Consider the following 57,296-nt stretch of genomic DNA (forward strand, 5'->3'; position numbering starts at 1 on the left):
GGGTAATGATGGCATGCCAAAGCAGAGCCGATAGCGCGCCAAGTGAAAGCAATAACGGGATTTTCAGTGAGTAGAGGGCTGGGAGCGCTTCATGGATGCGAAAAAACGAAAACAGAACAAAAAACATCACCAACCAGAAGGAAAATCGCAGCACAAACAGCAGCGCAAACGGCAAAAAGCACAGCACCACGATCACGGCTGGGTGAGGGAGAAACTGCCACAATGCAAACAGCGTCAGGCAGAGCACCGTCATGGCGCTGAGTGTCATCCATTTACTTGCAACCACCATCGTTTGGCTCCCATGCTATCAGTGAGGTGAAATGGGTTAGAGACATTGGCATATTGTCAGCGCGGCCTGCCGCATGGTTAATGCGCTGGGCTTCGTTTAAGCATAGTGCTTAGCTTGGAAATCAGCACTTTTTGCGCCACTAAGTCCTCTAAAGAGAACAGTTTAGCGAAGAGAGACAAAGCGATGAGACCGATTACGCTCAACGCGCTGATCGCCATATACAGCCCTTGATCTTCGAGCAAGAGCGGCGTCAATACCGTCACCACGCTCAGTGTGATGACTTGTATTAGCCAAGCGAGATGAAACGGTAGCGGGTGATGACGCTGACTTAGCGTAAGCACAAGCAAAAAGCGTACAGCTTGACCAAAGCCGAGGCAGATAAGAATCGCGCCTGCGCCCATCTCGTAAAACCACGCGCAGAGCAATAAGGCGGCTGTCGTCGCGATCACGTTCGAAAGCAGCAACCATCGAGATTGCTTTGCCGCCAGTAGCCCAATGTTGGTGAGCTCGGTAAGCTCTTTTAATACCATGATGATGATTGCCAAAGGCAACAGTAATGCCGCGTGCTGGTAGCTAGCGGGCATCGCCACATTGATAAAGAGCTGGGCAAACACGCCAACGCTCACCGCGATTAGGGTGAGGCACAGCACGCCAAGCTGAGTCATGCGCACCACGTAGCCTTGTTGACCTTTTTCCAGATGCGCAAAGCGTTTGGGCATCCACATCATATGAAACGGTTGAATCAAAATGCCCACCGCCAGCGCAAATTTAGCGGCAACCGCATACAGGCCAAGCTGATCGAGATTATTGCCCGCCGCGATAAACCAGCGCTCAGCACCACTCATACCAAACGCCACCACCGCAGACAGCATGATGGGCGTTGAATAGTGCAGGTAGCGCAGCAGTGTCGCTCTGTTTGGCAGTGACAATCGAAAGCGCAGCGATAGATGCAGAAAAAGGAATTGGCCCAATGTGCAGGTTACATTCCAGGCCACAATAGCGGTGATACTGCTGGTATATTGAAGCAACGTAAATAGGCCGCCAAGCTGAAGGGCCACAGTCGCAAGGGTCAGTTTGACGAACAGACTCGCTTGATCGTTTAAACGCAGCCAAGCTAAACAGATGGCCAGCGGCGCTTCGTAGCTCACAGCTAAGGCGATGAGAGCAATGTGCTGTGTAGATAAATCGCTGGGTGACAAGGCAAATAGCGTTACACCCGCAAAGGCGCTGAGAAGCAGAGAAATCAGAATAGTCACGCTGTAGAGTTTGCTGGCGAGACGTTTGCGAGTGGTGTGCGCCTCTTCAACAGCAATAAATCGGTAGAGGTTTTCATGCATGGCTAACCCGACGACCAGGCTTAGAAACATGGTCACCGAACCAATCAGTTCTAACTGACCAAGCGCACTAGGGCTGAGGTATCGGGCGACAAACGGCAGGGCGATCAGCGCTGAACCTTTCATTGCGATAAGGCTGAGGGCATAAAGTCCCATCTGTGCTATCGGATTCTGCTTGGCCATAGTGACATCCTCTGTGTTGTCGTATTGATTATCTAATGGTTTACGTTTGATATTAGGGGTTACGCAGCGCTGAGCGTGTTCGCGAAGGCTTGATAGCACTGTGTGGCGGTATAGCGTTTAGCGATGCGCTGCGCGCCTTGACAACATGTAGAAAAGAGTGCCTTTTTCGTCACGGCTTGCTCGATGGCGTGGGTCAGCGCCTCGGTATCGCCCGCCGGATATTTGATGCAGTGCTCGCCGTCAGTCAGCACTTGATCCCAGTAAGATCCATCTTGAGGGAGGATGACGCACATCCCTGCGGCGAGCGCTTCAAGAATCGAGAGACCGAAAGGCTCATTGACACTGGTCGAGACAAAGATGTTGCTCTTACGGCGCAGGGTGTCGAGGTTGTCTGGATCATGGTGCCATTCGGTGTATTTCAATAATACCGGTGCGCGCGAAACTGGCAGTGTGGTCGATGTCGGAATCAAATAGCAGATGTGGGTGGCAAAGCGGGTGCGCTGATGTGCGGTTTTGAGCGCTTGCACAAACAGATCCAAACCCTTCCATTTAAGCAGTGATGCCGCCCAAAAACAGACGGGGGTCTTGTGCTGACAAGCACTTGGCCAGTGAGACTCTTGCAAGCCATTAACAAATTCGACATAGCGCTCGCCGTTAAGGTAACACTCACTCAGTGCGTTGACCTCTTGCTGACCGACCGCGCTTTGCAAGTAGCAGCTTAACGCTTGGTTAAGGCTGGCTTTGGTCGAGGGCAAATAGTGCACCGAATCCGCTCGAGTTAAGCAGTACCCAATCGAGCGTGATAGACCGACATTGCCGTGGATAAACTGAATCACCTCGAAACGAAAACAGGGCTTGAGCAAATAAAGTGGCATATCCAGCCCAGGGCCAGACGCGCCAACCACCTGCTTGAGCTGACGAGTGGTCAAGCAAACCATCGCCAAGGCGAGCATAAACCAAAGCTGACACAACCAGTAACGCGCGCCGTTGTGCTGCTTGAGCAGTGAACCGGGGATCCAGAGACGCACCACTTGCACATCGTGGGTACGATAAACATCCGAATTGCGCCAAAACGTTGGGTCCACGGTGGCGACTACAAAACGCTTTGCATTGACTTTACAGGTGCCAAGGGCGACGGCGGTGGCAATTTTGGAACCGCCCTTAAAGGGAATCGGATCAAACACGAGGGCTGATGAGCGGGGTGATTTAGCCATGTTGACCTCCAAAGCTGAGTCGGTTGCTGATGGCGGTTTTGATGGGCAGTAGAGTGCGAAGCACACCCACATTCTTCGGCTGCTTTTGCTTGATCAGCTTGCGATATACGCGCTCAATATTGGCGCACGCTACCGAGGTGTCATAATGCTCAGTGATGTGCCGATAGGCGTTTGCCACTAAGCTGTCACGCAGTGCTTCACTGTTGATCACATTGCGCATCGCATTCGCCATCGGCCCGTAGCCTTGATTCACGTAGAGGACGCCGGTTTTACCATGCTGAACAAACTCAGGAATGCCGCCTTCATAAGGCGCTACGACGGGGATCTGTGCAATGGCGGCTTCGGCGACCACAAGTCCAAACGCCTCACTTCGAGCGCCGCTGATAAAGGCGTCACACCCTTTCAACCAGCCCACGACATGGCTCTGCTCGCCCACAAAATGTACATGATCTTGTAGGTGCAGATAGTCACACTGCTGCTCTAAGTGATCGCGTTGTGGGCCATCACCAATCACAACCAGCTTCGTATTTGGATACTCAAGCACCACATGGCGAAGGGAGGTAATGATGCGATCAATGCCCTTACGGTGAATGAGTGAACCGACAGTGGCAAAAAGAAAATCGTCAGCCGCGAGGCGAAGCTCTTCGCGCACATTCACTGCTGGTTGGGTTTCAAGTGCGGTGACATCAATGCCGTTGTGGATAACAGAGAGCCTGCGTTTATCAAAGCCATCACGTAAGAGCGCGCGCGCCACGTATCGGCTGACGGTAATCACATGCGGCGAAAGGTGAATGCCCAGCGTCATGCGATCGCGGGCCGTGTAAGGGCAGTGAAGCTGCGTGACCAATGGCGTACCCGTCGCGCGGGAAGCTGGAATCATCCACTGGCAGGGCGCGCCACTGTTGACGTGAATTAGGTCAACATTCAACTTGTGCAGCATGACGGTGGCCTTTTTGACCAACCCTGACCACGCTGAGACATCCAAGCGCGGCTTACTCCAACCGAGCAGCAGCGGGAATTCATCCAACTGACAGCGCAGACTCATCATCTCGACCTGTTTGGCCAGCGATGGGTTATTGGTCCACACCATTGGGTAATAGCCGAGGCGCGCGACGTATTTGATTTGGTCGAGCAAACACTTTTCGCTGCCACGAATCCAATCACTGCCGTAATGAACAAAAAGAATACGCTTGGCCATGGGGCTTCTCCTTAGCGGTTAATGAGCATAACAACCAAATAGCAAGGAGGGTGCCAACTGTGATTTGTGTGTAAATAATTGAATTTACTGGTTATTTATCTGAGTGGGATGAGGTTCAGTTTAAATTCTCAAATTGACAATCACTTTGGTAGTGAGGTCCATAGTAGAGTTTGAGTAGCGTCGGCAATGCCGCGCGCAGGGAGTAGTGGCGACGAACTGTCTCTACGGCGCTGTGACGCAGAGCCTGCTCTTGCGCGTTATCAAGTGCCAGCACTTGGCACAGCGTATCGGGTAATTGGGCAGGATCACTAACGAGAAAGCCATTTTTACCGTGTTTAATCAGTCGGCTCAAATTACCGACATCCATTGCGATGACGATGATTCCCCGTGCCATCGCTTCCAGCGCTGTCATGGGCAATCCTTCAAAGCGCGAAGGAATGACCAATACGCCGATGTCGGGCCAGATTCTATTCATCTCAGCTTGATGACCATGAAAGGTAAGGTTAGCGAGTCGCGGCTGCTGACTTTTGGCCTCTTCTGGCCCAGTACCGTAAACATCAAACTGGTGATTAGGTAGAGCTTTGGCAAGGCCGACGAAGCGATCTGGCGCTTTTTCAAAGCTGAGCCGTCCGACATAGGCGATTTGATGACCGACTGAAGCCGCAACACCTTGAGTGTCGATAAAGTTGTTTTGCAACTTAGAACGAAACGGGATGCGAGCGCGAATTGCATCGCTGACACAGAGTGTGTGGTGAGACATAAACGCGCTGTAGCGGTCTAGGGCATCGTAGAGCCACACTTTACCACTGGGTACTTCGCCAGCATGGTAGGTGGAGAGTTGACGCACGCCGGTGATTAACCTCGCCACTTTCCCCATTAAACTTGCTTTGTAGCCGTGGCAATGCAGGCACTGCGGTGCGTTCTGTTTTACTCTTTCAATCAAGGCAAACAGGGGCGACTGACCGCTGTCTGAGAGACAGTCGACGTCGACACCTATATCACGAAGTTTTTGTTCGAGTGGGCTGGCTGAACCATAGCGTCTGACCAAGAACACGCGAACCGGTACGTGATTGCGGATAAGTCCGGTCGCCAGCTGCAAGACATGGGTTTCGATGCCGCCGTAGGTGAGTGAATCGATCACCAAGCAGACGGGTTTAGGTGAGTTCTTGCTGCTCATCATTTTCCCATGCCTGTTTTTTGCGATAGACGGTCGAAGGGCTCAACTCCAACAAAACAGCGGCATTGAGCACGTTACCATCACAATACTCAATCGCTTGCTGAATGGCTTCTCGCTCGATTTGCCACATGGGCCGGATGGAGATTGGTTTATCTTCAACATGAGTGATAGGCTCGTCAGCGCTTTGTGCGGCGACGCCGAGTTCTGGCTGAGGTGAGGGCGGCACAGTTTGCGTGGCGGCAGGGCTAGAGACATGCACGGGCGTGGCAACACGTGTGGCGGTTTTACCGCGGGTAATTTGCTCTGGCAAATGATCGTATTGCAATTGGGTATCGTCATTGAGCACGACAATGTTACGCATGATGTTTTGCAATTGACGCACATTGCCCGGCCAGGCGTAGCGCTTGAGCGCCGTTTCGGCTTCTCGGCGAATAGAGGTGAATTTTTTGCCGTCTTCTTTGGCATAGAGGGTGAGAAAATGTTTGGCGAGCGTGACAATGTCGTTGCCTCGTTCGCGCAGCGGCGGCATTTCAATCGGCACGACATGGACACGGTAGTAAAGGTCTTCTCGAAAGCGGCCTTCTTCAACCTCTTTGAGAGGATCACGGTTAGTCGCGCAGATGATTCGCACATCCACCTTCATCTCTTTGCTACCGCCGAGGGGCGTAAAGGTGCCCGTTTGCAGAAAACGCAGCAGTTTCTTTTGCATTTCCAGCTCCATTTCACACAGCTCATCCAAAAATAGGGTGCCGCCGTGGGCCATTGACGCGGCGCCTTTGCGATCCGCCGTCGCGCCAGTAAAGGCGCCTTTGACATGGCCAAAAATCTCGCTTTCCATCAGATCTTTGGGTATCGCGCCGCAGTTAATGGCAACAAAGGCGTTGTCGCGTCGTTTGCTCTCATTGTGAATGGCTTCAGCGCACACTTCTTTACCCGTACCACTCTCACCGACGATGAACACGCTCGCGCTGGTGGGGGCGACCGAATCAATGATTTTATAGACGCCTTGCATCGGCAAGCTAGAGCCAATAAAACCATGAAATTGAGGTCGGTCGAACTTGGCTTCAATGTCTTCAACAAGGTGTTCAAGCTTGGCTTGCTTGATGTGCAGATTGATGGAAGTGATCAGTCGGTCTGCATTGATCGGTTTCTCTAAAAAGTCTTTCGCGCCTTTTTGCACTAGGCTCACCGCAAGATTGACGGAGCCATGCGCGGTGGCCACCACCACCGATGTTGGGATCTGCTTTTCATTGATCCAATCTAAAATGTCTTCACCATCCATATCGGGCAATTTGAGATCGAGAATCACCAGATTGGGCGCGTGGCGCTCAATAAACGCCATTGCGTCCCGCCCTGTCTCAACATGAAACATATCAAAGTCTTCATGTTTGACGTATTCCTTATACAAAATCGCGAGGGACGTTGAATCCTCGATAAGAAGTACTTTAGATCGCATGATTGATTCCTTGGTTAAGTCCTTGGTATTGGCTGCGAGTATTGAGCGCTTGGTGTGAAGCGAGCACTCAAAAGCCCTGTTGTTGTCGTTCTTGTAGGGCTTGGATCGATTCCTGTGTCAGCTGGTTGAGCTCAGGACACAGCGCGAACGCAGGTGCGGCTTTATCATCCAGACAGAGGTGCTCGATTTTTCGTGCAAGGTTGGAGAGACGCCGACAGCCGAGCGCTAACGAGGCGCTGCCCAGAGTATGACTTTCAAATTCCAGTACAGATTTGTCGTTGTCGCTGGCCGCTTGCATGATGCGCTGAATGCGTGATTGGGTCTCTTCAACAAAGTGGTCGATCAGCATCGGCACCACTTCTGCACTGGTATCTTGGATCATCTGCTTAATGATACTCTCATCGATTAAACTCACATCGCTTCCTTCTAACCGGCTGATATACATTAAGAATAGTCGAAAATATTCCGTCAGCGGTTTAATTTAACGAAAGAGTTACGTCGATCGCGCTTTCAGCAAGCAGAGAATGAATCAATGCTGATTGAGCAGCTCGTTGCTAAAGAGTTTATTTTGCAGATAGCGGCGAAATTTTGGGGTAAGGAAAGGAATGCGATTGAGCTCTCGCACCATTTCTTGCGCGAGTGTCGGCTGATTTTTTAAATTAAACACGCTGCCAAGCAGCGAAATGGATTCGTTGCTTAGCAGTTGTGTCGCTTTCTCAAGTTGTCCGGTGGTGGTACTGCCACCGAGCACCACAATCGCGGTTTGATCGCAGGCGGTGGCGGCCACTTGCGCGGGAATATTCCCTCGGTTAATCAGTAAGATTGGCGAGGTATCACACACCACGCGGTCGTAACAACTCAACCATTGCGTCATGAGCGTTTTCATGCAGCGCGGGTCTCGATACTCGAGCAGCGCCTCGGTGGTGGTGGGGGCTGGCACACCAGTAAACAGCTTGTGGCTCACTTCGTGTTCAAGCAACATGCCGGGCATATCTTGATTGTCTATCGCTGATAGGCTCGGGATAAGCGAGGGGTGGAAGGTGTTTAAATCCACCACCAAGGTTTTGAGGCCGGAGAGCAGATAGCGCTCCGCCAAAGCCGTCGCAACAGACGTGACGCCGTCACCTGAATTGCACGAGGTAATACAGATCGAGCGACAGCCTTGCATTTCAGCGGCGAGATAGAGTTGCTCAATTTCAGCATGAGTCGCAGGAATCGTCATTACAGCGCTCCTATCAATACTATGGTTGTTGTGAGTCGCAGAATATCTTCTAAACCCACACGTGCTTTCTCAAGAAAGCTCTCATTGCGATCGGGCACATAGATGGTGTCACCCGCGCGCAATACAGGCAGTTGGTAGATATTGGCGGTTTTACTGAAATCAACCAGGTCAAAGGTTCTTGCTTGCCCCTGACAGCAGGACATATTGACGATGGAAATCTTCTCTAGATAGGCTCTGTCTGACGGGCCGCCGGCTTCAGCCAGTAGGTCAAGAATGGTCATGTTGTCGTCAAACACATAGCGACCCGGGCTATTGACCGCCCCAAGCACGCGCACGGTGGACTCTTTGGGCGTATCCAACCACACTTTATCTTTCTCGGGGATATAAATAGTGTCACCCATCGTCACATTAGGCAGCAGGCTTTCGTCTCCCGTCTCAAAGTAAAGCGAAAGGTTAAGTTTGCTCACTTTAGCGTAGCGTTTGTCTCTGTGGGTGACACGAATGTTGTGAATATCGGCGTCTTTTGTTGGGCCGTCAGCCGCGGAGAGAATATCAAGAAAATGCATCTCTTTAGTAAAGCGGTAGCGACCGGGGGCGTTGACTTGGCCAAATACATAGATAGAGGCATCGGAGCTCTGGCGCACCCATTGCGACTTGTTGTCACTGGGATCTTGCGGAAGATCGTGTACACGCACAATCGAACCGGCGCTAATGCGAGGCAGAGCCTGACTTGGCGCCCCTTCAAGAATGAAGGTATCAAGGTTAAATTTATGCAGCGTTCCATCGGCGGTCACCACTTCAATCTTTGAGGTGTCGGCGCGCAATGTCGGGCCACCGACATGGGCAAGCAAGTCCATCAAATCCATTTCATCTGACCATTCGATGCGCCCCGGTCTCACTACTTCACCAATCACGCTCACCGCACGGTTAGGCGCTATTTTAAGCCACGACTTTTCATTCATGTCGGTTTTTTCCGGTACGAAAATGGCGTCGCCAGACTCAATGGCAGGCATGGCTTGCGGATTTAAACCTTCTGTAAACGCCGTTAGGTCAAATTTGACAACATCGCCAGTGGCTTTGATGAGACGGATCTGGCGAGACTCGGCAAAGCGGGTTGGTCCGCCTGCATTGGCCAAAATATCCATAAAAGAGGCGCCGTTTTTACTTTCGTACGCGCCGGGACTTGCCACTTCGCCCATGATGTAAACCACGTTGGCCCCCGCACGAATCTCTTCTTCTTGCTTGGGTACGAAAATGGTCGTGCCTGGATTGATCGTAGGGAGCAGCGAGGTGTCGCCGCTGTCGAGATAGGCTTTGAGATTAAATTTTTGCGGCGAGTTTTCACTGATGACGCGGATCTGCTCAACAGAGGCATAGCGAGTCACGCCGCCAGCACGCATTAGAATATCAACCAGATCCGTTTGCGCTTTGTAGCTAAACGAGCCCGGTGCATTCACTTCGCCAAACACCTTGATGGCGGTGCGCGCGTCGGCGCTGTCACCGGAGTTGGCGAGCTTAGCGGCATCGAACTCTTGTTCTATGTTACCGACCAGCGGCGATGCTGGGACAAAAATGGTGTCAAGGGACGCCAGTTCGGGCAGCAAACTTTCATCGCCCGTATCGAGAAAAGATTTGTAATTAAACGACTGTTTGTCAGCGCCGCGCTTAAGCAACATGTTGTTCAACTGAGCGCCAGAGCGTAGCCCGCCCGCTGCGAAAATGGCCATTTGTACATCGGCACTTTTTGCCAGAGTGTACTCGCCGGGTGAGTTGACATAACCTTGTACTGAGACAAGGATTTGTTGCTCAGCGATAAACACCGTGAGGTTGGAAAGATCGCGAAACACCCGCTCAAGCGATTGTCGCACAGCGGATTCGAGCTGCGCTTCGTTGTAGCCTGCCACATACAGTGCGCCCACTTCAGGCAGAGAGATTCGCCCCCGTTTGTCCACTTGGAAGCCTTTGTTGAGCGTCTCTTCTCCAGGTAAGTCGACTTGAATGAGATCGCCAACTTGCACGCGCTCGATCGCCCAAGCTTGAACGCTAAATACGAGACATAGTGCGATAAGCCATTTACTCCATACCATGCTGGTCTCCTTGCGTCAGCTCTTCTGCGTCAAGCACTTCCACACTCACGCGGCGGTTGGTAAGTTTGACACCTGCGCTATCGCCTTCAAAAAGGGGCAGGGTGTCACCAACCGACTGGGTTTGAACTCGGTTGGGCTCTAAGCCAAAAATGGTTAAGTAACGTTTAACTTGTTTCGCGCGGCCCATTGCGAGCGTTTGATTGTATTGGCTGGAACCATCGGCATCGGCATGGCCGGTCACGCGCAGCGTCAAGGTTGGATGCGTGCGCAGAACGTTCGCGGCTTGCGCGAGATGCCCCATGTATTTGGGGTTGATTTCTGTAGAGTTGTGGGCGAATTGGTTGTCGACGTTGAGGAGATCGAACAGTGAATCCACAGTGCTCAAATGCTCCTGAAATTGCTGTTCGTCCTGCGGGGGCACACAATTCGCTTGAGAGGTGACATAATCTAAACGCTGCTCAAGTTCATTGAGACGTTTGCGCTGAATCACCAAATCGTTGGCGGCGTCGACCAAAAGTCCGCCCTCAAGCTCACGTGCGATTCGATTCTGTTTTTCAACCGCTTGAACCACCGCCGCAGGAAAGCACCAGCGAGCGCCTTCTCGAATCAGGGAATCAAGATGCAGTTTGGCAAGTTGCCAGTCGAACCTGAGCCCATGCTCGGGGCCAAGTGGCTCATCTGGCATCACTGGCGAAAAGCTCGATTGCAAATATTGCTCGGCCAAGCCACCTTGACCTTCATCTGGGTAGCTGCTGCACCCAAGGATTAAGGTTGTGGTGGCGATCACCGCCAAAGTACGAAGTTGGGTTGCCATACCGACGCTCCTGTTTTGTTAGAGTCTTATTGCTCGGGTAGTGCGACATTAATGCAGCTTTGAATTCACAGGAATCGCCTGGCTAATGCGCAGCAGATTCATGATTTCCAATGGCTGCCCGCTGACATTTTCAATACGCATTTGGCGGTTACGCTCGACTAAACGCTTGTACAAATACACCAGCGCGCCGATGCCTGAAGAGTCGAGAAACTGCACGTCTTTAAAGTCCACTTCGATCTCCGTTTTGTTTTGATCGTCGATAATGGAGTCAATGTAAGGCTGCGCACTGCGACTGCCTTCTGCGTCCATGTTGCCGTGAATAATCAGTGAAATAGTATTGGCGTTGAGTTCTAGAGTTTGCATTTCCATGGTCATTCCCTCGATAAGTGTGTTGGGTTGTGTTTGGCTTATCGGTAGTAGAGCATGGAGCGTGCCAATTTTATTTCTTATATATTTTAATGAGTTAAGCTGTTCTTCTGTCATTTTCTCATTTTGAGAAATTCGCTTTTGTCATTTTGACAAGCAATTCAACTGCAATTGATAACGTTCTAAGTTTAGGTCAACATGAAGTGGCTCGAACGAATTTTGTTCACAGTTGCATAAGCTTGTAGGCTGAACAATGATGTGCGTAACGCTTTTACATGGATGAATGTTATGGATTTACGTTACACATTAACGGCTTTCGCCATCGTCACGGCACTGACAAGCCAAGCGAGTGAACCCACAGGTGCGGATCCCTGGCTGCAAATGCCACTCGCCAACAGTTATGATGCGAATGTTGATGTTGAGGCGTATTGGAAAAGTGAGAAACTCGATGGGATTCGAGCAATATGGACGGGCAATACCTTGCTGACTCGAAGTGGCAATCCAATCCATGCGCCAGCGTGGTTTACCGAGTCACTACCGGATTATCCAGTGGAGGGCGAGTTGTGGGCAGGGCGAGGGCGCTTTCACATCGTACAACAGACAGTGATGGATACCACACCTCACGACGCAGCGTGGAAACAGGTCGACTTTATGCTGTTTGATTTGCCGACCTCGGCAGGCAATTATCAAAAACGCTATTACAACTTAATTGCCTTAGTCGAGACTATTGACCGGCCACACATCCGTTATGTTGAACACACGCCGATAGGCGATGAAGATGAGCTGCTACGCTACCTAGATAGTATTGATAGTAATAACGGCGAAGGGGTGATGCTAAGAAAAATCACCAGTCGTTACCAAGCAGGTCGCAGCACAGACCTGCTCAAACTGAAAAAATATCAAGACACCGAAGCGCAAGTGCTTGGTCATAAAGTGGGTAAGGGAAAATACAAAGGCATGCTCGGCGCGCTGCTGGTCAAGCTGCCGAACGGCATAGAGTTTTACATTGGTAGCGGGTTTAACGATGAACAGCGCCGCAATCCACCACCACTTGGCAGTACCGTTACCTTTCGCTACAACGGACTCACCCAAAATGGTGTGCCCAAGTTCGCGCGTTTTATTCGCGTCCACCAAGAGTAAGAGGTCCCACTTTCCAGCCAGCTATCAGCGTGGAGAGTCCCCACACCGCGCAAAAAGCTGCTGCCAATACTTAACGTGTTCTAGCGTGGCTTGGCGATATGCCTGGTAGGCCGTGTCAATTGGGTACACCGGTTCAAGAGGGACATCAGTGAGAAAAGTGAGATGCGCTTCTAGCGCGTAGTAGAGTTTATCGTAATAGCTCAGTTCCGGTTGTATTTTCTCTATATAAACAGATTGGAATACGTTACGTAGATAGCGATACCGAGTGGCGTCACGGCCGGCGCCACACACAATCACATCATCGTACTGATGCAACTGCTTGGTGATGGTATCAAGCCACAATGTACTGTTTTGCAGGGAAAACAGGAGATTCCCCAACCACAGTTGCTTGTCCAGCACCTCTTGATGAGGTCGGATTGGATGGGAGTATTGCCACGCAGTGCGTGGCTCTATCAATTCGGAAATGCCTGCCAAGGTTTGCAACGCACTGACAAAACGCTCATCTGGAAATCCGTTACTCGGTGAGAGCCAATCTTGAACTTGAAGTTGTTGCCGCATCGCATCGCTGGTGTAGAGCAAGTTAAACCAATGGCTTCTATGCTGCGCCTCTTTGCTGGGTAAGAGTGTCGAGAGCGTTGCTACGAGCGCAGGAGAAAGAGACTCAGCTTTAATGCAGCGTTGAATACCTCTTAACAACTCTGTTTGATAGTCGAAATTGGCGAACTCGTCTTGCACTTTGCCCAGTGACGAATTTTTTTCAGCGATCAGATGAAAGAGCCCACATTTTCTCAATTCATAACTGTCGAGTAAGCCAAGGGTTGTGGCAGCGATGTCGATTCGAATGTCTGATTGCGCGGGGAGCGACCAATAAACCGCATCTGGCGGATCCAGCGCGGGTTTATCTTGAACATTCGCAACACGGCTTAAATAGTCGTCAAATCGTCCACCGGTAGAATGCGCGCCAAAGTCGCAGCCTGATAAAAGCGCAAGCCATCCTATCACCACCAACCCTATGATAAGTGTTCGGATGTGAGGACCCAGGGATAGGGGCATTGACCGATTGTTCTTTGCTGCGTCATTGACATCATAGCGAGGAGTCATGGATTACTGTCTGGTGGTTTGATTGATAAGTTGTTACGTATGAGGCCAAGTATGGTTCAAAAAGACCAGCATGTAGCTGGTCTTAAGAAGAAAACAGATGATAAGCAAACACGTCCTTATTTCGATGCAAACTCTAACTGCAACTGTTCAGGTTGGCGGTGCATCCACTTGAGGCGAAGACCCAGCATCAAGGCAGCGGAGGACAAACCGACAATGAATCCCATCCAAAAGCCGTGTGCGCCCATGGGCTCGGTAATCCAATCGGTCATCGCGAGAATGTAACCGGTGGGTAGCCCTAACACCCAGTAGGCGATAAAGGTACGGTTAAAAATCGCAGACATGTCTTTATAGCCACGAAGCGCACCCGCAGCGACCACTTGAATGGCGTCAGTCACTTGGTAAATCGCCGCTAGTAGCAGCAGTTGCAGAGCAAGATCGATCACCGCACGGTTGTGAGTGTAGAGCAGCGCGATCTGTTCACGAAAGACGACAGTGAGGACGGCCGTGGCTAGTGACAGTGTCACTGAGACAATGATGCCGACACGAGAAGCGACTGCGGCGCCATCCACACTCTCTTCACCGAGCTTGTGACCCACGCGAATACTGGTTGCAGCGCCAATGCTCATGGGCAACATAAAGACCAGCGAACTGAAGTTGATCGCCACTTGGTGAGCGGCGACGACTAAGGGCCCAAGAGGGGCAACCAACAGCGCGACGACCGCGAACAGTGTGACTTCAAAAAACATCGCGGCAGCGACAGGAAAGCCTAATTTTAACAAGCGGACTTGAGCAGCCAGCTTAGGCGCACACCACTGACCAAACACATTGATATGTGCTAAGCGTTTCGAGGTCACGACGTAGAACAGCAACATGGCAAACATGACCCAATAGACAATTGCGGTGGCAACGCCACACCCAACGCCGCCTAACGCCGGGGCGCCAAATTTACCAAAGACAAAAATCCAGTTGAGAGGGATATTCAGTAAAAGCCCGAGAAAGCCAATCACCATCGCGGGTTTGGTTAACGACATGCCATCGGTAAAACTGCGCAAGGTTTGAAACAGCAAAAAGGCCGGAACGGCAAGCATCACCGCATCCATATAACCGATGGTCTTGGCCGCCATCACGGGCTCTACATCCATCAGGCCTAAAATCGTTTGTGTTTGCAGCAACACGATCACCGTCGGCACGCTGAGTAGCAGTGCCATAATGATGCCTTGATGAATTTCAAACGGGATCTTGTGCTGACGACCAGAGCCATTGAGCTGCGCGACAACCGGCACCAACGCCATAAGCAAACCGATACCAAACAAGATAGTCGGCAGCCAGATACTGGCGGCAATCGACACCGCCGCCATATCGGTGGCACTGACGGCCCCGGCCATCACGGTATCGACGAATCCCATTCCGGTTTGAGCGACGGAGGCGATCAAGACAGGTGTGGCCAACTTGATGAGGGCTTTGGCCTCTGATTGATAACGTTGCACGGAAATCTCCAACTTACGGTCGTTATTATAATAGAAGTGAATAGTACGCTTGTGCGCGATGATAAAGAAGTGTCACACTAAGCGCCATCAAAATACGTATCAATACTGTCTTATCTTGCACACTGAGCAAGGTGAGCCCGACAAAACAGGTGGAAGTGAGTATGTTTACGGGAATTGTACAAGGAACGGCGCAAGTTGTATCCATTGAAAAAAAAGAGAACTTTCAAACTCATGTGATTGCGCTTTCAGAGACGATGCGAGAAGGACTGGCTGTCGGCGCATCGGTCGCGCATAACGGCTGTTGCTTGACGGTCACATACATCGACGGCGCAAACATCAGTTTCGATTTAATGCAGGCGACGCTGCGCTTAACCAATCTTGGGGAGTTGAACGAGGGCGATCAAGTCAATATCGAACGGGCGGCTAAGTTTGGCGATGAAATTGGCGGTCATTCTATGTCGGGTCACATCAGTGCAGTGGCCAAGATCGTTGAGATCATTGATACGCCTAACAATCGTACTATCTGGTTTGAGTTGCCTGAAGAGTGGCTCAAATACGTATTAGCCAAAGGCTATATTGGTCTAGACGGTTGTTCGCTGACCATTGGTGAGGTTAAAGATTCGCTCTTTTCGGTGCACCTGATCCCGGAAACCATGCAGCGTACCTTGTTTGGCCGCCGTCAAGTGGGTGATGCCATCAATGTTGAGTTTGATCCGCAAACCCAAGCGATTGTGGATACCGTCGAGCGTGTATTGGCAAGTCGCACCTAACCTCGTTAGGCGATCGTGGATAACCAGTCCTGAGCGCTCGTTGCGTTCAATCCGTGCTGTGCTTTAGGCTCCAGCGTTAAAAAATCTGTTCATCATCGGCGTCGACTTGGAGCTCAACCGTATCGTGCAACTCGTCGACCATCATATTGAGATGAATGGTGTGACAACAGGCAGGGCAGTCATCATAAAAGTTTTGACTGCCATTGGACGCGTCGAGCGTAATGGCAATATGGTGCCCGCAATGAGGGCAAGAGATACGTTTTTCGGTGTATTCACGCATAACAGACTCCTTGCAACAAAACCGCCTTAGCGATGAATAAAGCATACGCTGACTTGTTGCTGTTTGACGTGAATTAAGTAAAAAATTTGAGCGACCAAGGAAAAATCCCACCAAAGAAGTAGGCCGCGCAGAGTTTGTCTACGCGGCCTTTAGGCGAGATTCAACGTATCTTCTCTACACGTAACGTCGAGGCGTAGAGATTAGTCAAGATCAGTAGCTGAGAATCTTGTTGATGCTTTTTTGTGCTTTCTCGAGATAGTGTCCGCCAAATTGGTTGTAGTGATTTAAGAGGTGGTAGAGGTTGTAGATCTCTTTACGCTCGGAATAACCAAGATCGAGCGGTAAAATACTTTCATAACCTTGGTAAAACTCAGGCTGAAATCCCTCAAACAACTCAGTCATGGCAATATCGCACTCGTGATCACCCCAATAGCATGCCGGATCGTAGCAAATCGGACCAAACACAGAGAGCGATACGTTACCATGCCACAAATCACCATGAAGTAGCGAAGGGCTAGGGTGGTGATTGGCTAAGCGGTCGCGGATGACTTGGGTAAATTCATCAATATCGACCAAATTAATCCCTTTCTCTTTCATCAGTTGCAGTTGCCAACCGATACGCTGCTCTGCAAAAAAGTGGTTCCATTTTTTCGTCCATGGATTGGGTTGTAAGGTTGCGCCAATATAATTATCGACATCAAAGCCATACTCTTTTTGTTCGCCCCACTGATGCAAGCGTGCCAGTTGCTGACCAAACTTGTAGCTGTTTTCGGCATCGTCGAGCGGCTTAGTCGGCAGATAGTTGAGGATAATAAAGGCGTGAGTCTTGCTTTTGCCGACGGCGATCAACTCTGGGACGAACACGGTATTGCTCTCACGCATAATACGGATGTTTTCCGCTTCAATTTCGAACTTAGGCAAAAATTCACGTGTGTTCACTTTGACGAAATAACGTTGCTCGCCATCAGAGATCATATAGCAATCACTGATATCGCCGCCGCTGATGCGTGTTTTTTCGAGGATCTCGAAATTGAACATTAGGGTATCGGAAAGGTGCTTAGAGATCGCTTGCCACATAATCTGCCCTCAACTCGTTGCTATAAATCCAGTTTAGAAGAGTTGACGCACAATTACTGGTTTCTAGTGCAAAAATTTCAATCATTTCGAGACTTTAAACGTACGGTTAACGAAAGTGTGACCGTGCTCTAATCGAACAGTGAATTCCAGCTTGGTGCAAAAAATCAACATAAGCATGGATTCTTAGCCTGAATTGGTTGTGAAAGGGTAAAAAAATGACTTAGTATTATTACTGTATGGAACGACATAAGTAAGAGGGTGGATTGTGGTCGTTGACACAGATGGTTACTTAGCATTAATTGAACATTTAGCACTTAATATTGATATTTTCACAGCAGCTGATGGTGATACCGGAACAGAGAGCGTGGAAGACGTGGTGACCGATATGGTGGCAAGTAACATCATGGCCATTTTTGAGCAAAACCCTGAACTCCACTCCAGTGTCCGTTTCAAGTTACTCAAAGAAGCTGACTCTGTTGTTGAAGATTTAGGTGAAGTGTTGGCGGGTGTGTGGACTAAACCTGCGACCAATGAGCAAATTACCTTCCTTGATGAGTTTATTGCCCTGTTGAAAAACTTGTTCGATAGCGCTGTCGCCAAATACGACTAACGCAGTGATTCAAGTCTGTCGGTACCGACAATAAACAAAACCGCCCAAATCGGGCGGTTTTGTTATTTTGGAATATCCAATTTATGTTGTCTTGATTAGACGCCATGCCTACGCTGGCGGCGTCTCGATGCGCCTAAAGTGCCAGAACTTCGAGGCCCAATATGGATTATCCAAGCGAGAAATGATCACACCTTTTGACGTCGAGGCGTGCATGAATAGCTTGTTGCCCACATAAACCCCAACATGACGCACATTCCACGAGGTTTTGAAAAACGCCAAATCACCGACTTGAGCGTCTTGGTAGTCTATTTGTGCGCCGAGTTTTACCTGAGCTTTGGTGGTACGCGGAAGGCTCAATTCTAGTGCGTCGCGATAGGCTATCTGCACAAACGCCGAGCAATCAATACCAGAGTATGAGCTGCCGCCTAAACGATAGGGCACCCCCTTCCACTGCTCATAAACTTGCATAAATGACTGATTAATGGTTTGTTCGTATGCGCTTAACGGCTGGTTAAGCGGTTCCTGCGCCAAGCGCTGTGGCGAACTGCTGCAGGCGAAAAGCGTTAGCGACATCAATGTTGTCGCTATTGTGCTGCTGGGTATCCTTACGACTTTCTTCACATTCACTCCTGACACGTGGTTGTCATAATCACGTCATACACTACGCGCATCTAAACTTTTGTATGACGTCGGTTCCAAACTATGACTCAAAACAAACCCGCGACTGCGCACGCCAGACATCGTAAATCGTTATCACTGATTCAAACCATCAGTGCGGTGTTTCTCTCTATCACCATACTGGTGATCGTCCAGTCTGTCACCAGTGTGAAAGGCTTAGAGAGAGTGGACGCACAATTTCACCGCTTATCAAACCAAGCGCTGCCATTAGCGATGACAAACGCTAAGTTAACACAAACCATTTTAGACCAGCTCAAGCAACTGAGCTATGGCACACAAGTCGAGAGTCAAACGGAGTTGACGCAGATTCAAGAGCAGGTTGAACAGCGCATTAGCCAATCACACCAATATGCGCAAGACGTATTCACTATTGCCAACGAGTTTGATCAAGCCATTTCCACTGAAGAGCAAACAGCGCTGGCGGACAATATTGATCAGCTGAGTCAATTGACGCGACAAATTCTCGCAACACAAGCAGCCCTTCTTCAGCGTCAAGCGCAGATCAACACTGACGTCAGCGGTTTTCGTTATGGATTGAGTTCAATCGGTCCTGAAATGAACCGAATCAGCTCGTTTTTGGCGATAGACAACCCAGAATCAAGTGATGCGGCGAACCGATTTATTGCCAGTGCCAGCTCAATGGAGAGCACTTTTCTCGTGCTGATGATGCAAGACAACTTGGATCAGGCGATGGATGAATACAAAGAGATGCGCAACCGGATCGCCGGCATCACCTTAGCGTACGATGACTTCGCTGAATGGCACCCGGATGTGGTTGAGTTTGCCAGCTTGATCGCGCCGTATGAGATGGTTTTAGCGGGGTTTGAAGACGGTGGCGTCTTACAACAGATCCTCGACAAACTTGAACTGGCGGATACGCAAAGAGCGAACGTAGCAAAAGCGGCGGTATTAGCGAATCAAACCGTTACCCTTTTGAATCAGCTCTCAGACACATCTGAGGGGTTAATGAACGATAGCCAGGCGGTGGTTAACACGGCGATGAGTCAGATAGTCTCAACCATGCTATTAAGTAGCGCCCTCTTAGTGACATTGGTGGTGGTCTCTTGGTTGGCACTGCGCAGTTGGACCAGTCGCGGCTTGAAGAATATACTCGCTAGCCTCACCACACTCACAGAGCATGACTTTTCTCAATCGATTACTTCAGTCGGGCCGTTTGAATTTAAAGAGATCGCCCGTAAGCTCAATCAAGTCATTGCGTCAACCAATGAGTCTATTTCGACAGTGACACGCAACTGCGAAACCTTGTATCAAACCGCTGAAATCAGTCACAACGCCGCGGAGCAATCCAATCAAAGTTTGACTCAGCAAAACGAAGCGCTGGCGAGCATGGTGACCACGGTGACCCAACTAGAGGCATCAATTCGTGAAATCGCGCAGGTGACCAATGAATCTTACGGCGAGTCTCAAGCCGCCGCGCAGTTTTCAAGTCAAGGCGTCAGCGCTATTGTCGATAATCAAGCCAGATTACAATCGCTAGAACAGACATTAAACCTGAACGAGTCTTCGATGGTCGAGTTAGATAATCGCGTCAAACAGATTCGTGAAATGGTGGATATGATCGCCGGAATTGCAGAAAACACCAATTTGCTGGCACTCAATGCTGCAATAGAAGCGGCAAGGGCAGGTGAGCAAGGGCGAGGCTTTGCGGTAGTCGCAGATGAAGTGAGGAAACTGGCCAGCGATACTTCTAAGCAAACCACGCAAATTAGTCAGCGTATGGGTGAGTTGGTCTCTGCGGCGGAGAAGTCGCGCCAAGCCGTCGCTGATACTAGAGCGGAAATGACCCACGCACTGGCGTCGAGCGAAACGGTGAAACACACCTTTGCCGACATCGAACAAGCGGTTAACCAAATCAAATTGCGCGTTGAGCAGATCACGGTCGCCACTGAAGAGCAAGAGCGCGCCACCGCTGATGTGAGCCAATCCATTACTCAGGTCTCCGATCAGGGTCAACAGACCAAATTGCAGCTGGAATCGATGGTTGAAAGCTCAGAGCAAGTGGCCGACATTGCGGGCCAACAGCAGACGATGTTACATAAGTACCGCTTGTCCTGAGAAAAATAATCGAAAGAAATATCGATAGTTAGGTTTTGGGGCGGCGAAAGGGCTGAGACAGCATTTTATCGAGCCACTGCTCGCGTGCTTGGTTGAAGATCGGTAAACCGATCTTCACTTCATCGTGGCCCAAAGCGGGCTGGTCGATGTAAGTGCCAAACCCTCTATCCCATATTGAAAGAAAGAAGCCAAAGTTGGAGTGGGTCTCACGGGGGATGACTGAATGATGCACGCGATGCATGTCTGGTGTGACGATGAAGTGACGCAGCTTTCGGTCCCAATCAAGACGCAACTTGGCGTTGCTATGATTAAACATCGCACTTGCATTGAGCAGAACTTCAAACACCACTACAGCAATCGGCGACACCCCCAGACCCAACACCAAGGCCATTTTAATCAGCATCGAAAGGAAAATTTCTAGCGGATGAAATCTCGCCCCAGTGGTCACATCGATGTCTTGATCCGCGTGATGCATGCGGTGCAATCGCCACAGCAAAGGGATGCGATGAAACAGGCGATGCTGAATATAAATGGCTAAATCGAGCAGTAACACAGATAGGACAACATTGAGCCAAGCAGGTACCTCCAGCCGATGCATGACGCCAAATTGATACTCGAGCGCGTACAAAGCAACGCCAAAAGCGAGGGTTGGCAGCAAAAGGCTAAGGGCGACAGAGTTAAACGCCACAAGCGTGAGGTTATTTATCCAACGCACCGCTTTACTCTGGGTCAAGGTTTTACGCGGCACACACCACTCCCACAGCCCACACGCGAGCAGTACACCGATAAATACGCTGAGTCGAATAAATTGTGGGTCTTGCATGGAGTCCTCTACATTTTCTACTTATACATCGGGGTGAGTTTTGATTGAATCTCCCATCATGCTAGGTACACTCTAGCTCCCTAATTTGACCTTGCCAAACATTGTATGAGAGTTCACGCGTTTCATCGCTTATATCAATACCGATTAGACCGCTCAACCAAGCCGTTTATTGCACGCGGCTGCAAAGTGGTGCGCTGTACCTATTGCCAAGTGGCGCAGTCGTATTGCCTATGCGCGCATCAACCCGATATCGAGTGTGGCGTGCAGGTTTTGCTCATTGTGTCAGATAATGAAGTGTTCAAACCAAGCAATACGGGGCGGTTAATTGCCGATACCGTGCGTGAGACGCATGTCTATCAGTGGCAGCGCACGGAGCCCGATCCTGACATGCTCGCCCTCATCGCCGATCCGAGCAACGCGCCGGTGTTGGTGTTTCCAGATGCCTACGTAGACGATAGATCTCGTTTAGTCACACCGGAGTGGATTCAAAGCCAAAGCCTCAATCAACCCAATAAGACGCCACTACTGATTTTGTTTGATGGCAGTTGGCGAGAAGCGCGAAAAATGTTTCGCAAATCGTCTTATTTGGCGCATTTACCTGTGGTTTCGCTGACACCAGAAAGCGTGTCCCAATACCTGATTCGCCGCTCTGACAATGAGCAGCACCTCGCGACAGCAGAAGTGGCCAGCCTCTTGCTGGCGCAACTGGGCGAAGTCAAGGCATCTCGCACACTGAGCGATTGGTTTTCGGTGTTTCGTGAAGCCTATCTACTGACCAAAAGTCGCGGCTTGGGCGATGCCACTCGTCCGGCGCTGAAACATTTCATCGAACAGAGTCAAAATGAGAATTCGCTCTAAAAGCCAGGTTTTGAGTGGCGATTGTCTGCGCACCTGGTTTTAAGCGACAACTAAATCCGTCATCGGTCACGGAATGTAGGCGTAGCAATATGGATAATGAGTCGATTTATAAAATTGATAACATTGATTTCTGGGAGAGAAACCATGTACTACGGCTTTGATGTGGGTGGCACTAAGATTGAGTTTGGTGCGTTCAATGAGCAGTTAGAGCGTGTTGCAACCGAGCGTGTGCCTACACCAACCGATAACTATGACTTGCTGGTCGAGACCATCGCGGGCTTGGTGAGCAAATACGATGCGCAGTTCGGCTGCGAAGGCAAGATTGGCCTAGGTTTACCGGGTATGGAAGATGCCGATGACGGCACCGTGCTGACCGTTAACGTTCCTGCAGCGAAAGGCAAACCGCTGCGCAGCGATCTAGAAGCGAAAATTGGTCGTGGCGTTAAAATCGAAAACGATGCGAACTGTTTTGCTCTGTCAGAAGCGTGGGACGATGAGCTGAAAGATGAGCCTTCAGTGATGGGCCTTATTCTCGGCACCGGCTTTGGTGGCGGTTTGGTGTACGAAGGTAAAGTATTCTCAGGTCGCAACCACGTTGCGGGTGAACTGGGTCATATGCGTTTGCCTATCGACGCTTGGTTCCATCTTGGTGACAACGCTCCGCTGCTGGGCTGTGGTTGTGGCAAGAAGGGCTGTTTGGACAGCTACCTGTCTGGTCGCGGCTTTGAGCTTATCTACGAGCACTACTTCCAAGAGTCGAAAAAAGCGATCGATATCATCACCGCCTACCAACAAGGCGAGAGCAAAGCCGTTGAGCACGTTGAGCGCTTTATGGAGCTACTTGCGATCTGTTTTGCCAACATCTTTACCGCTAACGACCCTCATGTGGTCGCACTGGGTGGCGGTCTCTCAAATTTCGAATTGATTTATGAAGAGATGCCAAAACGTGTGCCGAAATACCTACTGTCTGTGGCCAAGTGTCCGAAGATCATCAAAGCGAAACACGGTGACTCTGGCGGCGTGCGTGGCGCGGCGTTCTTGAATATCAAGTAACGGATGGTCATAAAGAAATAAAAAGAGAGCTTGCCTAGGCAAGCTCTCTTTTTATCCGTGGATTAATGGGTCGTGGTGTTTGCGGCTCATAGCAATTAAGTTAGTGAGCGCAGAGACGTCTCTACGATTTCTTTTTACCCACACCCAAGTTTTCTTTTTGCGCTAGGGTGATTTTGTCAAACCCTAACTTTCTGAAGTGGTTGTCGCGGTAGTTGCGCATCGCCTTGGTGTCAGAGACGGCTTCGATTTGCTGCTCCATCTTGAGATAGGCTGAAATATCAAGACCTTCCGCTTCGGCGACGGCTTCATGAATATTGCGATGCTGCTGGTAGGAAAAAGTCAGGGTTTTGTCTTCACCTTTGTAGGTGTAGAGGATGGTACGCGCCATAAATCTTCTCTATAAAAGTCACTAAAGCGTGGAGGCTTTGGTTAGCGTCCACGCTGGCAAATCGAATCGTGGTGCGATCACAAGGATCGTCGTTAGGGTTAGATTCTGCCTTGAAGTGGGAGGATTGTCACGCTTTCACCCACTTTAACCATCTCAACGCTCGGTGAAATCTCAATCAAACAGTTTGCTTCACTCATTGAGCGCAAAATGCCGGAACCCTGACTGCCAGTGGTGGCGACGAACAACTGTCCGTTGGCATTGATGTGATAGATGCCGCGGCTAAACTCGGTGCGACCAAGGCGAGAGCGTAAGTTCTCAGTGGCAATGGCGGGCACCTTGAGTGGTTGCCAGCCGGTTTCGCCCTGCATTTTCCTCAGCGCAGGTTCAACAAAGTTAATGAATGACACCATTACGGCAACCGGGTTACCAGGCAAACCGAAAAATGGGATACCTTGCACTTGACCAAAAGCCAGTGGTCGCCCCGGGCGCATATTGATGCGCCAAAAATCGATGCTGCCTAATCGCTCAAGCGCCAGTTTGATAAAGTCGGCATCGCCGACGGACACGCCGCCAGAGGTAATAATCACATCGGCTTGGTTGGCCGCCTCAGCAATCACTTGTGTCATCGTCTGCTCATCATCCTCAATGATCCCTAAATCGATGATGTCGCAGCCTAACTGGGTAAGTAAACCAAACAGTGTAAAGCGGTTCGAGTCGTAAATGGTGTTGGCTTGCGCCGCGCAGCCTGGGGCTTGCACTTCATCGCCAGTGGAGAATATCGCCACTTTAAGACGGCGGTAAACCTCACATTCCGCAAAACCGAGTGACGCCATCATACCCATCTCCGGCGAGTTGAGGCGCTGACCTGCCTCAAATACCGCGCTGCCGATGTTTAGATCTTCTCCGGCCATACGTACGTTCTGCCTGGCTTTAATGCTCGCCCCTGCAAAGGTGACATTGTCACCGACTGTTTGCGCTTGTTCACGCATCACCACGGTGTCGGCGTTGATTGGCACCGGAGCGCCAGTCATGATTTTGACCGCTTGACCGGGTTCGAGCGGGCGATCGTAGCTCGAACCTGCAAAGACTTGCGCTACAACCTGATAGTGGCTGCGATCAAGATCGTCGCCGCGGATGGCAAAGCCATCCATCGCTGAATTGGTGTACGCTGGTACATCGATCGGTGAGGTGACCGGTTTAGCCAATACGCGTTGGTAACTGCTCTGGATGGAGGTGGTTTCACACTCTTCAATCGGGCTTAACGCGGCAAGTATGTTGGCTCGTCCTTGCTCAACCGATAGAAAGGCTGGTGAGAGGACATCACAACTGGCCGGTGTGGATGCGCTTTGTTGGATACTTTGTCGGGCGTGTTGTTGCGAGCTTTGCACAATGTAATCTTGAACAAACTGCGCAATACCATCGAGGTCATTGATATTGAGTGTGGGTAGCGAGGTGTCGAGTGAGTCGCTGTCCGAGGCTACGGCGATAATGTTGCTGTCCGTCGGGTATAGCCAAGGTTTTCCTACCGCTTCACGATGCAGTTCGATTTTGTCGAACGCTATGTTCTTACAGCCTTCCACCAAAATGACGTCGAGTGCGCTGCGATCGAATCGTTTAAGCAAATAGTCGAACTGCGCTTCTGCTTCCGGTGTTTCTGTCATCAGAGCGTAGCGATTACGTGAAGCGATCAGCATTTGGCTGGCGCCCGCTTTACGTAGTCGGAAGCTATCTTTACCGGGTTTATCGACGTCAAAATTGTGGTGCGCATGTTTGAGCATTCCGACGCGCAACCCCGCCTGGGTTAGTTTAGGCAATAGGGCTTCAAGTAGGGTAGTTTTTCCTGTGCCTGAATAGGCAGCAAAACCAAGCACTGGTACGCCAAGCTCGGCATAAAATGATCTATTCATGAGGTAAGGTGTCCAAAACGCTGCAATTCTTCAGGGGTGTTGAGATTGACAAAACAATCGGGCGAATCACTGAAATCGACCCATTTGGTCTGACACTCTTGGTAGAGGAGAATGATTTTGCGATCACCTCGGCATAAGAACGTCTCAAGCTTTGGCAGAACGCTGGTGTGAAACAAAGTAAATACCGGTTGCAGATGATCGCCATCATGGGCGACCATGATTTCAACGCCATCGTCAATCGCCGCGCAAAAACGTTCCACGAGATCGAGATTGATCATCGGGCTGTCACACGGCACAAATCCTACCCAAGGGGATGAGGATTGCGCTAGTGCATAATGAAGACCGGCATGAATGCCGCCTAGCGGCCCGGGGAAGTCTTTGAATTGATCCTCAAAAACCGGCGCCATCTGCCCGTAACGCTCAAGATTGCGGTTGGCATTGATGGCAATCTGGGAGGTTTGCGTTGCAAGACGTTGGTAGACATGTTCAATCAACGGTTTATCGCTGAGCGTAATCAGCCCCTTGTCTTGTCCACCCATTCGGGTTGCTTGCCCACCCGCTAAGATAACCCAACTAGTTTGCGTTGGATGAAGCATAGTTATTCTCTTTCGCTTGTTCTGAAATGACGTGCAGCAGCGGCGATTCGATTAGCGTCGTATTTTTAATCCACCACTGCTTACGGCACAAATTGGTTAGGGCATTTTGCTGGTGGCTGGTGACGACGATACTCGAACCTCGATCTAATAAATCCTTCGCCATCAATACCAAACGCTCGATAGACGCTTGGTCGAGTGAGGCGCTCGGTTCATCCATTAACAGAATCGACGGTTTCAGAATCCACGCTCGAGCCATCGCCACTCGCTGCTTTTCACCACCTGAGAGCACCGAAATGTGCTCATCGGCCAAGGTTTCTAATCCTACCATGCGCAGCGCTTGAATAACTTGCGCTCGCTTGTCTTTTGCCGTTGCTTGCTGAAACTTTATCCCATACACCACGTTTTGATAGACGCTACCATCAAACAGATAAGGAGACTGATGCAAATAGATAACGTCACTGCGGCCAAGCCTTGGAAAGAGGCGTTGTAGCCAGTGATCGTTTTGTGCCAATACTTGACCTGTAGTGGGCTTGATTAAGCCAGAGAGAATTTTAAGCAGTGTCGTCTTACCGACGCCGTTGGCCCCTTTAAGGTAGATGGCATCATTAGGGCCAATCGTTAGACGAGGAATGTGAAACAGCACTCGGTCTTTAAAGCGCATCGACAATTGGGTTGCGTTAAGTTTGATGGTCATAGTCGAGCCTTATTGATTTCTGAGATGGCCTTTGCCACGCATCGAAGTGAGTACAAAATTTAACGCTAGCGCCAAAGTAAGCAACACGATCCCTAGAGCTACCCCTTGCGCAAATGCGCCTTTATGGCTCTCCATCGCAATAGCGGTAGGGATGTTTCGTGTGATCCCCATGATATTGCCGCCCACCATAGTAGAACAACCCACCTCAGTCACAATCCGTGAGAAGGCCGCAATCGCCGCCGCCAGCAGAGGAAAACGGGTTTCCCAAATCATGGTGGCGATGATACGCGGTATTGATGCGCCAAGGGTGACGGCGGTTTCCACTGCGCGGCGATCGCTCGATTGAAGCGCGCCATGCATCATGGACACCATCACAGGAAAGCCAATCAGCATTTGCCCAACCACCATCGCTTTTTGGGTAAACAGCATTTGCCAATCGCCAAGTGGCCCCGCACGTGACAGCAGCATATAGAGGAGCAGACCGATGACCACCGTTGGGATAGCCTGTAGAGTATTGACGATCGCAAGCAGCAGCCATTTGCCCGTGAACTCAGTATAGGCAAGCAAAAATGACAGCAAAATCGCCGGTAACAATACAATCGAAATAGCGCTGAGAGAGACGGAAAAGGAGACCGCCACGATCTCCCACAGCTCTTGATCAAAGTGAATAAGTAACGCTAGCGCTTCTAGCGTCGTTTGCCAAACGGTCATCGACGATCAGTTCTTCTCTGCATCGGCAACAAACAGTTGCTGGTTGTTGAGTTTGAACTCATTGATCAACGTTTGCCCTTGAGGGTTAACCAACCAATCGCTGAACGCTTTTGCGCCTTGGTAATTAATACTCGGGTAGCGTTTGGGATTCACTAGAATCACCTGATAAGGGTTAAACAGTGCTTGGTCGCCTTGGTAAACAATGCTTAATTCAAGCTTGTTATTGTAAGCCAGCCAAGTGCCACGGTCAGTGAGAGTGTAGCCTTGCATTTCATTGGCCATATTCAGTGTCGGGCCCATACCTTGGCCTACCGAGCGATAGCCACCAAAGTTAGGTTCCATCTCGGTTTGTTGCCAAATGCCAAGCTCTTTTTTGTGTGTGCCTGAGTCATCGCCTCGAGAGACAAAAGTCACGCCTGATGTTGCGATCGCTTTGAATGCATCCATCACGCTCTCTTGCTCACTGACTTTGGCCGGATCGCTGTTTGGGCCCACCAAGACAAAATCGTTGTACATTAACGCGCGAGGCAGCACGCCGTAGCCTTTGTTGACAAATTCTGCTTCGGCTTTGGGGGCATGGGTCATCACCAAATCGACATCGCCGTTCTCGCCCATCTTCAGTGCTTTTCCAGTTCCTGCGGCAATCACGTCGACGCGATAGCCACTCTCTTGCTCAAACTTAGGCAAAAGGTAGTCGAGCAGTCCTGAGTGATAGGTGCTGGTCGTGGTGGCTAAGCGTACATGCGAAGGTGAGTCGCCTGATTGAGCGGAGTAACTGACGATGGCTAAAGATGCCGATAGGGCGACGAGTGAGGTTGATTTCATGCTAACTGTCCGTAATTGTTATTGTCTTTATCGTTGCTCTCAAAAAATGAGGCGTGATCACTAAAATAGAACACGCTTAGTATGCAATTCAAATGCCATTGAATCATCATATATATTTCAATAAGTTAGATATGCACAACGTGAGGTGGGACAAATTGTCGCACATAAAATAGGGCGAAAAGACCATTTGTTGATACACTCAAGCTCAATGATACCCAACACAGACACTGCGGTTATGCCAAGCTCGCTCGATATGCAAAAAACCAATCAATTCCATGCCTTTTCGGTTCTTGTCGTTGACGATGAAGAGGGCATGCAGGCGATACTAAAAAAAGCCTTGAGTAAATGGTTCACTCGCGTCGACTGTGCCGGAAGCATTGAAGAAGCAGAGGGACTGCGCAGCCAACACCATTTTGATCTGATCATTCTCGACATCAATTTGCCGGGAAGATCCGGGATTGAGTGGGAAGAAGCGTTTGATGACGACGATAAACGTGCCGATGTGATTTTTATGACTGGCTATGCGGATCTCGATACGGCAATCAGCGCGTTAAAGCTCGGTGCGTCTGATTTTATTCTCAAACCGTTTAACTTAGAACAGATGCTCGCCGCAGTGCAGCGCTGTATGAATAAGCGTTTGGCAGAGCGTCATCAATACGCGCTGAAGCGCGATGTTGCACGGCACATTAAAACCGACATCGTAGGCGGCTCAGAAAAAACCAAGCAACTAAAACAATTGATCGCGCAGTTTGCGCCGTCTCGCGCTTCTGTACTTATTGAGGGGGAGTCGGGGACGGGTAAGGAGTTAGTCGCGAGGGGCGTTCATGAAGCCAGTCAACGCAGTGGGCCGTTTGTACCGGTGAACTGCGGCGCGATTGCACCTGAGTTATTAGAAAGTGAATTGTTCGGCCATACCTCGGGCGCGTTTACCGGTGCAAAGAAGAACCGAGAAGGTCTGTTTCGCGTGGCCAATGGCGGCACACTGTTTTTAGATGAAATTGGTGAGATGCCGCTCTCGATGCAATCGGCGCTGCTGCGGGTACTCGAGCAACGAACCATACGTCCGGTCGGTAGCGAGCGAGAGATCACGGTGGATGTGCGCGTTGTCGCCGCCACCAACCGCAACTTGCAAGAGGAGGTCGAAAAAGGGCAATTTCGCGCGGATCTCTATTATCGCCTAAATGTACTGAAAATCGACGTGGCGCCACTTCGTCAGCGGAAACTCGATCTGATTGAGTTGATCCCCTTTTTCACGCGCATGTTGGCCTCTGAGCTTGGTATGCCCGATCCTAAGTGGGCGCATGAAGACATCGTCGCACTAAATGATTACGATTGGCCCGGCAACATACGTGAGTTGAAAAACGTCATCGAGCGCTGCATTTTGCTCGGTAAGCCCCCTGCGCATTATTGGCGCGAGACCGACACTCTGCCTGTGCACAGCGCGATCAGTGTCAATGTATCGACTGGCAGTGAGCTGATTGACTTTGGTAGTGATAATCCGCCCACCGGTTACCCCAATAACTGGTCACTCAAAGAGGTAGAAAAAGCGCACATTTGCCAAGTGGTCGAATTGCATGACGGGAATAAATCCGCAGCGGCGCGCGATTTGGGTGTGGCGAGAAAAACGCTTGAACGCAAGTTTAAAGAGTGGGAAGACTCTGACCATGTCTAATCGCCTCAGTTATAAGTGGCGACGCCGTTTTCAGAGTATGGTGCGCTATCGGTTGATGTTTTTGACCTCCGCGCCTATCGCTCTGACGTTAATTGCCTTGATTTGCATTACCATCTACTGGTCTATTCAATACACTTGGCAGAGCGCTTTGGTGGATGTATCCGAGCGACTTGGCGTGGCCAATAACAGCATCGAACTGATTCAAGAGAAGCAAGCCAATCACGTTAAAGCCTTTGCTGATTCTTACCAATTTCGTGTACGTTTATCCAAGCGTCTCTCTCTACATCAAAACAACGCCGATTTTATTTCATGGGTGGCGAGCAAAAAGCGCGATTACCAACTCGATTTTTTGCGATTTCACAGTGTCGATACGATTGAAGATAAGTTCCGTTTTCTCGATCTCACGCGGCGCGAATCCTTTTTTGACCTGTTGTCAAAACAGGAGCTTGCGATGCTCGGCGGCGATCTGAAAAATCGCGCTCAAGTGCCCATTCTTGGCAGTGAAGAGATTGTGCGAGAGGGGCTAGTCAGTCGTACTGTGCTGCCGATTCATGATGATCAGGGCGATCTGATGGGATTTCTAGACGGCGGGTTACTGCTTAATAACAGTACTGTACTGGTTGATCAAATTCGCGATCTCATTTATCCCACCAAACAAGATGCCTTAAGGCCGGTCGGCACCTTAACCCTGTTTCTTGATGACATCCGCGTCAGCACCAATGTACCGCTCGATAGTGAAGACCGCCTCGGCCGCGCCATCGGTACGCGCGTGTCTAATGAGGTGCGCCAAAGCGTGCTTGAGGACGGACAGGAGTGGGTCAATTTGGCCTTTGTGTATGACGCTTGGTACATCACCGCCTATCAGCCACTGCGCGATCAATACGATAACGTGATTGGCATGCTGTATACCGGTTACTTGCTGTGGCCATTTGTCATGACCTACATGACCAACATTGCTGAGGTGTCGATCATTACCGTGCTGCTTCTGATCGGGTCTGGGGTGATGGTCTATCGCGGCTCGCGCGATTTGTTCAAACCCATCGAGCACATTCACCGTGTCGTCAAATGGATTCAACTGGGTAAGGAGACCCGCATTGGCGATTTGGGGCTTGACGAAAACCACGAGCTGGCCCAACTGGCTAAGCAATTTGACAATATGTTGGATTTGCTGGAGAAACAAAAACGCCAGCTCGAGATGGCGGCGAGCGAATTAGAAGGTCAGGTGCGTCAACGCACGGCCAGTTTAGAAGAGAAGACACAACAACTTGAGCTACATATCCAATTACTCAACCAAACCCGCGATAAGCTGGTGGTTAGGGAGAAGCTGGCGGCGCTCGGGGAGTTAACCGCAGGCATCGCGCATGAGATCAACAACCCAACCGCGGTGATCCTTGGCAACATTGAGTTGATTCAATTTGAACTCGGCCAGGAAGCCCATAGAGTCAACGATGAAATAGTGGCGATTCACGGCCAGATTGATCGGATCCGAAATATTACCCGCAGTTTGTTGCAATACAGTCGTCAGGGCGGCGTGCAAGACGAAATCACTTGGCAGCACGTTAATCCCATCATTGAAGAGAGCATTACCTTAGTCAAGACGGGCAGTAAAAAGCGCCAAGTGACCTTTGAGACCGAGCTCTGTGCACACACGCCGGTTGAAGTGAATCGACATCATCTGCTGCAAATCTTGGTGAACCTACAGATGAACGGCATTCATGCGATGCAAGGGGAAGGGACGCTGAACATTCGCAGTCACGATTGGCAAGAAGAAGGGCAGATCCTTGGCGTTGTGATTCAAGTCGAGGATCACGGCTGCGGCATCAAGCCAGAAAACCTAACGCGTATTTTCTCGCCTTTCTACACCACCAAACGTGAAGGCACTGGCCTTGGGCTGTCGGTCTCGCAAAGTTTACTTAGCCAAACGGGCGGCGAGATCACAGTCGCATCAACACTAGGAAAAGGCAGCTGCTTTAGTCTTCATCTGCCGTGCAAAGCGGATAACGGTATCAAGGTCGCCACCCTGTAAAACATCACACTAAAGGAAAAGCGGTAAAAGGCTTGCAGTTGACGCGTTGAGCAAGTAGTGTGGCGCCGTTTTTAACGGTTTCAAAAAATAAGGTAACGATTGTGATATCCACCAACAACATCACGCAGCAATTTGGTGCTAAGCCGCTGTTTGAAAATATCTCGGTAAAGTTTGGCGAAGGTAACCGCTATGGCTTGATTGGCGCGAATGGATGTGGCAAATCAACCTTTATGAAAATCCTCAGTGGTGAGCTAGAGCCAACCGGTGGTAACGTAAGCTACGACCCGAACGAGCGCGTTGCTAAACTGAACCAGGACCAGTTCGCCTACGAAGAGTTCACTGTAATTGATACCGTGATCATGGGTTACAAAGAGCTTTGGACGGTTAAAAAAGAGCGCGATCGTATCTACGCTTTGCCAGAAATGACCGAAGAAGAAGGCATGCTGGTGGCCGATTTGGAAGTTCAATTCGCTGAAATGGACGGTTACATGGCCGATGCCAAAGCGGGTGAATTGCTACTCGCAGTGGGCATTCCTGAAGAACAACATTACGGTTTGATGAGCGAAATTGCCCCAGGCTGGAAACTGCGTGTGCTGTTGGCTCAGGTACTGTTTGCTGACCCGCACATCATGTTGCTTGACGAACCAACCAACAACTTGGACATCGACACCATTCGTTGGTTGGAAGAGACGCTAAACCAGCGTAACTGCACCATGATCATCATCTCGCACGACCGTCATTTCCTCAACTCTGTCTGTACGCATATGGCGGATCTTGATTACGGCGAACTGCGTGTCTACCCGGGTAACTACGATGAATACATGATGGCTGCCATGCAGGCGCGTGAACGTCTACTGGCCGACAATGCGAAGAAGAAAGCGCAAATTGCCGAGCTGCAAACCTTCGTCGCGCGCTTCTCTGCCAACGCTTCAAAAGCTAAGCAGGCAACCTCTCGCGCAAAGCAAATTGATAAGATTCAATTGCAAGAAGTCAAAGCATCAAGCCGTCAAAACCCGTTCATCCGTTTTGAGCAATCAAAAGAGCTGTTCCGAAATGCATTGGAAGTGGAAAACCTTAGCCAAGGTTTTGAATCCATGCTGTTTGAAAACTTCAATGCGATTTTTGAAGTGGGCGAACGCGTCGCGATTATCGGTGAAAACGGTGTGGGTAAAACCACGTTGCTCAACACGCTTGCTGGCGTCCTTGAGCCGAAATCGGGGACTTATAAGTGGTCTGAAAACTCAAACCTTGGTTACTACGCCCAAGATCATGCGCATGACTTTGAAGAAGACATGAACTTGATGGAGTGGATGGGTCAATGGCGACAAGAGGGTGACGACGAGCAAGTGATTCGCAGCTTCTTAGGCCGTATGTTGTTTTCACAAGATGACATCAAAAAGTCCGTCAAAGTGCTTTCTGGTGGTGAACAAGGCCGCATGTTGCTGGGTAAATTGATGATGCACAAACCCAACATGTTGTTGATGGATGAGCCTACCAACCACATGGACATGGAATCGATCGAGTCACTCAACAATGCGCTAGAGCAGTACAAGGGTACCTTGTTCTTCGTCTCGCACGACCGCGTCTTTGTTGACTCTTTGGCGACACGAATCATCGAACTCAAAGACGGCAAGATCACTGACTTCAAAGGCACTTACGCTGAGTTCTTGAAAGCCAAAGGCATCGATGGCTAATGAACGACCTTTAGGATGACATCACAAATGCCATCCCAGATGAATGATGACGGCCGCTTCAGGTATCCTTTCGATAGAAAGCATCCTGAGGCGGCCGTTTTTGTAGGTCACGTTAATTGATGTTGCTTAGAAGATTTAGAGTGTTAACGCGTCCCGCTGCCCGTTTCCCCTTTAACATCAAACACCATTTTTTGTGCGCCGGTAAAGACCTGAAAACGCAGCCCTTTGGCGCGCGCAATGGTAGTGATGCCAAACTGCTCAGCAAGCTCTAACCCCATTTGTGTGACGCCAGAGCGCGAGAGCAGCACAGGAATGCCCATTTGCGCGACTTTAATCACCATCTCAGACGTCAAGCGACCCGTGGTATAGAAGATTTTATCCTCGCCGGACTCTTGATTGATCCACATCTCTCCCGCCAATGTGTCTACCGCATTGTGCCTGCCTACATCTTCGACAAAAGAGAGCACCTGATCGCCCTGACAAATCGCGCAACCATGCACCGCGCCGGCTTTTTTGTAGGTATCATTGAAATGGGTGAGCGCTTCTAGGGCTTGGTAGATAGCGCTTTGCTTGATCGAGATTTGCGGGACTTGATACCCCTCAAGTTGCTTCATGACATTGCCATACATGGTGCCTTGACCGCAGCCCGACGTGACGGTCTTTTTCTTTAGCGCAGCTTCAACGTGTTCAATATCCTCTTTGGTTACCACCGCAGCGGTGTGCGTTTCCCAATCGATGATTACCGACTCAATCGCGTCCGGGTCAGTGAGGAAACTCTGGTTTTTCAAATAACCCAATACTAACGATTCGGGTCTTGAACCGAGTGTCATCAGCGTGACCACTTCTTTCCAATTGAGCATCACAGTCAACGGACGCTCACAGGCGATCTGCTTAACGAGTTTCTCTCCGTACTCGTCATAAACGTCGACTTCAATCGTTTGCTGAGGGTTGGGTTGGGTTTTAATGATGTTGGGTTTCACGTCGACACGGCCTTTCGCATGGGTTTGTATTGTTGTTGAGACAAACATATAGCAATTTGCGTTCCCAATCTCTGGTGAGATCAATATTTTGAATACTCAGCCTCATTAAGTACGATTGATGTGCATTCTGTTGTCTATGTTATTAGAGCGACTGAGGCATCTTGTCTCTTGGCGCACACATCAACGCTAGGTACGATATTTGCAGAGCGTTATTTTACTGTTCGTTCTTTAAGACTCGTCTTTTAAGAAATCAATAGTGGCTAGGAAAAACGTCTTGTCAGGCGAATAGATAATACGAGCGCCATTCATTTTCTCGAATGGGCTGATAACAATGATACGCTGGTGAACCATGTCAAACTCAATACATCGAATTAAAACCGAGGATAGCTGGCCCATCGCGAGCCGATTGGTGTCGCATGAAATTTCAACTGGGATTTGGTCAACCACCCAATGGCAACTCAAGGAGTTTGTGCTCAACCCCACCTCCGGTGAGCCATTTGTTAGCACGCTGCGCTTATTTAAAGATGAGCGCACGGACTATCGATTCAACTTAAGCGCTCAGCAACCCAAGCTATTCTTAATATTGGATGTTATGGAAAGCGATGAAACGCCAAAAATCGTGATGATCACTGCTTCGCAAAGTGTTGCGGGGCAATACATGGATGGCGATTACCTCGTGCTTTCTAATGCCATGCCACTGCCCGTTCAAGCGTGGATGGAGGCGTTTATCGGCCGACACGGCGAGCTACTCGAAGTGAGACGTAAGAAACGCAAAGGAGCAGGGCGCGCCAGTGGCAAGTAGTTTTTTACAGCGTTGGTCCCAGCGCAAACTCGAGGATGTGAGAGAGGAGGCTCAACCTGTCTTACTATCCGATTCAGAGGCGCAAGATTCGGACGATAGCGGAGCACAGCCGTCGACCAGTGGTGTTGAGGCGAAGCAAGATACGCCAGCGCCGGGCAACTCGTCACATCATTCGCTCGATGAGTCCTCTGGCGACATCGCCGCACTATTGTCATCAGATGCAGAGCAGAGCATAAAAAAGCTCGCGCTAAGACAACTGTTTCAATCCGGCGCCTTTAGTGAAGTCGATAATCTCAATGATTACGATCATAACTTTAAGGCGGTCAAGAGCTTATCTAGCGATGTGGTGAGTCAACTGCGTGACTGGATGGGTGAAGAAGATAAGGCCTCCACCAGCGACCCGATAGAAGAGCCGCCAGAAGCGGTGCAAGCAGACACGTCATCCTCTGATCTTGAAACGCATTCGGATGAAGAGCTCCCAGAGACCGCAGATCCCGTTAATGTGAGTGGGACAAAAGATCCCACATTGTAATAAGGGACATTTTGACCAAGGGATAAAGAAAAGGTGAGACAAATTGTCTCACCTTTTTTATGGTCTTTAGCTAATCAGCACTACCCGTTTAAAAACTATCGCTAATTTACTGATTAATTTGAAATTATTTTTTGGTATGGCATTTGCTTTGCTCTGTTCCATCAAAATAAAACGATAATAAAACACTGGAACGCAGCAATGCATAATCACACACACGTGAGCAGTCACCCGGCGCAAGGTGGGGGAGGTCAACACCTACCTTGCGAACTTGGCTTAACGCAACTGCTCGAACAAAATCAGTCAGTCAATGGCCTAGCACGCGCCGCCGCTATTCAAAGCACGGTTGAGCTAGCCAATCTCATCCCACCCACCGTCAGTTACGAAAGCCAAGGCGATACGTTGATCATTGGCCCAACCGCCATTATCGAGAGCGCTGCCGAGCAGTTAACCATGATGGGCAGCGTCACTTTGCTCTCTACCGACGGAGAAGCGGGCACGCATCCATCCCTTTACTTTACTCGCAGCGTGCGAGTGAGTGGGTTTCTTGGTGCATTTGAGGTGATGATCGAGAGTAAAGGCGGCGAAAGCAATCTCGCTGCTGCAACACTGGGCCGCAGTCAATTCGATATCGTGCTTGATCTTTGTTTAAGCAGTTGCATGAGCGAAGAAGTGCCAGTGCCGGGTTATTACCCTGTAGGCCGAGGTTACCCCAAACTGACTCAAGCGCTTGAAGAGATCCCGACCTTAAAAGGCACCTTTGATAAGCCTAAATATTTTCGCCTTGATACCGACTTGTGCGCGCACAGCTCACGAGGGGTCAAAGGGTGTGAGCGCTGTGTCGATGCCTGTCCGGCAGGCGCACTTTCCAGCCAAGGGAGTGAGAAGACAGGGCATAAGATAGAGATTAATCCGTTTCTCTGCCAAGGGGTTGGCACCTGTGCAACCAGCTGCCCGACGGAAGCGATTCATTACGCGCTACCTAACCCGACACAAACGCAGACGTTTGTTGAGCGTCTATTGGCCAACTACCGCAAGCACAACGGCCAAGCGCCCGTCCTTTTATTTTGCAGTGAACGCCATGAAAGTTACAACGTCATGGCGCTTAAGCAGTTACCTGACAATGTCATTCCTGTCGAGTTGGAAGAGATCGCCAGCGTCGGTATTGATACGTGGCTTGCGGCATTGAGCAACGGCGCTTGCCAAGTGTTGTTTGCCGTCAGTCAACACATGCCGCAAACCATATTGCGCGTACTCAATAGTGAGATTGACACTGCTCAACGCTTTCTTGCACAGCTAGGAATTGAGACCTCGCGTATTGAGTTGCTCTATATCGATTCACTACGCAGCACGACACCAACGTTGATTACCGAGCCGTTAAGCATCTTTCTGGGTGAGATCAGCGGCAATAAACGTCAGCGTCTGTTTAGCTGTTTAGATGCCCTCGCGCAGCACTACCCGCCAAGCCAGGTTATCGCTGATGTTCCTGCTCATGCGCCTTATGGTCAAGTGAAGTGTGACAGCACTAAGTGTACCTCTTGCATGAGCTGCGTGGCGGTGTGTCCGACTCGCGCTCTGCATACCAACGGTCAATCGCCCTCTTTGCAGTTTGTCGAGCAAGATTGCGTGCAGTGCGGCTTGTGTGAAAAAGCGTGTCCAGAGGGCGCGATTGAGTTAGAAGCGCGCATGAACTGGAATAAGCAAGAGCGAGAGAGCGTCAAAATCATTCACCAAGAACCGGCGGCCAAGTGTCTTCGCTGTGAAAAGCCGTTTGCTCCTCAATCTATGATAGACATGCTGCAATTCAAGTTACAGGGTCACTCACATTTCACCGATCAAGCAGCAATCAATCGTATTGCCATGTGTGAAGATTGTCGTGTCGTCGATATGTTTGAGTCGATGGCGAACGACCCGATGCAACAGCTCAACTATTAGGATTTCAAATGGAAACGACAATGGACCCTCATCCATCCCCGCGCGCAGAAGTGTATCTGTTGATTGCGACCTTGCTGCGCCAGTGCCCCAATGAACCGATGTTGAACTTTTTACGAGAGTTAGAGACCGAGCCCGCGAACAACGACATGGTTAAGGCGTGGCAATCACTCAACAGCGCAGCAAAGCACGCGGATCTGAGCCAACTTGAAGATGAGTTCTTTGAGCTTTTTATCGGTATTGGTCGAGGCGAAGTGGTGCCGTTTGCCTCCTGGCACCTGACGGGCTCATTGATGGAGAAACCGTTGGCAGAGCTGCGTCAGACGCTAGCTAGACTCGGATTCGAACGCGACAGCCATGTTAAAGAGCCAGAGGATCACCTCGCAGCATTGTGTGAAGTCATGGCGATGCTGGTTCCGCATGATGAAGTGACGCAGCAACAGTTTTTTAACGACCACATTGCGCCTTGGTTTCATCGGTTTACCGAGCAACTGAATGAAGCAAAGCACGCCCAGTTCTATCGAAGTGTCGCTCGTTTGATAAGCGCTTTTCTCACTGTCGAGCAGGTGCGTTTTACGCGCTCGCCAGATCATCACACCAGTACACGAATTGAAGTTAAAGATGCCACCGAGTATGGACCGAGTTCTCTATAGAGATTTGGTCTGAACTCAGGAATAAGAGAGGGCACGACAACAGAGTGACTCTCTCAATACCAATAAGGTAAGGAAGCAAAATGAAAAACAAAAGTGAAGTGGATAATGGACGCCGCGACCTGCTCAAAGGCGTGGCCAGTGCCGCCGTTGTTGGTGCGGTTGTCGCCGGAACCAGTCAAGCTGTAGAGGCAAAAGAGAGCAGCGTTACAGCCACCGAGCCAACCAAAGCTGGCTATCGTGAAACGCAGCACGTACGCGATTACTACGACACGCTATAGGAGTGAAGACGATGAAACTAACCAAACGCTCCGATACGGTCAGCCAGCAAAATAATCCGCTGGGTATTTCGCGTCGCGCCTTTATGAAAAATAGCTCGCTCGCCGCAGGTGGTGCAGTGGCGGGTGCATGTCTCTTCACCCCGGGAATGATGAAAAAAGCCGAAGCGAAAGCGGTTGATCCTGAGGCGAAAACCGAAGTAAAACGCACGATTTGTTCGCACTGCTCTGTGGGTTGCGGTATTTACGCCGAAGTGCAAAACGGCGTATGGACAGGGCAAGAGCCTGCGTTCGATCACCCGTTTAACGCAGGCGGTCACTGCGCAAAAGGGGCAGCGCTGCGAGAGCACGGTCATGGTGAGCGCCGCTTAAAGTACCCAATGAAGCTTGAAAATGGCAAATGGAAGAAGTTGTCATGGGAGCAAGCGATCAACGAAATTGGTGATCAGTGCTTGTCTATTAGAGAACAGTCGGGCCCAGATTCGGTCTATTTCCTTGGCAGCGCCAAGCACAATAACGAACAAGCTTACATGTTCCGTAAAATGGCGTCTCTGTGGGGAACCAACAACGTCGACCACCAAGCGCGTATTTGTCACTCAACGACGGTCGCCGGTGTTGCCAATACTTGGGGCTACGGCGCGATGACCAACTCCTTCAATGATATGCACAACTGTAAGTCGATGCTGTTTATCGGCTCTAACCCGGCGGAAGCGCATCCTGTGGCGATGCAGCATATCCTGATCGCTAAAGAGAAGAACAACTGTAAGATTGTTGTCGCGGATCCGCGTAGAACGCGCACTGCGGCGAAGTCGGATCACTACGTTTCTCTACGACCGGGCTCGGACGTTGCTTTTATTTGGGGCATCTTATGGCACGTGTTCGCTAATCAGTGGGAAGATAAAGAGTTCATTCGTCAACGCGTGTTTGGTATGGACGAAATCCGTCAGGAAGTCGCCAAATGGACGCCAGCCGAAGTCGAACGTGTGACGGGCGTCAGTGAAGCGGATGTTTATCAGACGGCGAAACTGCTCTCTGAAAATCGACCTGGCTGCGTGGTTTGGTGTATGGGCGGGACTCAACACACCACAGGTAACAACAACACTCGTGCTTACTGTGTATTAGAGCTGGCACTGGGTAATATGGGTAAGTCGGGCGGCGGCGCTAACATTTTCCGCGGCCACGATAACGTGCAAGGTGCGACGGACCTTGGCGTTTTGTCGCACACTCTTCCTGGGTATTACGGTCTTGCTGATGGAGCATGGCAACATTGGGCGCGAGTATGGGATCTGGATTTTGACTGGGTGAAGAATCGCTTTGATCAAAACGAGTATCGCGGTCAGAAACCGATGAACAACATGGGTATCCCAGTATCACGCTGGATTGATGGTGTACTGGAAAACAAAGAGAACATCGAGCAAAACGACAACATCCGCGCCATGTTCTACTGGGGACACGCAGTCAACTCGCAAACCCGTGGCGTTGAGATGCGTCAGGCGATGAAAAAGCTCGACATGATGGTGATTGTCGATCCATACCCAACGGTTGCTGCCGTGATGAACGATCGCACCGATGGCGTCTATCTGCTGCCTGCCACAACGCAATTTGAGACCTATGGTAGCGTTACTGCGTCAAACCGCTCAATTCAGTGGCGCGATAAAGTGGTTGAGCCCTTGTTTGAATCCAAACCGGATCATGAAATCATCTATTTATTGAGTCAGAAACTGGGTATTGCCGATCAACTGTTTAAACACATTCGGGTCGAAAACAATCAGCCTGTGATTGAAGACATCACACGTGAATTCAACAAAGGGATGTGGACGATTGGATACACAGGACAAAGCCCTGAGCGATTGAAGGCGCACCAACAAAACTGGCACACCTTCCACAAAACCACATTGGAAGCAGAAGGCGGCCCGATCCACGGTGAAACCTATGGACTGCCTTGGCCATGTTGGGGAACGCCAGAGATGAAGCACCCAGGCACGCACATCCTATACGATACCTCCAAGCCAGTGGCACAAGGTGGAGGTAACTTCCGCGCCCGTTACGGGGTTGAATTTGAGGGCAAAAACCTATTGGCAGAAGACAGCTATTCGAAAGGCTCTGAGATCCAAGATGGTTATCCTGAGTTCAGTGACAAGTTGCTGAAATCGCTCGGTTGGTGGGACGATCTCACGGAAGCTGAGAAAGCTGCCGCAGAGGGCAAAAACTGGAAAACCGATCTCTCTGGCGGCATTCAACGTGTGTCCATCGCCCACGGCTGTATTCCATTTGGTAATGCAAAAGCACGAGCGATTGTCTGGACCTTCCCAGATCGCGTGCCGCTTCATCGTGAGCCACTTTACACACCTCGTCGTGATCTTGTTGCCGATTACCCAACTTGGGATGACAGTGAATCGATTTACCGATTACCGACGCTCTACAAATCCATTCAAGACCAAGATAAATCCGGTGAGTACCCGATTATTTTGACCTCCGGTCGCTTGGTCGAGTACGAAGGTGGCGGTGATGAAACGCGCTCAAACCCTTGGTTGGCAGAGCTGCAACAAGAGATGTTTGTTGAGGTGAACCCGAAAGATGCCAACGATCTCGGCTTTAAAGATGGCGATATGGTTTGGGTTGAAGGGGCTGAGAAAGGGCGAATCCATGTTAAAGCTATGGTAACGCGCCGAGTTCGCCCGGGTATGGCGTTCATTCCTTTCCACTTTGGCGGCAAATTCCAAGGCGAAGATCTGCGCAGTCGTTACCCTGAAGGCTCTGATCCTTATGTGATTGGTGAGTCTGCCAACATTGCCACGACCTACGGTTATGACCCTGTGACGCAGATGCAGGAAACCAAAGTCACCCTCTGTAACATTCGCAAAGCGTAAGGAGTTACCCCATGGCTAGAATGAAATTCCTATGTGACACCAAACGCTGCATCGAATGTAACGGCTGTGTCACGGCATGTAAAAACGAAAACGATGACGCGTTAGAGTGGGGTATACAGCGCCGCCGCGTTGTGACCCTCAATGATGGTGAACCGGGTGAAAACTCGATTTCGGTGGCGTGCATGCACTGTACCGATGCACCATGTATGGCAGTATGTCCCGCCGATTGTTTTGAACACACTGAAGATGGCATCGTGCTGCACAACAAAGATCTCTGCATTGGCTGCGGCTACTGTTTGTTTGCTTGCCCATTTGGTGCACCGCAGTTTCCAAAACAGGAAGCGTTTGGTGAACGTGGCAAAATGGACAAATGCACCTTCTGCGCAGGCGGACCGGAAACCGAGCCAGGCTCGCCAGAAGAGCGTCAAAAGTACGGGGCTAACCGCATTGCGGAAGGTAAGTTGCCGATGTGTGCGTCATTATGTTCAACCAAAGCACTGCTGGCGGGCGATGCAGAGAAAGTATCTGACATTTTCCGCCAACGTGTGGTTGAACGGGGAGCAAAAGGGGCTGGTTGGACCGATGGTCATGATCTCGCCTTTGATGCCACTAAGAGCTGAGCACGGAGAGTAGAATGAGTTCTATTTTTAAACGTGTTTGGGTCACCATGCTGTCAGTAATGGCGGCATGGTGGGCTGTATCTCTGCCCGTGCACGCGGAGCAAGAGACAAACGTGGCACAAAGTGAGATGACACAATTAGCCGGCGCCGATTATTGGCGCCAAGTGCGCGAAGGCGAGGCGGGGTATACAACCTCGCAGTTTCCTGAGCATGGCGTTCTGATCAGTGCCCCAGGGCAAACCTGGTACATCCTCAAAGAAAAGTGGATGTCGCCCGCAGGCGCAGTGGCGATATTTGGCAGTATTGCGATGGTGACCTTGGTCTACTTAGTGATGGGGCCAATTAAGTTGAGTGCGCCGCGTACAGGCAGAAAGATCAAACGCTGGTCACGCCTAGACCGCGCACTCCACTGGAGTATGGCTTTTACCTTTCTGACATTGGCGTTTAGTGGCTTGATGTTGGTTTACGGTAAGCATTTTCTTAAGCCGTATATTCCGAGTGAGCTATGGGGCTGGGTGATCATCACTGCGAAGCAGTATCACAACTACATTGGCCCTATTTTTTATCTCTTACTGCTGTGCATCCTCGTTAAGTGGTGGCGAAAGTCGGTGTTTAAAAAGGTGGATCTGGTTTGGTTCTTCAAGCTGGGCGGCATGGTGGGCAAACATAAAGGTAGCCATCCGTCCGCAGAGTTTTCAAATGCGGGGGAGAAAGCGCTGTTTTGGCTGTTGATTGTGGTGGGCACCGTGGTTGCGTTCAGCGGGTTGGTGTTGGATTTCCCAATTTTCGGCCAAACTCGCCGCGATATGGAGCTCTCTAATCTCGTGCACGGCTTAGCAGCGCTGATTTTGATTTGTGGTTTTGTCTTCCACATCTATATCGGTTTGTTTGGTATGGAGGGCGCACTGGAGGGCATGGTCACGGGTGAAGTCGATGAAACTTGGGCGAAAGAGCACCATGATTTGTGGTACGAGGAAGTTATGACTAAAACGCCCGACGGTAACAAAGGAGATAAGCATGAACCAAACGCATAAAGGAATTTGGGTCGCCTATATCCTGAGTTGCTTCACTCCCTTTACCTGTTTGATTTCAGGGGTGATCGCCATCGTGTACGCGGGTTATCGACTCGATAAAGGTGAAGATGGACAGGTGGTGGATTCACACTACTATGGATTGATCAGAACGTTTTTCCTTAATTTGACCTATTTTGTGGTCTTGATCATCACCGTCGCGACATCCAATGGGTTGCTTAAAGGGGTGAACGACTACTGGTATAAAAGCCAGTGGATAGATTCGATTGCTTATGCGATTCCATACATCGGTTTTGCTTTGGGCTTAGTGGCCATTGCAGTCTGGTTTGTGCGTATGGCACAGGGCATGCGATTGCTTCGCCAGAATCAACCGTTACACTTCTCCAAAGGGCCCAACCTCTAACGGTAACGTGGCATTCACATATATTGATAGCGCTCCAATATGGGGCGCTTTATTGATCTGGTGGATGCATTAAATTGGTGCGTTATCACCAAGTTGGTGCCATTGGTTTAAATTTCTCTCACTTTTAGTCGCTCTCCCTTCAAGCTTTAGAATTATTATCCACATAAAATCAATGCCTTATTTATACTCTGACATATTGCTCAATACTGGCACAGATATTGTTTACTGGCTTTCCTGATTCATTTTTCACTAATTTGGTGAATAGAAAATAACCGACGCACATAAAAAGTGCGCTACATGGAGACAGACAATAATGAGCCTAGATGTAAGTCAGGTACACGGAGCCGTTCAAACCCTGACACAGAGTTCAGATACCCTTTTTTTGCTGCTGGGTGCCATCATGGTGTTTTTAATGCACGCGGGCTTTGCTTTTCTCGAAGTAGGGACGGTGCGCCACAAAAACCAAGTCAATGCACTGGTCAAGATTCTCGCTGATTTCGGCATTTCAGCCCTCGCTTACTTTTTCTTTGGTTACTGGCTTGCCTATGGCGCAAACTTTTTTGCCGATGCGCAGACACTATCGCAAGGCAATGGTTATGAACTGGTGAAGTTCTTCTTCCTTCTCACCTTTGCGGCGGCCATACCAGCGATTGTCTCAGGCGGCATTGCTGAGCGTGCACGTTTCTATCCGGTACTGATTGCGACGTTTTTTACCGTCGGTCTGGTCTACCCAATCTTTGAAGGTATGATTTGGAACGGCAACTACGGCGTTCAAGCTTGGTTTGAAAATCAATTTGGGTATGGCTTCCATGACTTTGCAGGCTCTGTCGTTGTGCATGGCGTGGGCGGTTGGATAGCCTTGGTTGCCGTGCTGTTTCTAGGTATGCGTAACGGCCGTATTCGCGCAGGTAAGCACACCAACTTCGCGCCTTCAAATATCCCATTTTTGGCACTCGGTGCATGGATTCTATGTGTCGGCTGGTTTGGTTTTAATGTGATGTCTGCGCAAACGCTGGAAGGCATCAGCGGCCTAGTGGCGATGAACTCACTGATGGCGATGGTCGGGGGGATTGTGGCGGCCTTGATTGCGGGTAAAAATGACCCTGGGTTTATCCACAATGGACCGCTTGCCGGTTTGGTTGCGGTGTGTGCCGGTTCAGATCTGATGCATCCGATTGGCGCGCTTGTCACTGGTGCGGTGGCTGGCGCACTGTTCGTTTACCTCTTTACCTATCTACAGAACAAAACCAAGATCGATGATGTACTCGGCGTGTGGCCTATGCACGGCGTTTGTGGCGCGTGGGGTGGTATTGCGGCTGGAATCTTTGGCCAAAGCGCACTCGGTGGCTTAGGCGGCGTGAGCTTGACGGTTCAAGTGCTTGGCACCATTGCTGGTATCGTGATTGCGGTCGTAGGCGCCATGCTTGTCTACGGCATCATCAATAGTGTGACCGGATTACGCTTGTCCGAGGAAGATGAGTTTAATGGCGCCGATTTGGCGATTCACAAGATCTCTTCAACCAACGAAGACTGATCAAACAGCTGTATCCAACCAACTCGGGGCGCGACTAGGCGCCCCGTTTTCGATCATCCATCACAGAAACCACACCTCGTTTAAAACGCTTCGACTATGGTCTAATCCTTATTCCTATTGTTGTTATTGATGAAGTGCTAAGCTAACAGCAAAGGAAGAAAACCAATAAAGGAAGACCTATGAAGTTTCCGTACCGCAACGTCGTTGTATTGACTGGCGCAGGTATCTCCGCTGAATCTGGTATTAAGACCTTTCGCGCTCAAGATGGCCTTTGGGAAAACCACCGTATTGAAGATGTCGCAACACCAGAAGGATTCGCGCGCAACCCAGACTTAGTGCAAGAGTTTTACAATCAGCGCCGTCTCAAACTCCAAGATGACTCGATTAAACCTAACGCCGCCCATCTCGCACTAGGTAGGCTAGAGCAGGAGTTGGAAGGCAGTGTCACCATCATCACGCAAAATATCGATAACTTACATGAGCGCGGTGGCAGTACCAATGTCATTCATATGCATGGCGAGCTACTGAAAGCGCGTTGCAGCGTCTCCAATCAAGTAGTCGATGAACAGGGGCCGATTCACACCGGTGATTTATGTCATTGCTGTCAAATCCCGTCACAGATGCGCCCCCACGTTGTGTGGTTTGGCGAAATGCCGCTGCGCATGGGTGACATCTATGAAGCGTTGGAAAAGTCGGATCTGTTTATATCCATTGGCACTTCCGGTGTGGTGTATCCCGCCGCAGGCTTTGTTCATGATGCAAGAATGCACGGTGCCCATTCGATTGAAATCAATCTTGAGCCAAGCGCTATCGAGAGTGAGTTTGAAGAAAAACGCTACGGTAAAGCAAGTATTGAGGTGCCGAAACTCGTGGATGAAATTTTGTCGCTACAGACACCATCACGCAAACATGCATAACTGGCGCGACAGGAGCTGAAACACTGTTAACGTTTAAAGTGAGCAGTACATACAACAACGGCCACATTGCGTGGCCGTTTTACTTTGATACTCTTATCGACGATGGGTTATCGATACGAGTGAGTCATTCGTGGACTAGTTGTTCACTTTGAGTTTTTGGAAGTACTCATCGTAAAGCACGCTGGCTTCACCCACCTCATCTTGCCATGTGCCGCTTTCCATAACCTCTTGTGGTGGGAAGATGCTTGGATCGTTGGCAAAATCTTCGGGTAGCAAGTCGTGCGCGGTGGCGACGGGGGTCGGGTAGCCGATTTCAACGGCGATTTTCGCCGCGTTCTCAGGACGCAGTAGGAAATCGATCATCTTGTGCGCGGCTTCGATGTTTTTCGCTTCTGCTGGGATTGCTAAGCTGTCCATCCAAAAAATGGCGCCTTTCTCTGGCCAAATGATATCGATGGATGCGCCTTCTTGACGAGCCATGTAGGCAGACCCATTCCAGAGCATACCCAGCGAGACTTCACCGGCAAGGTAAGGGTTAGCGGGGAAGTCAGAGTTAAATACCAATACATTGGGCATTAGTTTTTTCAGCTCTTGATACGCCGCTTCAATTTCGTCAGGGTTGGTGGTGTTGGGTGAGTAACCGAGTTTGGTTAAGGCGATGTGGAACACCTCACGTGAATCGTCCATCAGCATCAGTTGGCCTTCCCACTTAGTATCCCAAAAGTCGTCCCACTTGGTGACGGTTGAGCGGTCTAGCATATCAGAGTTGATGCCAATCCCCGTCGCGCCCCAAATGTAGGGAATCGAGTAATTGTTGCTTGGGTCAAAAGGTTTGTTTAAGAAATTACTGTCGAGATCGGCAAAGTGCGACAATTGGGTCTTATCGATTTGTTGAAGCATGCCTTCCTTGCGCATCTTCGACACAAAATAGGTAGACGGTACTACGAGGTCATAACCTGAACCTTGAGTCTTTAACTTGGCGTACATGCTTTCGTTAGACTCGTAGGTTGAGTAGATCACTTTGATCCCAGTTTCTTTTGTAAAGTCTTCAAGAACTTCAGACGGAATGTATTCCGACCAGTTGTAGAAATAGAGTTCTTGATCAGCAGCCATAGCAGGGGAAGCGATAAGTGTCGCTGCGCACAAGGCGCTTGCATAGAATTTACTTTTCATTGTATTTCCGTTTTTTGGTGCGCCATCAAGATCCATCGTTCCTGACGTATCTTATTGATAGTGCAGTGAGTAATAATATTTATCTACAAGATAAACCATACGCGAAAAGTATATCAGCCAAACAAAAAAATAGGCAGCATCCGCTACCTATTTTGTTCTTTTCGTCTGTTAACCGGTTATTGACCCGCTTTCAACTTCATAAAGTAATCTTCGTACTTAACCGTCATGTCACCAACCTCATCTTGCCATTCCACTCGGTCAAGATCCTCTTGCGATGGGAAGAGCGGCGCCACATCTTTAAACTTGGCATTAGACTCCGCTACAGCGGTCAAGTAACCGGTATCACGCGAGATTTGTTCTGCGATTTCAGGGCGTAGTAAGAAATCGATCATCTTATGCGCGGCTTCTACGTTTTTCGCGCCGGAAGAGATAGCAAAGTTATCGACCCAACCAATGCCCCCTTCTTTTGGAAAGACCAGTTTAAGGTTGAGGCCTTCGTTTTGCGCGGCGGCAGCGCTGCCATTCCACAACATGCCGACACCCACTTCGCCCGATAAGTAAGGCGCTGCTGGGTTGTCAGAATTAAAGACTAAGACGTTTGGCATGAGCTTTTGCAGCTCAGCGTACGCTTGGTCGATTTGCTCTGGGTCAGTGGTATTGCCTGAGTAACCCAGTTTACGTAAAGCGATATGGAACACCTCACGCGTGTCATCCATCAACATGACTTGACCTTGCAAATCCGGGTTCCATAGGTCTGCCCAGCTGGTAAAGTCGTTGGCATCGTACATGTCTTCGTTTACGGCGAGACCTGTGATCGCTACCACGTGGGGAATCGAGTATTCGTTGTTTAGATCATAAGGTTTGTTGAGGTAGTTTTTGTCCAAGTTGGCAAAGTTTGACAGCTTGCTCTTATCAATTTTCTGCAACATACCTTCGTCACGCATTTTAGCGACGAAGTAGGTTGAAGGGACGACTAAATCGTAGCCTTGGTTGTGCGTTTTTAGCTTGGCATAGAGTGTTTCATTCGACTCATACGTTGAGTAAATCACTTTAATGCCAGTTTCATTGGTGAACTGCTCAAGCAAACTGCTGTTAATGTACGGCCCCCAGTTCATAAACACTAATTCTTTGTCTTCTGCACGCGTTTGCACTGAGAAGAGAGAGAACATGCATGCTCCTGCCGTAATTAAAGTTGCCCATTTTTTCATTGACGTTAGCTCCAAACCAAACGTACAGGCCAGCAACACTGGCCATTATCGATAAAAAACAGGACGGTGAGTGCCGTCCCGTACAAAGTCACGGGTATCAGTCTACCTTCTCGCGAGCAATCAGTTGCGAGAGGATAACCAGTGTCAACGACACCACCAACATGACGGTTGCAAGAGCATTCACCTCTGGTGAAATGCCCACCTTCACCATTGAATAGATCTTCAATGGTAGAATTTCATAAGTCGGCCCTGTGACAAAGGAACTGATGATCACATCGTCCAGTGATAGCGTGAAGCTCAGCAGCCAACCGGCAGCGACCGCTGGCTTCGCCAAGGGTAAGATGATTTTGCTTAAAATCGTCCACTCACTCGCGCCCAGATCTTTTGCTGCCTCAAGCATTTTTACATCAAACCCGTTTAAGCGGCTGTATACCGTCACAACCACAAAAGGCAGACAGAAGGTAATGTGGGCAATCAACAAAGTGAAAAAGCCCAGTTGCGCGCCTAGCACCAAGAATAGGGCAAGCAGCGAAATCGCCATCACGATATCCGGTGACATCATGACAACAAACAGCATGCCATTAACCGCGTTTTTGCCTTTGAAGTTATAGCGAAATAGCGCCACCGCAGTTAGGCTACCAATCACGGTGGCGGCAGTAGCGGAAAATACCGCCACGTTGATCGAGTGCCACGCAGCTTGCATTAGGCTGTCATTGTTGACCAAGGTTTCGTACCACTTGGTGGTAAAACCATCCCACTTCATGCCGAATTTATTGGCATTGAATGAGTTAACAATCAGCACGATGATAGGCAGGTACAAAAAGCCGTACACCACGCTCATAAAGCTAAATCTAACTGTTTTTCCCATCAGCTTAGCTCCACTTTCTTATTCAAGAGTTTTCCTGCCCGATAGTAGGCGTACAACATCACCGCCATCGCGATGGTCAATGCGATGCTGGTTGCCGCGCCGAATGGCCAATCACGTGCATTGAGCACTTGGCTTTTGATCACGTTACCAATGAGCAAGTTCTTCGCACCACCGAGTAAATCGGAGATATAGAACATGCCGAGCGCAGGTAGCAGAACCAATAAGCAACCACCAATAATGCCTGGCATGGTCAATGGTAAGGTGACACGCGTGAAGATTTGCAGTTTGTTGGCACCGAGATCTTTCGCCGCCTCAATGTAGGTATCATCCAATTTTTCAATCGCCGAATACAACGGCAGAATCATAAACGGCAGCAAGATGTAGACAAGGCCAATCATCACGGCGCTTTCGGTGTACATAATGCGTAGTGGCTTATCGATAAGTTCCAGTGCCATCAATGATTTGTTTAAAATACCCTGAGTACCTAAGACGATTTTTAGCCCGTAAGTCCGAATCAACGAGTTGGTCCAAAAAGGAACGATGACCAAAAACAGCATGATAGGGCGCCACTTGGCCGGCATCTTTGCCACGATGTAGGCAAAAGGGTAGCCAATCACCAAGCAGATCAAGGTGGCGACGATCGCCATATAGAACGAATGCCACAGTACTTTGGCGTACAGTGGGTCGAATAGGCGCGCGTAGTTGTCTAAAGTAAAGGTCAGATCGATGAGATTCGCTTCGTCACGCGTAAGGAAACTCGTACCAATGATCATCAGGTTGGGTAACAGGACAAATAGTGTTAACCAGCCGACAATCAGCGTGATGATCGCATTTTGAAGATTAAACTTCGACGCTTTCATTGAGCACCACCTCCCAGCTCTCCACCCAAGTGATGGCAACTTTTTGACCGAGAGAGTGATCAACATCTGGATCATCTTCATTGAAAAATTCACTGACCATGACGCGCATACCCGATTCGAGTTCTATCACGGAGTCGAGCGTCATCCCTTTATAGGTACGCTCGGTGACGTGACCAACGATGCCACGCTGCTCGGACTCTTTGATCTCTTCGATACGTAAGTCTTCAGGGCGTAGCATCACTTGTAGTTTGTCGCCGGCGTGAGCTTCATCTTCGAAGTAAACAACGCTATCGACGCCTTCAATTTCGGCGCGCACGCGTTTGTCGTCCAAACGCTCGATCATGGTGGCATGAAAGACGTTAATTTCACCGATAAAACGCGCAACGAATAGGTTCTTCGGCTCTTCGTAAATCTCACGTGGGGAGCCATCTTGCTCAATGACGCCATCGCGCATCACGATAATGCGGTCTGACATCGATAGCGCTTCCTCTTGGTCATGGGTGACAAAGATGAAGGTAATGCCCAGTTTGCGCTGAAGCTGCTTAAGCTCAATTTGCATCTGCTTGCGCAGTTTGTAGTCCAGCGCTGACAACGATTCGTCTAACAGCAATACCTTGGGTTTGTTGACCACCGCGCGTGCAATGGCGATACGCTGCTGCTGGCCACCGGAAAGCTGGTGAGGCTTGCGTTGCGCCATCTCTTCTAGACGGACCATGCGCAGCGCTTCAAGGACTCGGGGTTCGATGTCTTGGCTCGGCACTTTTTGCATACGCAAACCAAACGCGACGTTCTCAAACACCGTCATGTGCGGGAAGAGGGCATAACTCTGGAAAACAGTATTGACGTGTCGCTGCTCAGCAGGAACATGAGTCACAGTTTGACCATCAAGAATGATGTCACCGTTATCTGCAGACTCGAAGCCCGCAATCATACGTAATACGGTTGTTTTACCACAGCCTGAAGGGCCTAAAATGGTCAAAAACTCACCGTGATTTACATCGAGATTTAGGTGACCGATGATTTCTTTACCATCGAAGCTTTTACTGATGCCGGCTAAGCGTATAACCGGTTGTTCTGCTGTATTTTTGCTGTTCAACGTCTGTATTTCTCCTACTTAAACAGAACCATAGCGTTGTACCTAGCCATCACTATGGGTATTGATTCATTTCCCTAATGAGAAAGCGCATAAAATAACGTGAAGTTAGAGGCGCGAATCATAATCACCAAAATCGTGAAATCAAAGCAATTTATCAGCCTCCAAGTGAAAAAATTTTTATGAAGTCTGACCTGTATGTTTGTTAACGAAACTAGTCCCCGTTATCTAACGTGGGTGGACGAGACTACGACCCGTGATTTGTTCAACCTGTTGCCCACTTTAAAACACAAAAAGTTCAAATATCAATCAAATCGTTGATAAAACTGGCAACAATGACGGTTCTGATTTTAGAGTGCGAGATGTTTCAGTATAATGATGCTAATTTTTTCTCTAAAAGTGAGTGTGCCAGCGTAACACCGCAGGCAGACCAGTGATGGAATTCCAATGAAGAGTGAGTTTGAAAAAGACTTCAACCTTGGCGGCAGTATCGAGCGCGCCTTATCCGGAAATTACGAGCTGAAGGTGGTGGATGTGCTCAAAGAAGCGGGCCAGCACACCATGAAACATTTCATCTCTTTCTCTCCGGCGATCATCGCCTTGATTGCGTTGCAACTGGCGATTTTTTATATCGCTCTAAAATTGCAACTGGGTAATCCTTCTATCATCTTCGATGCGATTTTAGGTACCGCAGAGTTCGACCCCAGTATTTTCAGTGCGATTATGGTCGCCAACTTTAGTTACGAAGTGATCAGTGCACCGATTTATGCCGGGATCAGCTTAATGGCGATGAGCCACGCGGCTGGACTCTCAACCAAGCCCCGCCATATGCTCAAAGGGCTACAACATACCATTCCAGTTATTATGGCGACACTGTTTAGCCTGGTCCTTCAAGGCGTGGCCGGAATGATTCTGCCCTTTGTTTCTATGTATTTGTCGCTGGCGTTTAGCAACTCTATGCTCCTTATCTGTGAGAAGCGTGTACCGCCAATGCAATCGCTGCTGTTGTCGCTGCGCGCCGTTAATAAGAAGTTTTTCCCACTAGTGGGTTTGTATTCCGTCGTAACGGTGCTGTTTATCGTCGGTGTGATGTTCTACGGAATCGGCCTCATTTTTGTGCTGCCGTTTTTCTTCCACGTCAAAGGCATCGTGTACCGCAATATGTTTGGTATTAAGCTAAAAATTGTCACCAAAGAACAACCTACAGATGAGAATGATGATGACAACGACAACGACCCACAAATTTTCAATGCGTAAGACGGAACTACTTGTTTTAGTGATCGCAGCTCTGGTTGCCAGTTGCAGTTACTACCAGTACGAGAAACAGGATCAAGAAGAGGCGGTGAGCGTTTCCTATTCTCAAGCGAAGAAAGTCGGTAACGCGCCAGATTTTACTCGCTTTGATGATGTCTCCGAGAAAAAACAGGCGTTCTTCGACTACCTACGCCCGGGTATCGAGTTGGAAAACCAGAGAGTCAAAAAAGAGCGTTCGCGTTTAGACATCATTCAACGTCGTTTTCAAAAGGGTCAGTTAACAGCCAAAGATCGTCAATACGCCTCTGAGTTGGGTGAACGTTACAACGTCCAGCTTCCAGAAGGCGGCATTGATCAAGCTTGGCTTGAGACTATGTTGCATCGCGTCGATGTATTGCCGGAATCTCTGGTGTTGGTTCAAGCCGCCAATGAGTCAGCTTGGGGCACGTCGCGTTTCGCCCGCAAGGCAAACAACTACTTTGGTCAATGGTGTTACTCCGAAGGGTGCGGTGTGGTACCGCTGAAGCGTGGCGATGATATGAGCCATGAAGTCGCCAAGTTTAAATCGGTCCAGCAGTCCATTCATGGCTATTTTATGAATGTGAATCGTAATCACGCGTATGAAGACTTGCGTGAGATCCGTTACCAACGACATGTAAAAGATAAAAGTCTTACCGACACTGAAGCAGCTATCGCTTTGACTAATGGCTTGCTGCGCTATTCTGAGCGCGGTGAGGACTATGTCAAAGACATTAAGACGATGATCATGCACAATCAGGACTTCTGGGAAGATAACCTAACAAAACAATAAGTAACGATAATGACTCGATTAAAGTTAGCCCTAGGACTTGGGGTTGCAGCGGCAATGGCGTGCACGCCCGTCGCCGCGCAAGAATACATGTTTACCTACACCAAGCTTTACACGCACATGAAGCAAAACGCCAAAGAGGGGCATGAAGACGTTAAAATCGGCTTCTTTTTTCTCAATGCCGATACGAAGCGGAATTGCGTGATTGAGAAAGCATGGATGGAAAAAGAGCAGCACTACGAAGAGCTCAAGTCCTCTCAGTACCATGAGCTTTTGGTACCACTCGATAACAATCTGCGTTCTGCGAATCCATTAGTCTTCGTGCGCACCCCGCAAGATCAGCGCTGTGATTTTTCGATGGTCGTCATGACCAAACAGCCCATGGAAGGAGAGGTGTCGTACCAAGAGGTTGAGGTACTCCTTCCTCAAATGCATGCCATGCTTGTTGATCTCGGCGGGATGTTCGCTAGCTGGTTCACGCCAGATGTCGAAGGTGTCACGTTGGAGTTTCCCAACGATCTCAATGGTGTGATTCAGTTCTCCAATGGCTCAGAGAAAGCGATTGTGGATGGCAAAGTGCAAGTGGCGTTAAGTGAGATTGGTGAGGGGGGTAAGATGACTCTTCCAACCCAAACTGCGCGAGTGTTGCCATACTTACCCAAGGCAAAATAGCCATCTGCTCGTCTTTACCTAAACGTAATAAGGGCCGCATCTGCGGCCCTTATTCTTTATGACGACTAAACCTGACTACAAGTTGGTCACATTGAGCTGAAGGCTAGGATCGAACTCTTGTACACGATCGTCTTCATCAAGCTCTGGAGTCGGGATCTCTTCTTTATCGAAGCCAATATCTCCACCGTTGATGACACCAGAGTCTTTATCAACGGATTTAAAATCGAACAGTTCAAAGTCAGCCAAGTGGCTAGGTACCACATTTTGCATAGCGCGGAACATGCTTTCGATTCGACCAGGGAAGCGTTTGTCCCACTCATTAAGCATCTGTTTGATGTTCTGGCGCTGCAAGTTTGGCTGTGAACCGCACAAGTTACACGGGATAATTGGATAGCCGCGCAAATCCGCATACTTGATGATGTCTTTTTCACGGCAGTACGCCAGCGGACGAATCACCACGTGCTCACCGTTATCCGACACCAATTTAGGTGGCATGCCTTTCATTTTTCCGCCGTGAAACATATTCAAAAAGAGTGTTTCGAGAATGTCATCACGGTGGTGGCCAAGGGCAATCTTGGTTGCGCCCAACTCTTTTGCAGTGCGATACAAGATACCACGACGCAAACGTGAACAGAGTGAACAGGTCGTTTTGCCTTCAGGGATCTTATCTTGAACGATAGAGTACGTATCCTCTTCGACAATTTTGTATTCGACACCAATTGACTCTAAATACTCTGGCAGGATGTGTGCAGGGAAGCCAGGCTGTTTTTGATCAAGGTTGACCGCAATCAATTGGAAATTGATTGGCGCACTCTTTTGTAAACTTATCAAAATATCAAGCATAGTAAAGCTATCTTTCCCACCGGATAAGCAAACCATAATGCGATCACCGTCTTCAATCATATTGAAGTCTTGGATGGCTTGGCCGGTGTTGCGGCGGATACGCTTTTGCAGCTTATTAAAGTTGTATTGTTGAGCTTTAGTTAGCTCTTGAGTTTGCTCAGTCATCAGCTTGCAGTCTTAATCAATCATGAATCCAAATGAAGTGCGTATGATACGGATAAATCACTCAGATGCCAGCGTTAGCGCAGAAAATAATTTACCGGCTTGAGGTCCAAACCGCGGTCTTTTGAGAGGAAAGAAAATAGCCTCACCAAAGGGTGAGGCTATTGAAGGAGAACAAGTCCATTAGATTGCTGTTTTGGGATCGAGTGGGCTGATATAACCAGCAGGTTTCAGTGCGAGTACATCGCAATTGATCTTATCAATCACATGTTCAGCGGTATTACCGATAAACACGGCTGAGAGTCCGGTGCGTCCAGTGGTACCGATAATCACCATAGCGGCATTCTCTTTGATAGCGGCGTCTGGGATAACGTCCTCTGGTAAACCTTGCTCCACAATGGTTTGCTCTTCATCAAAACCATGTTTTTGTCTCAGTGCTTTCATCGCTGTTAAGTGGTGGCCGCGAACAGCATCGGTATAGGTGGTCGGGTCAAACTCTGGTAACTCAATAGTAATGTTGGCCGGTGTGACTGGATAAGCGTTAACAAGCAGCGGACGTGCGCCTAATCGCTCAGACAAACTCTTTAGCTGCTCAACCATTTCATCGTTTAACCCAATGTGTGTGTCATTTTCTGAACCCACGTGCACGGAGGCGAGAATACTTGCGTCCTCTGGCCACGTTTCGTTTTTAACCAGCAACACAGGAGAAGGGCATTTACGCAGCAAATGCCAATCGGTTGGGGTGAAAATCACCGACTCTAAGACATCATGCTTGCGTGTACCTTTAATAACGATGTCGTGTTCACCAGAAAAGACTTCGGCGATAATCGCTTCATATGGACGGTTGTGCCACACCACTTTGACTTCAAACTCCACGTTGTCATTCAAATAGGGCTGTGCGACTTTTTGCATCCATTGCTCGCGTTGACCGATCACACCTCGGCGCATTGCATCTCTTTCATCAGAAGAGAGCATTGAGGTCATGTCATAAGAGAAGTCATAGATAGAGAGAAAGAACGTCACTCGACTCGGTGAACGGCTCTGCGCGGCAAGCTGCATCGCTCTGGAAAGGGCGGGTTGTTCTTCTTTATTGATATCGGCAACCACTAAAATCTTATTGTAAATGCTCATAATTACTCCTTGGAGTAGAGTTGGGCTATAAGATTAATGTAGCTTACTTTTGAGGAGAGTATTAGGAAAACAATGCGGAAAGTAGAAGAAGTATGATGTAGCTCAGAATAGAGCTACATCATTGAACTGATTACGATTCTTTTGAAACGCCCGCCAGATCCATCAGCGCATCGTGGTCAATGATGGTGATGTATTTCCCTTTCACGCTGAGAATTTCAGACTTTTGGAAACGGCCTAGCAAACGCGAGATTGTCTCTACCGTCAATCCGAGGTAGTTACCAATATCACCACGAGTCATGGTTAAACGGAACTCACGAGGGCTAAAGCCGCGCTGCGAAAAACGAGTTGAAAGGTTGTATAGGAAAGCAGCGAGACGCTCTTCTGCGTTCTTCTTTGAGAGCAGGAGAATCATGTCTTGGTCGCCTTTGATTTCATTACTCATCAGGCGCATGATTTGCTGACGCAACTTTGGCATTTTACCTGAAAGGTCGTCCAAGATTTCGTAAGGGATCTCACACACCATCGACGTCTCAAGCGCTTGAGCGAAACTTGGGTGACAATCACCAGTAATCGCATCAAAGCCTACAAGGTCACCGGCGAGGTGAAAGGCTGTAATTTGTTCATCGCCTTGCTCGGTAATGGTGTAGCTCTTAATGGTTCCTGAACGAATTGCGTAAAGAGATTTAAGCTCATCACCCGCTTTAAATAGCTCTTGGCCTTTCTGGATAGGCTTCTTTCGTTCGATAATTTGGTCAAGCTGGTCAAGTTCGGACTCGTTCAAAGTGAACGGAATACAAAGTTGACTGATACTACAATCCTGACAGTGAATCGCACAACCACCGGACTGAATTCGCTTTGTTGCAGGCTTTTCA

The 57,296-nt window shown here is 49.5% G+C and carries 55 protein-coding genes (2 of these 55 cut by a window edge); 23 read left to right on the forward strand and 32 right to left on the reverse strand.

Annotated elements, in window-relative coordinates; all coding sequences use genetic code 11:
- The 11 genes from AC6R0R_RS17815 to AC6R0R_RS17865 all read right to left on the reverse strand — a co-directional run.
- On the reverse strand, window positions 1–289 hold the start of the coding sequence (locus AC6R0R_RS17815) for an O-antigen ligase family protein (RefSeq protein WP_500627694.1). 1,094 nt of this gene lie to the left of the window's left edge; 289 of the gene's 1,383 nt are visible here — the first part of the coding sequence; it begins with the start codon at window positions 287–289; its stop codon lies beyond the left edge, outside the window.
- Window positions 290–366: 77 nt separating this feature from the next.
- Window positions 367–1,806 carry a lipopolysaccharide biosynthesis protein gene (locus AC6R0R_RS17820; protein WP_500627695.1) on the reverse strand — a complete coding sequence of 480 codons (1,440 nt, stop codon included), beginning with the start codon at window positions 1,804–1,806 and terminating at the stop codon, window positions 367–369.
- 59 nt (window positions 1,807–1,865) lie between these two features.
- Entirely contained in the window at window positions 1,866–3,020 is a 1,155-nt protein-coding gene (locus tag AC6R0R_RS17825) for a glycosyltransferase family 4 protein (RefSeq protein WP_500627696.1), read from the reverse strand.
- Complete coding sequence (locus AC6R0R_RS17830; RefSeq protein ID WP_500627697.1) at window positions 3,013–4,218, reverse strand: glycosyltransferase family 4 protein; 1,206 nt, start codon at window positions 4,216–4,218, stop codon at window positions 3,013–3,015. Before AC6R0R_RS17830 ends, AC6R0R_RS17825 begins: the two co-directional genes overlap by 8 nt.
- Before the next feature lie 115 nt (window positions 4,219–4,333).
- Complete coding sequence (locus AC6R0R_RS17835; RefSeq protein ID WP_500627698.1) at window positions 4,334–5,398, reverse strand: glycosyltransferase family 4 protein; 1,065 nt, start codon at window positions 5,396–5,398, stop codon at window positions 4,334–4,336.
- The gene (locus tag AC6R0R_RS17840; RefSeq protein ID WP_500627699.1) at window positions 5,373–6,851 is read right to left on the reverse strand and encodes a sigma-54-dependent transcriptional regulator; all 1,479 of its coding nucleotides are present in this window, start codon (window positions 6,849–6,851) and stop codon (window positions 5,373–5,375) included. Before AC6R0R_RS17840 ends, AC6R0R_RS17835 begins: the two co-directional genes overlap by 26 nt.
- A gap of 67 nt (window positions 6,852–6,918) precedes the next feature.
- Window positions 6,919–7,266: an Hpt domain-containing protein gene (locus AC6R0R_RS17845; RefSeq protein WP_334555310.1), complete on the reverse strand. Its 348-nt coding sequence runs from the start codon at window positions 7,264–7,266 to the stop codon at window positions 6,919–6,921.
- 114 nt (window positions 7,267–7,380) lie between these two features.
- The gene (locus tag AC6R0R_RS17850; RefSeq protein WP_500627700.1) at window positions 7,381–8,073 is read right to left on the reverse strand and encodes a P-loop NTPase family protein; all 693 of its coding nucleotides are present in this window, start codon (window positions 8,071–8,073) and stop codon (window positions 7,381–7,383) included.
- Window positions 8,073–10,160, reverse strand: a complete 2,088-nt coding sequence (locus tag AC6R0R_RS17855) for an SLBB domain-containing protein (RefSeq protein ID WP_500627701.1) — start codon at window positions 10,158–10,160, stop codon at window positions 8,073–8,075. Before AC6R0R_RS17855 ends, AC6R0R_RS17850 begins: the two co-directional genes overlap by 1 nt.
- Window positions 10,147–10,974, reverse strand: a complete 828-nt coding sequence (locus AC6R0R_RS17860) for an OmpA family protein (protein WP_500627702.1) — start codon at window positions 10,972–10,974, stop codon at window positions 10,147–10,149. Before AC6R0R_RS17860 ends, AC6R0R_RS17855 begins: the two co-directional genes overlap by 14 nt.
- Before the next feature lie 48 nt (window positions 10,975–11,022).
- On the reverse strand, window positions 11,023–11,343 hold the full coding sequence (locus tag AC6R0R_RS17865) for an STAS domain-containing protein (protein ID WP_334555314.1): 321 nt from the start codon (window positions 11,341–11,343) through the stop codon (window positions 11,023–11,025).
- A 285-nt stretch (window positions 11,344–11,628) separates the two neighbouring features.
- Between AC6R0R_RS17865 and AC6R0R_RS17870 the strand changes: the two genes are divergently transcribed.
- Entirely contained in the window at window positions 11,629–12,480 is an 852-nt protein-coding gene (locus tag AC6R0R_RS17870; RefSeq protein WP_500627703.1) for a DNA ligase, read from the forward strand.
- 24 nt (window positions 12,481–12,504) lie between these two features.
- Here AC6R0R_RS17870 and AC6R0R_RS17875 read toward each other — a convergent pair whose 3' ends face one another.
- The gene (locus AC6R0R_RS17875; RefSeq protein ID WP_500627704.1) at window positions 12,505–13,482 is read right to left on the reverse strand and encodes a DUF3080 domain-containing protein; all 978 of its coding nucleotides are present in this window, start codon (window positions 13,480–13,482) and stop codon (window positions 12,505–12,507) included.
- 215 nt (window positions 13,483–13,697) lie between these two features.
- Window positions 13,698–15,110, reverse strand: coding sequence for an MATE family efflux transporter (locus AC6R0R_RS17880; RefSeq protein WP_500627744.1), 1,413 nt, complete (start codon window positions 15,108–15,110; stop codon window positions 13,698–13,700).
- 119 nt (window positions 15,111–15,229) lie between these two features.
- Between AC6R0R_RS17880 and AC6R0R_RS17885 the strand changes: the two genes are divergently transcribed.
- Window positions 15,230–15,838: a riboflavin synthase subunit alpha gene (locus tag AC6R0R_RS17885; protein WP_500627705.1), complete on the forward strand. Its 609-nt coding sequence runs from the start codon at window positions 15,230–15,232 to the stop codon at window positions 15,836–15,838.
- Window positions 15,839–15,914: 76 nt separating this feature from the next.
- Here the strand turns inward: AC6R0R_RS17885 and AC6R0R_RS17890 are convergent, their stop codons facing one another.
- Both AC6R0R_RS17890 and AC6R0R_RS17895 read right to left on the reverse strand, forming a co-directional pair.
- Entirely contained in the window at window positions 15,915–16,118 is a 204-nt protein-coding gene (locus AC6R0R_RS17890) for a CPXCG motif-containing cysteine-rich protein (RefSeq protein ID WP_334555318.1), read from the reverse strand.
- Window positions 16,119–16,328: 210 nt separating this feature from the next.
- Window positions 16,329–17,195, reverse strand: coding sequence for a fructosamine kinase family protein (locus tag AC6R0R_RS17895; RefSeq protein ID WP_500627706.1), 867 nt, complete (start codon window positions 17,193–17,195; stop codon window positions 16,329–16,331).
- Between the two features lie 265 nt (window positions 17,196–17,460).
- Here AC6R0R_RS17895 and AC6R0R_RS17900 point away from each other — a divergent pair, with 265 nt between their 5' ends.
- Window positions 17,461–17,805, forward strand: a complete 345-nt coding sequence (locus tag AC6R0R_RS17900) for a DUF3802 family protein (RefSeq protein ID WP_334555320.1) — start codon at window positions 17,461–17,463, stop codon at window positions 17,803–17,805.
- Window positions 17,806–17,913: 108 nt separating this feature from the next.
- Here AC6R0R_RS17900 and AC6R0R_RS17905 read toward each other — a convergent pair whose 3' ends face one another.
- A complete protein-coding gene (locus tag AC6R0R_RS17905) occupies window positions 17,914–18,378 on the reverse strand; it encodes a C40 family peptidase (protein WP_500627707.1) in 465 nt (154 codons plus the stop codon).
- 129 nt (window positions 18,379–18,507) lie between these two features.
- Between AC6R0R_RS17905 and AC6R0R_RS17910 the strand changes: the two genes are divergently transcribed.
- Complete coding sequence (locus tag AC6R0R_RS17910; protein ID WP_500627708.1) at window positions 18,508–20,559, forward strand: methyl-accepting chemotaxis protein; 2,052 nt, start codon at window positions 18,508–18,510, stop codon at window positions 20,557–20,559.
- A 28-nt stretch (window positions 20,560–20,587) separates the two neighbouring features.
- Here AC6R0R_RS17910 and AC6R0R_RS17915 read toward each other — a convergent pair whose 3' ends face one another.
- Window positions 20,588–21,382, reverse strand: a complete 795-nt coding sequence (locus AC6R0R_RS17915) for a sterol desaturase family protein (protein WP_500627709.1) — start codon at window positions 21,380–21,382, stop codon at window positions 20,588–20,590.
- A gap of 105 nt (window positions 21,383–21,487) precedes the next feature.
- Here AC6R0R_RS17915 and AC6R0R_RS17920 point away from each other — a divergent pair, with 105 nt between their 5' ends.
- Window positions 21,488–22,240 (forward strand): tRNA-uridine aminocarboxypropyltransferase, encoded by a 753-nt coding sequence (locus AC6R0R_RS17920; protein ID WP_500627710.1) that lies wholly within the window; start codon window positions 21,488–21,490, stop codon window positions 22,238–22,240.
- A gap of 144 nt (window positions 22,241–22,384) precedes the next feature.
- Window positions 22,385–23,293, forward strand: a complete 909-nt coding sequence (gene nagK, locus AC6R0R_RS17925; protein WP_487901938.1) for an N-acetylglucosamine kinase — start codon at window positions 22,385–22,387, stop codon at window positions 23,291–23,293.
- A gap of 121 nt (window positions 23,294–23,414) precedes the next feature.
- Here the strand turns inward: nagK and AC6R0R_RS17930 are convergent, their stop codons facing one another.
- From AC6R0R_RS17930 to AC6R0R_RS17955, 6 genes are all read right to left on the reverse strand, one after another.
- Window positions 23,415–23,681 carry a DUF2960 domain-containing protein gene (locus tag AC6R0R_RS17930; RefSeq protein ID WP_334555325.1) on the reverse strand — a complete coding sequence of 89 codons (267 nt, stop codon included), beginning with the start codon at window positions 23,679–23,681 and terminating at the stop codon, window positions 23,415–23,417.
- A 98-nt stretch (window positions 23,682–23,779) separates the two neighbouring features.
- Window positions 23,780–25,588, reverse strand: coding sequence for a bifunctional molybdopterin-guanine dinucleotide biosynthesis adaptor protein MobB/molybdopterin molybdotransferase MoeA (locus AC6R0R_RS17935; RefSeq protein ID WP_500627711.1), 1,809 nt, complete (start codon window positions 25,586–25,588; stop codon window positions 23,780–23,782).
- Window positions 25,585–26,184, reverse strand: coding sequence for a molybdenum cofactor guanylyltransferase MobA (gene mobA / locus AC6R0R_RS17940; RefSeq protein WP_500627712.1), 600 nt, complete (start codon window positions 26,182–26,184; stop codon window positions 25,585–25,587). The genes AC6R0R_RS17935 and mobA overlap by 4 nt, the downstream gene beginning before the upstream one ends.
- Entirely contained in the window at window positions 26,162–26,878 is a 717-nt protein-coding gene (locus tag AC6R0R_RS17945) for an energy-coupling factor ABC transporter ATP-binding protein (RefSeq protein ID WP_334555328.1), read from the reverse strand. The genes mobA and AC6R0R_RS17945 overlap by 23 nt, the downstream gene beginning before the upstream one ends.
- A gap of 9 nt (window positions 26,879–26,887) precedes the next feature.
- A complete protein-coding gene (locus tag AC6R0R_RS17950) occupies window positions 26,888–27,589 on the reverse strand; it encodes an ABC transporter permease (protein WP_487901941.1) in 702 nt (233 codons plus the stop codon).
- 6 nt (window positions 27,590–27,595) lie between these two features.
- On the reverse strand, window positions 27,596–28,414 hold the full coding sequence (locus AC6R0R_RS17955; protein WP_500627713.1) for an ABC transporter substrate-binding protein: 819 nt from the start codon (window positions 28,412–28,414) through the stop codon (window positions 27,596–27,598).
- Window positions 28,415–28,649: 235 nt separating this feature from the next.
- On the opposite strand from AC6R0R_RS17955, the gene AC6R0R_RS17960 reads away from it, so the two are divergent.
- The 3 genes from AC6R0R_RS17960 to AC6R0R_RS17970 all read left to right on the forward strand — a co-directional run bounded on the left by AC6R0R_RS17960 (window position 28,650) and on the right by AC6R0R_RS17970 (window position 33,806).
- The gene (locus tag AC6R0R_RS17960; protein ID WP_500627745.1) at window positions 28,650–30,086 is read left to right on the forward strand and encodes a sigma-54-dependent transcriptional regulator; all 1,437 of its coding nucleotides are present in this window, start codon (window positions 28,650–28,652) and stop codon (window positions 30,084–30,086) included.
- Entirely contained in the window at window positions 30,079–32,112 is a 2,034-nt protein-coding gene (locus AC6R0R_RS17965) for a sensor histidine kinase (protein ID WP_500627714.1), read from the forward strand. The genes AC6R0R_RS17960 and AC6R0R_RS17965 overlap by 8 nt, the downstream gene beginning before the upstream one ends.
- Window positions 32,113–32,213: 101 nt before the next feature.
- The gene (locus AC6R0R_RS17970; RefSeq protein WP_334555333.1) at window positions 32,214–33,806 is read left to right on the forward strand and encodes an ABC-F family ATPase; all 1,593 of its coding nucleotides are present in this window, start codon (window positions 32,214–32,216) and stop codon (window positions 33,804–33,806) included.
- A 143-nt stretch (window positions 33,807–33,949) separates the two neighbouring features.
- Here the strand turns inward: AC6R0R_RS17970 and fdhD are convergent, their stop codons facing one another.
- Window positions 33,950–34,834: a formate dehydrogenase accessory sulfurtransferase FdhD gene (fdhD, locus tag AC6R0R_RS17975; RefSeq protein ID WP_500627715.1), complete on the reverse strand. Its 885-nt coding sequence runs from the start codon at window positions 34,832–34,834 to the stop codon at window positions 33,950–33,952.
- Between the two features lie 301 nt (window positions 34,835–35,135).
- On the opposite strand from fdhD, the gene AC6R0R_RS17980 reads away from it, so the two are divergent.
- From AC6R0R_RS17980 to cobB, 11 genes are all read left to right on the forward strand, one after another.
- Window positions 35,136–35,588, forward strand: a complete 453-nt coding sequence (locus AC6R0R_RS17980; RefSeq protein WP_500627716.1) for a DUF3305 domain-containing protein — start codon at window positions 35,136–35,138, stop codon at window positions 35,586–35,588.
- The gene (locus AC6R0R_RS17985; RefSeq protein ID WP_500627717.1) at window positions 35,578–36,120 is read left to right on the forward strand and encodes a DUF3306 domain-containing protein; all 543 of its coding nucleotides are present in this window, start codon (window positions 35,578–35,580) and stop codon (window positions 36,118–36,120) included. The genes AC6R0R_RS17980 and AC6R0R_RS17985 overlap by 11 nt, the downstream gene beginning before the upstream one ends.
- A 198-nt stretch (window positions 36,121–36,318) precedes the next feature.
- Entirely contained in the window at window positions 36,319–38,052 is a 1,734-nt protein-coding gene (locus AC6R0R_RS17990) for a 4Fe-4S binding protein (protein WP_500627718.1), read from the forward strand.
- 8 nt (window positions 38,053–38,060) lie between these two features.
- Window positions 38,061–38,702 carry a TorD/DmsD family molecular chaperone gene (locus tag AC6R0R_RS17995; protein ID WP_500627719.1) on the forward strand — a complete coding sequence of 214 codons (642 nt, stop codon included), beginning with the start codon at window positions 38,061–38,063 and terminating at the stop codon, window positions 38,700–38,702.
- A gap of 80 nt (window positions 38,703–38,782) precedes the next feature.
- Window positions 38,783–38,980 (forward strand): twin-arginine translocation signal domain-containing protein, encoded by a 198-nt coding sequence (locus AC6R0R_RS18000; RefSeq protein ID WP_487901950.1) that lies wholly within the window; start codon window positions 38,783–38,785, stop codon window positions 38,978–38,980.
- Window positions 38,981–38,991: 11 nt separating this feature from the next.
- Entirely contained in the window at window positions 38,992–41,847 is a 2,856-nt protein-coding gene (locus tag AC6R0R_RS18005; protein WP_500627720.1) for a formate dehydrogenase subunit alpha, read from the forward strand.
- Window positions 41,848–41,858: 11 nt separating this feature from the next.
- Window positions 41,859–42,467, forward strand: a complete 609-nt coding sequence (gene fdh3B / locus AC6R0R_RS18010; RefSeq protein ID WP_334555341.1) for a formate dehydrogenase FDH3 subunit beta — start codon at window positions 41,859–41,861, stop codon at window positions 42,465–42,467.
- A gap of 14 nt (window positions 42,468–42,481) precedes the next feature.
- Window positions 42,482–43,501, forward strand: coding sequence for a formate dehydrogenase subunit gamma (locus AC6R0R_RS18015; protein ID WP_500627721.1), 1,020 nt, complete (start codon window positions 42,482–42,484; stop codon window positions 43,499–43,501).
- A complete protein-coding gene (locus AC6R0R_RS18020) occupies window positions 43,485–43,901 on the forward strand; it encodes a hypothetical protein (RefSeq protein WP_500627722.1) in 417 nt (138 codons plus the stop codon). Before AC6R0R_RS18015 ends, AC6R0R_RS18020 begins: the two co-directional genes overlap by 17 nt.
- Window positions 43,902–44,214: 313 nt before the next feature.
- A complete protein-coding gene (locus tag AC6R0R_RS18025; RefSeq protein ID WP_500627723.1) occupies window positions 44,215–45,435 on the forward strand; it encodes an ammonium transporter in 1,221 nt (406 codons plus the stop codon).
- A gap of 179 nt (window positions 45,436–45,614) precedes the next feature.
- The gene (gene cobB / locus AC6R0R_RS18030) at window positions 45,615–46,352 is read left to right on the forward strand and encodes a Sir2 family NAD+-dependent deacetylase (RefSeq protein WP_334555345.1); all 738 of its coding nucleotides are present in this window, start codon (window positions 45,615–45,617) and stop codon (window positions 46,350–46,352) included.
- Window positions 46,353–46,487: 135 nt separating this feature from the next.
- On the opposite strand, the gene AC6R0R_RS18035 is transcribed toward cobB, so the two are convergent.
- The 5 genes from AC6R0R_RS18035 to potA form a co-directional block, all read right to left on the reverse strand.
- Complete coding sequence (locus AC6R0R_RS18035; protein WP_500627724.1) at window positions 46,488–47,525, reverse strand: extracellular solute-binding protein; 1,038 nt, start codon at window positions 47,523–47,525, stop codon at window positions 46,488–46,490.
- Between the two features lie 176 nt (window positions 47,526–47,701).
- Window positions 47,702–48,733, reverse strand: a complete 1,032-nt coding sequence (locus AC6R0R_RS18040) for an extracellular solute-binding protein (protein ID WP_500627725.1) — start codon at window positions 48,731–48,733, stop codon at window positions 47,702–47,704.
- 97 nt (window positions 48,734–48,830) lie between these two features.
- Complete coding sequence (gene potC, locus AC6R0R_RS18045; RefSeq protein ID WP_334555348.1) at window positions 48,831–49,601, reverse strand: spermidine/putrescine ABC transporter permease PotC; 771 nt, start codon at window positions 49,599–49,601, stop codon at window positions 48,831–48,833.
- Window positions 49,601–50,461 (reverse strand): spermidine/putrescine ABC transporter permease PotB, encoded by an 861-nt coding sequence (potB, locus tag AC6R0R_RS18050; protein ID WP_334555349.1) that lies wholly within the window; start codon window positions 50,459–50,461, stop codon window positions 49,601–49,603. The genes potC and potB overlap by 1 nt, the downstream gene beginning before the upstream one ends.
- The gene (gene potA, locus AC6R0R_RS18055) at window positions 50,442–51,566 is read right to left on the reverse strand and encodes a spermidine/putrescine ABC transporter ATP-binding protein PotA (RefSeq protein WP_500627746.1); all 1,125 of its coding nucleotides are present in this window, start codon (window positions 51,564–51,566) and stop codon (window positions 50,442–50,444) included. Before potA ends, potB begins: the two co-directional genes overlap by 20 nt.
- A 435-nt stretch (window positions 51,567–52,001) precedes the next feature.
- Here potA and AC6R0R_RS18060 point away from each other — a divergent pair, with 435 nt between their 5' ends.
- From AC6R0R_RS18060 to AC6R0R_RS18070, 3 genes are read left to right on the forward strand one after another with little or no spacing between them, the layout of a single operon-like run.
- On the forward strand, window positions 52,002–52,811 hold the full coding sequence (locus AC6R0R_RS18060; protein ID WP_500627726.1) for a hypothetical protein: 810 nt from the start codon (window positions 52,002–52,004) through the stop codon (window positions 52,809–52,811).
- Window positions 52,804–53,619, forward strand: coding sequence for a glucosaminidase domain-containing protein (locus AC6R0R_RS18065; protein WP_500627727.1), 816 nt, complete (start codon window positions 52,804–52,806; stop codon window positions 53,617–53,619). Before AC6R0R_RS18060 ends, AC6R0R_RS18065 begins: the two co-directional genes overlap by 8 nt.
- Window positions 53,620–53,628: 9 nt before the next feature.
- On the forward strand, window positions 53,629–54,288 hold the full coding sequence (locus tag AC6R0R_RS18070; protein ID WP_500627728.1) for a DUF2987 domain-containing protein: 660 nt from the start codon (window positions 53,629–53,631) through the stop codon (window positions 54,286–54,288).
- Between the two features lie 75 nt (window positions 54,289–54,363).
- Here the strand turns inward: AC6R0R_RS18070 and ttcA are convergent, their stop codons facing one another.
- The 3 genes from ttcA to fnr all read right to left on the reverse strand — a co-directional run.
- Window positions 54,364–55,296, reverse strand: coding sequence for a tRNA 2-thiocytidine(32) synthetase TtcA (gene ttcA / locus AC6R0R_RS18075; RefSeq protein WP_500627729.1), 933 nt, complete (start codon window positions 55,294–55,296; stop codon window positions 54,364–54,366).
- Between the two features lie 180 nt (window positions 55,297–55,476).
- Window positions 55,477–56,424, reverse strand: coding sequence for a universal stress protein UspE (gene uspE, locus AC6R0R_RS18080; protein ID WP_334555353.1), 948 nt, complete (start codon window positions 56,422–56,424; stop codon window positions 55,477–55,479).
- Between the two features lie 130 nt (window positions 56,425–56,554).
- Window positions 56,555–57,296 carry the 3' portion of a fumarate/nitrate reduction transcriptional regulator Fnr gene (gene fnr, locus AC6R0R_RS18085; RefSeq protein WP_334555354.1) on the reverse strand. The gene runs 8 nt beyond the window's last position, so 742 of the gene's 750 nt are visible here — the last part of the coding sequence; the start codon falls outside the window, past its right edge; the stop codon is at window positions 56,555–56,557.

Source organism: Vibrio sp. R12-SW3-ISO1, from assembly GCF_059834005.1.

What these genes read in the sequence shown, in the direction of transcription:
- AC6R0R_RS17820 (WP_500627695.1), bottom strand. Translation starts at nt 1,806, where the DNA reads ATGGCCAAGCAGAATCCGATAGCACAGATGGGACTTTATGCCCTCAGC.
- AC6R0R_RS17825 (WP_500627696.1), bottom strand. Translation starts at nt 3,020, where the DNA reads ATGGCTAAATCACCCCGCTCATCAGCCCTCGTGTTTGATCCGATTCCC.
- AC6R0R_RS17830 (WP_500627697.1), bottom strand. Translation starts at nt 4,218, where the DNA reads ATGGCCAAGCGTATTCTTTTTGTTCATTACGGCAGTGATTGGATTCGT.
- AC6R0R_RS17835 (WP_500627698.1), bottom strand. Translation starts at nt 5,398, where the DNA reads ATGATGAGCAGCAAGAACTCACCTAAACCCGTCTGCTTGGTGATCGAT.
- AC6R0R_RS17840 (WP_500627699.1), bottom strand. Translation starts at nt 6,851, where the DNA reads ATGCGATCTAAAGTACTTCTTATCGAGGATTCAACGTCCCTCGCGATT.
- AC6R0R_RS17850 (WP_500627700.1), bottom strand. Translation starts at nt 8,073, where the DNA reads ATGACGATTCCTGCGACTCATGCTGAAATTGAGCAACTCTATCTCGCC.
- AC6R0R_RS17855 (WP_500627701.1), bottom strand. Translation starts at nt 10,160, where the DNA reads ATGGTATGGAGTAAATGGCTTATCGCACTATGTCTCGTATTTAGCGTT.
- AC6R0R_RS17860 (WP_500627702.1), bottom strand. Translation starts at nt 10,974, where the DNA reads ATGGCAACCCAACTTCGTACTTTGGCGGTGATCGCCACCACAACCTTA.
- AC6R0R_RS17865 (WP_334555314.1), bottom strand. Translation starts at nt 11,343, where the DNA reads ATGGAAATGCAAACTCTAGAACTCAACGCCAATACTATTTCACTGATT.
- AC6R0R_RS17870 (WP_500627703.1), top strand. Translation starts at nt 11,629, where the DNA reads ATGGATTTACGTTACACATTAACGGCTTTCGCCATCGTCACGGCACTG.
- AC6R0R_RS17885 (WP_500627705.1), top strand. Translation starts at nt 15,230, where the DNA reads ATGTTTACGGGAATTGTACAAGGAACGGCGCAAGTTGTATCCATTGAA.
- AC6R0R_RS17890 (WP_334555318.1), bottom strand. Translation starts at nt 16,118, where the DNA reads ATGCGTGAATACACCGAAAAACGTATCTCTTGCCCTCATTGCGGGCAC.
- AC6R0R_RS17895 (WP_500627706.1), bottom strand. Translation starts at nt 17,195, where the DNA reads ATGTGGCAAGCGATCTCTAAGCACCTTTCCGATACCCTAATGTTCAAT.
- AC6R0R_RS17905 (WP_500627707.1), bottom strand. Translation starts at nt 18,378, where the DNA reads ATGTCGCTAACGCTTTTCGCCTGCAGCAGTTCGCCACAGCGCTTGGCG.
- AC6R0R_RS17910 (WP_500627708.1), top strand. Translation starts at nt 18,508, where the DNA reads ATGACTCAAAACAAACCCGCGACTGCGCACGCCAGACATCGTAAATCG.
- AC6R0R_RS17915 (WP_500627709.1), bottom strand. Translation starts at nt 21,382, where the DNA reads ATGCAAGACCCACAATTTATTCGACTCAGCGTATTTATCGGTGTACTG.
- AC6R0R_RS17920 (WP_500627710.1), top strand. Translation starts at nt 21,488, where the DNA reads ATGAGAGTTCACGCGTTTCATCGCTTATATCAATACCGATTAGACCGC.
- nagK (WP_487901938.1), top strand. Translation starts at nt 22,385, where the DNA reads ATGTACTACGGCTTTGATGTGGGTGGCACTAAGATTGAGTTTGGTGCG.
- AC6R0R_RS17930 (WP_334555325.1), bottom strand. Translation starts at nt 23,681, where the DNA reads ATGGCGCGTACCATCCTCTACACCTACAAAGGTGAAGACAAAACCCTG.
- AC6R0R_RS17935 (WP_500627711.1), bottom strand. Translation starts at nt 25,588, where the DNA reads ATGAATAGATCATTTTATGCCGAGCTTGGCGTACCAGTGCTTGGTTTT.
- mobA (WP_500627712.1), bottom strand. Translation starts at nt 26,184, where the DNA reads ATGCTTCATCCAACGCAAACTAGTTGGGTTATCTTAGCGGGTGGGCAA.
- AC6R0R_RS17945 (WP_334555328.1), bottom strand. Translation starts at nt 26,878, where the DNA reads ATGACCATCAAACTTAACGCAACCCAATTGTCGATGCGCTTTAAAGAC.
- AC6R0R_RS17950 (WP_487901941.1), bottom strand. Translation starts at nt 27,589, where the DNA reads ATGACCGTTTGGCAAACGACGCTAGAAGCGCTAGCGTTACTTATTCAC.
- AC6R0R_RS17955 (WP_500627713.1), bottom strand. Translation starts at nt 28,414, where the DNA reads ATGAAATCAACCTCACTCGTCGCCCTATCGGCATCTTTAGCCATCGTC.
- AC6R0R_RS17960 (WP_500627745.1), top strand. Translation starts at nt 28,650, where the DNA reads ATGCCAAGCTCGCTCGATATGCAAAAAACCAATCAATTCCATGCCTTT.
- AC6R0R_RS17965 (WP_500627714.1), top strand. Translation starts at nt 30,079, where the DNA reads ATGTCTAATCGCCTCAGTTATAAGTGGCGACGCCGTTTTCAGAGTATG.
- fdhD (WP_500627715.1), bottom strand. Translation starts at nt 34,834, where the DNA reads ATGTTTGTCTCAACAACAATACAAACCCATGCGAAAGGCCGTGTCGAC.
- AC6R0R_RS17980 (WP_500627716.1), top strand. Translation starts at nt 35,136, where the DNA reads ATGTCAAACTCAATACATCGAATTAAAACCGAGGATAGCTGGCCCATC.
- AC6R0R_RS17990 (WP_500627718.1), top strand. Translation starts at nt 36,319, where the DNA reads ATGCATAATCACACACACGTGAGCAGTCACCCGGCGCAAGGTGGGGGA.
- AC6R0R_RS17995 (WP_500627719.1), top strand. Translation starts at nt 38,061, where the DNA reads ATGGAAACGACAATGGACCCTCATCCATCCCCGCGCGCAGAAGTGTAT.
- AC6R0R_RS18000 (WP_487901950.1), top strand. Translation starts at nt 38,783, where the DNA reads ATGAAAAACAAAAGTGAAGTGGATAATGGACGCCGCGACCTGCTCAAA.
- AC6R0R_RS18005 (WP_500627720.1), top strand. Translation starts at nt 38,992, where the DNA reads ATGAAACTAACCAAACGCTCCGATACGGTCAGCCAGCAAAATAATCCG.
- fdh3B (WP_334555341.1), top strand. Translation starts at nt 41,859, where the DNA reads ATGGCTAGAATGAAATTCCTATGTGACACCAAACGCTGCATCGAATGT.
- AC6R0R_RS18015 (WP_500627721.1), top strand. Translation starts at nt 42,482, where the DNA reads ATGAGTTCTATTTTTAAACGTGTTTGGGTCACCATGCTGTCAGTAATG.
- AC6R0R_RS18020 (WP_500627722.1), top strand. Translation starts at nt 43,485, where the DNA reads ATGAACCAAACGCATAAAGGAATTTGGGTCGCCTATATCCTGAGTTGC.
- AC6R0R_RS18025 (WP_500627723.1), top strand. Translation starts at nt 44,215, where the DNA reads ATGAGCCTAGATGTAAGTCAGGTACACGGAGCCGTTCAAACCCTGACA.
- cobB (WP_334555345.1), top strand. Translation starts at nt 45,615, where the DNA reads ATGAAGTTTCCGTACCGCAACGTCGTTGTATTGACTGGCGCAGGTATC.
- AC6R0R_RS18035 (WP_500627724.1), bottom strand. Translation starts at nt 47,525, where the DNA reads ATGAAAAGTAAATTCTATGCAAGCGCCTTGTGCGCAGCGACACTTATC.
- AC6R0R_RS18040 (WP_500627725.1), bottom strand. Translation starts at nt 48,733, where the DNA reads ATGAAAAAATGGGCAACTTTAATTACGGCAGGAGCATGCATGTTCTCT.
- potC (WP_334555348.1), bottom strand. Translation starts at nt 49,601, where the DNA reads ATGGGAAAAACAGTTAGATTTAGCTTTATGAGCGTGGTGTACGGCTTT.
- potB (WP_334555349.1), bottom strand. Translation starts at nt 50,461, where the DNA reads ATGAAAGCGTCGAAGTTTAATCTTCAAAATGCGATCATCACGCTGATT.
- AC6R0R_RS18060 (WP_500627726.1), top strand. Translation starts at nt 52,002, where the DNA reads ATGAAGAGTGAGTTTGAAAAAGACTTCAACCTTGGCGGCAGTATCGAG.
- AC6R0R_RS18065 (WP_500627727.1), top strand. Translation starts at nt 52,804, where the DNA reads ATGCGTAAGACGGAACTACTTGTTTTAGTGATCGCAGCTCTGGTTGCC.
- AC6R0R_RS18070 (WP_500627728.1), top strand. Translation starts at nt 53,629, where the DNA reads ATGACTCGATTAAAGTTAGCCCTAGGACTTGGGGTTGCAGCGGCAATG.
- ttcA (WP_500627729.1), bottom strand. Translation starts at nt 55,296, where the DNA reads ATGACTGAGCAAACTCAAGAGCTAACTAAAGCTCAACAATACAACTTT.
- uspE (WP_334555353.1), bottom strand. Translation starts at nt 56,424, where the DNA reads ATGAGCATTTACAATAAGATTTTAGTGGTTGCCGATATCAATAAAGAA.